We start from the raw sequence: 55,344 nt of genomic DNA, 5'->3' as shown, positions 1-55,344 counted from the left end.
TGACCGACGGAGCCGCCGGTGCGCACGCTCGAAGGCTTCGCTCTTCTGCTGCTGTGCCAGTCGGCCGGTGAACTGCTCTCGCGCGCGCTGCACCTGCCCTTTCCGGGGCCGGTGGTGGGCCTGTTGTTGCTGCTGCTGGCCCTGAACTGGCGCGCGGTGCAACACCGCGTGGGTGCGGTGGCCGAGTTTTTGCTCGCGCATCTCTCGCTGCTGTTCGTGCCCGTGGGCGTGGGCGTGATGACGCATCTGGACCTGCTGCGCCAGTACGGGCCGCGTCTGCTCGTGGTGCTGGTCGTGTCCACCTGGGTGGCGCTGGCGGTCACCGCTGCGTTGCTGCGGGCGCTGTTGCGCGAGCCGCCGGCAGGCGCTGCGGACGGGGAGGCGCGCTGAACCTAAATCCGGCAGTTGACCGCTTTGAGCTGAATGCAAGGTGTTGATGTTTGAACCGTTTTTGGTGCAAGAGCCGATCACCGCTTGGGTGAGCGCTGCGCACCCGTTCGAGCCGCCCTCGGGCCCGGGGGCGGCGTTGCAAATCCTCTTCAATAGCCAGCGCCATGGCTGTGGTTTGCGCCTTGCCCGCGCGCCCGATGACGTCCCGCTCGGGCGCGCCCAACTGCCGGATTTAGGCTGAAATGGCCGACTTCGTTCAGCTTTGGGTGTACCTCTCGTCGACGCCGCTGTTCGGCCTCACGGCCACGCTGGGCGTGTATGTGCTGGCGCATGCGTTCTACACCCGCATGGCGCAGGCGCCGTGGGCCAACCCGGTGCTGTGGTCGGTGGTGCTGCTGGCGCTGGGGCTCGCTGCCACGGGCACCGCCTACCCCACGTATTTTTCGGGTGCGCAGTTCATTCACTTCCTGCTCGGGCCCGCGGTGGTGGCGCTGGCCTGGCCGCTGTGGCAGCGGCGCGCCGTACTGCGCCAGCGCGGCTGGGTGTTCGTGCTGGCCGCCTTGATCGGCGGGGTCGCGGCGGCGGGCAGTGCGGTGGTCTTGGGCTGGGCGCTGGGGCTTCCTTCCGAGGTGCTGCGCTCGCTCGCGCCCAAGTCGATCACCGCCCCCGTGGCCATGGGCGTGGCCGATCAGATCGGCGGCATTGCGGCGCTGGCGGCCGTGTTTGCGGTCGTCACCGGGCTCATCGGCGCACTCAGCGGCAAATACGTGTTCGACGCGCTGGGCATTGGCCGCGACGCCACGGGCTGGATGGCGCGCGGCTTCGCGCTCGGGACCGCCGCGCACGGCATCGGCGCGGCGCGTGCGCTGCAGGTGCATCCCGATGCGGGTGCCTGGGCGGCGCTGGCGCTCGGGCTTCAGGCGGTGGTGGCTTCGCTGGTGATTCCGCTCGTGGCCGCTTGGTTTTGAGCCTCGGTCTTCGTTCCAATGCCCAGCCGGTCCAACGCGGCTTCGAGCTGCGCGACGGTGCGCGGCACATGGTGCCATTTGTCGAGACCGAACAGACCCACGCGGAAGGTCATGAAGTCCGCCGGCTCGTCGCACTGCAGCGGCACGCCCGCCGCGGTCTGCAGGCCCAGGGCCAGGAATTTCTTGCTGTTGTGAATCTCGGGGTCTTCGGTGTAGCTCACCACCACGCCGGGTGCCTGGTAGCCTTCGGCTGCCACGCTCGGGATGCCGCGCGACTCGAACAGCGCCCGCACGGCCGCGCCCAGCGCGATCTGCTCCTGGCGCACCCGCTCGAAGCCATAGGCCTCGGTTTCGAGCATCACGTCGCGCAGCCGCGCGAGCGCGTCGGTGGGCATGGTGGTGTGGTACATGTGGCCACCGCTTTCGTAGGTTTCCATCACCTGCAGCCATTTTTTCAGGTCGCAGGCGAAGCTGGTGCTGGTGGTGGCGTCGATGGCATCGCGCGCGCGCGCGCTGAGCATCACCATCGCGCAGGCGGGCGAACCGCTCCAGCCCTTTTGCGGCGCCGAGATCAGCACGTCCACACCCGTGGCTTCCATGTCCACCCACATGGCGCCGGAGGCGATGCAGTCGAGCACGAACAGCGCGCCCACTTCGTGTGCGGCATCGGCCACGGCGCGCAGGTAGTCGTCGGGCAGGATCATGCCCGCAGCCGTTTCCACATGCGGCGCGAACACCGCGGCGGGGCGCTCGGCGCGGATCGTTGCGACCACCTCGTCGATCGGTGCCGGCACCCAAGGGGCGTGCTTGTCCGTGCCGGTGCGGCGGGCCTTGAGCACGATGTGTTCCGACGGGATGCGGCCCATGTCGAAGATCTGCGTCCAACGGTAGCTGAACCAGCCATTGCGCAGCACCAGCGCCTTGCGGTCGGTGGCGAACTGCCGGGCCACCGCTTCCATGCCGAAGGTGCCGCTGCCGGGTACGAGCACCGCAGAGCGCGCGTGGTAGACCGTCTTGAGGATGCGTGAAATATCCCGCATGACGCCCTGAAAGCGCTGCGACATGTGGTTGAGCGCGCGGTCGGTATAGACGACCGAGAATTCGAGCAGGCCGTCGCGGTCGACGTCGGGCAGCAGTCCGGGCATGGGGTTCTCCTCTCGTGGCCGGCCCCAGCGTGGAGCGGGGCGTAAAACTTCAGCTTAGCACGCGTGGGCGATCGCGGCGCGCTCTTCAAAGCCCGCAAGGCTCTCTTGCCGAGTCGATCAACGTCGCCTCAGAGGCTGAGAGGGAATTGGGCGTGCCCGAAGGGGCGCCCCAAAACGCGCCCGAGTAGGCGCAAAGCACAGCCGTAGCTCGGGCTACGGCGCGCATTTGCAACGCCCTCGGGCGTGTTTTGGGACGTCAAAGCGGGCATGACCGATTCCCTCTCAGCCTCTCAGCCCAGCATCATCAAGCTCGCATTCCCACCTGCCGCTGCGGTGTTGACGCTCAGCGCGCGCTCGAGCAGCAGCCGCTCGAGCGGCAACGCTGCGTCGCCGGGCTCGGCGGTGACCAGCGGCACCAAGGCGCCGGGCCGCTGGGCCAGCGCTTGCGCAACCCCTGCCCAGGCCGCGCGCGGCGCGTGCAGCAGCACCGCGTCGCAGGGCGCTTTGGCGTCAGGGGGCAGCGCCGCGGCGTCATCGCTGAGCCAGTCGCCGGCGAGGTCGATGTGGGCTTGGACCTCGGGCGGCAGTGTGGCGCGCAGTTCCGCCGCATCGCTGGGCCAGAGCGCGCGGCTGCCGACGGCGAGCGTGGTGGCCAACTGCAGCAGTCGGTCAGCTTCGGTGTGAGCGAGGCTTGCGATCCGTTGCCGGCCGAGCGTGCGGTAGGTGTTGCGCTCTCCCGTGGGGCCCACCAGCTCGACGCCAAGGCCGCTTGCGGTCGTTTGCGCATAGCGTTCGCAGGCATCGACCAACAGGGCGGCATCGGAGCGGTCCGAGCCCTGGGCCCAGGCCTGTAGCGCCAGCAGGGGCGCCGGGGGCGTGTGGGTCGATTCCTCCTGCAGCCGCCCTGCAGCACGCACGGCATCGCGCGCGGCGCCATCGGGCCGACGCGCCAGCAAGCGCAGCAGGTACAGCGGCCCACCGGCCTTCGGCCCCGTGCCCGAGAGCCCTTCGCCGCCGAAGGGCTGCACGCCGACCACGGCACCGATCATGTTGCGGTTCACATACAGGTTGCCGACGCGGGCGCGCGCGCTCACCTGCGCGATCGTCTCATCGATGCGCGTGTGCAGGCCCATCGTCAGCCCGTAGCCGCGGCTGTGGATGGCCTCGAGCAGCGCGTCGAGCGCCTCACGCGGGTAGCGCAGGATATGCAGCACGGGGCCGAACACCTCGCGTTCGAGTTCTTCGATACGCTCGATTTCAATCAGCGTCGGCGGCACGTAATGCCCGGGCAGCGCGCGCGCGGCAGCCACCCCCGCCGGGTCTTGCCAAACCGGGTGCCCACGGCGGCGCATCTCGTCGATGTGCCGCTCGATGCCCGAGCGCGCCTCGGCGTCGATGACCGGGCCGACATCGGTCGACAGCGCCTCGGGGGAGCCGAGCCGCAGCGCTGCCATCGCGCCGCGCAGCATGGTGAGCACGGTGTCGGCCACCTCCTCCTGCACGCACAGCACGCGCAGCGCCGAACAGCGCTGGCCCGCGCTGTCGAAGGCCGAAGTCACCGCATCTGTGACCACTTGCTCCGCCAGCGCGGAGCTGTCGACGATCATGGCGTTTTGCCCGCCGGTTTCCGCGATCAGCGGAATCGGCCCGCCGGCCGCGTCCGCCCGTGCCGCCAGCGTTTGGTGGATGCGCCGGGCCACCTCGGTCGAACCCGTGAACACCACGCCGCGCACGCGCGCATCGGCCACCAGGGCCGCGCCCACGCGCCCGTCACCGATCAGCAGTTGCAGCGCCGCGCGCGGTATCCCCGCAGCGTGCAGCAGGCGCCCCGCCTCGGCAGCGACCACCGGGGTCTGCTCGGCGGGCTTGGCCAGAACCGGGTTGCCCGCTGCCAGCGCCGCGGCCACCTGGCCCAGAAAAATCGCCAGTGGGAAGTTCCACGGGCTGATGCACACCACCGGCCCGAGCGGTTCGTGGGTGGCCGCGTCCCATCCGCGCGCCTGGGCGGCGTAATAGCGCAGAAAATCCACCGCCTCGCGCACCTCGGCCACCGCGTTGGGCAGGGTGCGGCCGGCCTCACGCACGATGCGCGCCAGCAGCGCCGGCCGCTGGGCTTCGAGTGCATCGGCCGCAGCCTCCAGCCGCCGCGCGCGTTCGGCCGCAGGAACGGCTGCCCACTCGGGCGCAAAGCGCTCGGCCGCCTGTAGCGCGGCGTCGATGTCGGCGGCGCTGGCCTCGCGCACCTCGCCCACCGTCTCGCCGGACCGCGCCGGGTTGCGCACCGGCGCACCCGCCTCGATCGCATCGGCCACCGGCTGCGCCAGCAGCGGCTCGGCGCGCCAGGGTGCGCCGCACGCGGCCTGCAACGCGGGTAACAGCGCATGCAGCGCCGCCTCACAGGCCAGATCCAAGCCGGCCGAGTTGCGCCGCGCCGCGCCATAGAGCTGCGGCGGCGCGGGAATGCGCGCATGGGGCAGTCCAATCGCGCCTTCGCGCGCGCCGGCCTCACGCACCGCGGCCACCGGGTCGGTCACCAAGTCCTCGAGCGGCACCGCCGGGTCGGCCAGCCGGTGCACGAAGGAGGTGTTGGCCCCGTTTTCCAGCAGTCGCCGCACCAGATAGGCCAGCAAGGTTTCGTGCGTGCCCACCGGCGCGTAGATGCGGCAGGGGCGCCCCAGGCCACCGCGCTCGGGGGGTGCGACCACCTGCGCATACAGCGCCTCGCCCATACCGTGTAGGCATTGAAACTCGTAAGCCTGCGGCGGCGTATCCGGCCCCGCCAGTTCAACGATGGCGGCCACCGTGTGCGCATTGTGGGTGGCGAACTGCGGGTACACCGCATCGGCAGCGGCCAGCAGGCGGCGCGCACAAGCCAGGTAGCACACGTCGGTGTGGGTCTTGCGGGTCCAGACGGGATAGTCGTCCATGCCGTCGAGCTGAGCGCGCTTGATCTCCGCATCCCAGTACGCGCCCTTGACCAGCCGCACCATCAGCCGCTGTCCGCGCTGCCGCGCCAGCGCGATGAGCGCGTCGATCACCGCGGGGCTGCGCTTTTGATAGGCCTGCACGACAAAGCCGATGCCGTCCCAACCCGCCAAATCCGGCTCGGCGCACAGGCGCGCGAGAAGCTCCAGCGAAAGTTCGAGCCGTTCGCTTTCCTCGGCGTCGATGTTGAGGCCGATGTCCTGCGCGCGGGCCAAGCGGGCCAGTGTGCGCAGGCGCGGATAGAGTTCCGCGAGCACGCGCGCGCGCTGCGATCGGCTGTAGCGCGGGTGCAGCGCCGAGAGCTTGATCGAAATGCCGGCGCGCTCGCGCACACCCCGGCCCTGCGCGGCTGCGCCGATGGCGTTGATCGCCTCGGCATATGCCTGGAAATAGCGCTCGGCATCGGCATCGGTCAGCGCCGCTTCGCCCAGCATGTCGTAGGAGTGGCGGAAACCCTGCGCCTCGAGTGTGCGGGCGCGTGCCAGCGCCTCGGCTATGGTCTGGCCCAGCACGAACTGCTCGCCCATCAGCCGCATGGCCATGTCCACGCCTTTACGTACCAGCGGCTCGCCACCCTTGGCCAGGATGCGCGCGAGCGCCGCCTTGAGCCCGCCTTCGCTGTGCGTGGCCACCAGCCGGCCGGTGATCAGCAGCCCCCAGGCCGCAGCGTTGACGAAGGGTGAGGGGCTGCGCCCCAAATGCTGCTGCCATTGCCCGCGGCCGATCTTGTCGCGAATCAGCGCGTCGCGCGTGGCCGCATCGGGAATGCGCAGCAAGGCTTCGGCCAGACACATCAGCGCCACGCCCTCCTGAGACGAGAGTGAAAACTCCTGCAGCAGCCCCTGCACCAGACCCGCGCGGCCGGAGCCCGCCGGCTGCGCGCGCAAAGCCGCGGCCAAGGCTAGGGCGCGCTGGCGTACCGCCGCGGCCGCCTCAGGAGGGAGCGCCGCCTCCTCGAGCAGCGGCGCGAGCATCTCGGCCTCTGGCGCCCGCGCCTGCTCGGCCAGGGCCGCGAGCAAGGGCGTGAGCGGCGCCAGTTCGGCCGCCAGAGCGGCAAAAGCCGGGCCCTGCGCGGCGTTCGGGCTTGGCTGCAGGGCAGGCGTGCTGGGCATCGGTGTTTGCGTCAGGATGGTGTTCATGTGCGCCATCATCCGCATCCAAAACCGAATTTCTTGCCAAAATGAAGCCGCAAAGCAGCGAAAAATTCATCCCTGCCGGAATGGTCCCCTGTCGGGGCTGATCCGGACCCTGACCCCATGACCTCAATCGACCGCATCGACCGCCGCATCCTCCAAGCCCTGCAGGCGGACGGGCGGCTGTCCAACCTCAAACTCGCCGAGCAGGTGGGCCTCTCACCGACGGCCGTGCTCGCGCGGGTGCAGCGCCTGGTGCGCGACGGCGTGATCCTCGGCTACGAGGCGCGGCTCGACCCCGCACGGCTCGGCCGCGGCTTGCTGGTGTTCATCGAGGTGCTGCTCGACCGCACCACGCCCAATGTGTTCGAGCAGTTCAAGGCTGCGGTGCAGGTGCACGACGACATCCTCGAATGCCACATGGTCGCGGGCGGTTTCGACTACCTGCTCAAAACTCGCTTCGCCGACATGGCGGCCTACCGCGCCTTTGCCGGCACCGTGCTCTGGCAACTGCCGGGCGTGCGCGAAACGCGGACCTACGCGGTGATGGAAGAAGTCAAGCACAGCACGCGGCTGCCGGTGGGGTGATCTTGGGCAGGGCTGACCCAGTCCCTCGCGCACCATCGCGGGAACGGGTTTAGGGCAACGCTGAATAAGTTCCTGCGATGGCGCGCGCCCGGCCGCGGGATGGGATGCGAGGCGCAAACCGCAGCCATAGCTGAAGCTATGGCGAGGATTTGCAACGACGCAGACCGCCCGCTGCCGGGATGCGCGGCGCGCGAGGGACTTGTTCAGCGTTGCCTTCGCATGGCCCTTGGCGCACACGGCTGCGGCCCAGCGCGGCACAATGTGGCTCGATTTAGGGTGAACTTCGTGGAGTGGGTATGAAGCGTTCTGTTTTCTTGGCGCTGCTGCTTGGCAGCTTTGCGGTGGCACCCGCGCTGGCCCAGGCGCTCAAGCCCGGCCTGTGGGAAGTGCGCACGAAGATGGGGGGCAACCCCGAGATGGAGCAGGCCCAGGCCGAGATGCAAAAAGCACTCGCTGGCATGCCTGCGGCCGAGCGCAAACAAATGGAAGAGATGATGGCTCGGCAGGGCGTGAGCATCGGCGCCGGAACGGACGGTGGCATGGTCACGCGGGTCTGTATCAGCAAGGACATGGCCGCGCAACGAGTGCCGCCGGTCCAGACCCAGGGGAACTGCACGACGACCATCACCGAACGATCGCCTTCGCGGATGAAAGCGCGCTTCACCTGCACCAACCCGGCTTCGAGCGGCGAGGGTGAGTGGACCTTCCAAGGCGACACGGCCTACTCGATGAAGATGAGCACCACCTCCACCCATAAAGGCCAGCCCCTGCGCTCCACCATGGAAGCTCAGGGTCGCTGGCTGGGTGCCGACTGCGGCACGATCGCGCCCTTGCCCATGCCAAAGATCGAGGGTTCGCGCTGAATCGCCCCGGGGTCTGTCTGGGCCGCCCTCCTTAACCTCCGCTCAATGCCCTCTGCCCCCTCCGCCGGCGGTCGTTCCATGTCCACACCCCTGCGCATCACCTTCGTCTGTCTCGGCAACATCTGCCGCAGTCCCACCGCTCACGGCGTGTTGCGGCGCAAGTTGGCGGAGGCGGGGCTGGCGGACTGGGTGCGGGTGGACTCGGCGGGCACCCATGGGCATTGGCATGCGGGCAAGCCGCCCGATGAACGCGCGCAGGAGCATGCGCGGCAGCGCGGCTATGAACTCTCGGACTTGCGCGCACGGCCATTGACCGAGGCCGACTTCGAGGCCAGCACGCTCGTGCTGGTGATGGACTGGGACAACCTGGCGCTGGCCGAGCAGATGGCGCCGCCCGCGCATCGCCGCAAAATCCGCCGTCTGACCGAGTTCTGCCGCCGCTACGACAGCCCCGTCGTGCCGGACCCCTACTACGGCGGAGAAGAAGGCTTCGAGCAGGTGCTCGACCTCATCGAGGACGCCTGTGAGGGGCTGATTGCGCATTTGCAGCAGCGGCTGGCTGCGCGGCCCGCCGACTCGCTCGGTGGTCTGAATTGAGCGGCGCTCAGGGCCGAGTGCAGGGGCGCAAACGGGTGATGCCCCCGTCGCTGGGCAGCCAGGTGTGCAAAGGCGCGCAGCGGCCAGCGGCGCACCAGTCATAGTCGGCGGCGTAGGGCGAACGCGTGAGCCGAAGTTCTGGCAGCCAGGTCTGCGCGGGCGTGTAGACGTACCAGCCCTCGACGAGCCTGGCGTCGTCTGGCGGCTCCATGCCGGCTGCGGAACCGCGGATGCGGGCCTGCGTCGCTCGCAGCACTGGCGTGGCGCTGCCCGCGGTCAGCTCGACACGGTAGTCCTCCTCCCAGCGCACCCGTTCGATCGAGTGCGTCCACGCGAGCGTGAAGCGCTCGGCCGGCACGAACACCTCGGGGGCGCTCGCCGAGGCGAGCAGGCTCAGACAGATGCCGAGCCACATGGGCTCATGCCGCGGCCGCGCGGCGGGCCTGCCAGGCGTGCCATGCGACGAAGGCCGCGATCAGCGCAAGCCCGATTTCATCGGTGAGCGGATAGGCGACCACGAGCAGACTCGCCGCTGCAACTGCCAAAGCGCGCTCCCAAGCGCGCAGCGGCGCCCAGAGATAACCGATCGCGCCCGCACCCCACATGCCGATGGCCACGAGCGCTTTGAAAACGATCCAGGCGACATCGACCCAGTTGTCGGTTTGCAGCATGAGCGCCGGGCTGTAGACCGCCATGAACGGCACGACGAAGCCCGCGATCGCGACCCGCAGCGCTTGCATGCCGATGGCGAGCCCCGACGCGCCAGCAATCGGTGCGGCCGCAAACGCGGCCAGCGCCACCGGTGGCGTGAGGTCGGCCATGATGCCGAAATAGAACACGAACATGTGCGAGACGATCAGCGGCACGCCGAGCTTGAGCAAGACCGGCGCAGCCAAGGAACTGGTGATGATGTAGTTCGGAATTGTCGGAATGCCCATGCCCAGCACGAGGCAGATCACCATGGTCAAGAACAGCGCGAGGAACAGGTTGTTCTCGCCGACCGCGATGATCTGCCCGCCCAGTTCGGCCGCCACGCCCGTGAGGTTGATGATGCCGATGATCACCCCCACCAGCGCACAGGCAATCGCCACCGGCAGTGCATGGCGCGCACCGTCGGCCAGGGCGAGGAGCGCGAGGCGGCGCGCATTGGCACCGACGCGCCTCGCGTAGGTCAACGCCAGCAGCACGGCAATGACCACGAAGAAGGTACCCACGCCGAAGCGGAAAAAGCCCGCGCAGGCCAGGCCGAGCAGCGTCCAGAACAGAGCCCGCAACCCGCGCGACTGCACGCCGCTGAGCACCGCGGCGCCAAAGATCAACACGACGGTGAGCGCCAGTCCCACCGTGCCCGAGAACAGCGGCGTGTAGCCGGAAAACAGCAGCACCACCAGACCGAGCAGCGGCAACAGCAGATGCCAGCGCTCGCGCACCGCAGCCCAGGGATCGGGGCACTGGTCTTTGGGCAGGCCGTGCAGCCCGCGGCGGCCGGCTTCGAGGTGCACCATCCAGAATGCGGTGACGAAATACAGGATGGCCGGGATCAGCGCCGCCTTGACGATGGCGACATAGGGCACGTTGATCGTCTCGGCCATGATGAAGGCGACCGCACCCATCACGGGAGGCATGATTTGCCCGCCCATGCTGCTGGTCGCCTCGACCCCACCAGCGAACGCGGGGCTATAGCCAAAGCGTTTCATCAGCGGGATGGTGAATTGGCCGGTGGTGACCACGTTGGCTACACCGGAGCCATTGATCGTGCCCATGAGCCCACTGGAGATCACGGCGACTTTCGCGGGCCCGCCGCGCGTGTGGCCGACGGTGCCCATGGCAAAGTCGGTGAAGAGCGCAATCATCCCCGCCTGCTCCAAAAAGGCACCGAACAGGATGAAGAGGAAGATGTAGCTCGACGACACATAGGTCGGCGTGCCGTAAATGCCCTCGGTGCCAAAACCGAGCGTGCTCACGATCTGATCGAGCCCAAAGCCCCGGTGCGCGAGCACGCCGGGCAGATGCTGCCCGAACAGTCCATACGCCAAAAACACCGCGCACACCAGCGGCAGGCCCCAGCCCATCACGCGCCGCGCGGCTTCGAACACCAGCGCCAGCGTGACGACACCCACCACCCAGTCGCTGGCGATCAGTTCGCCGGCGCGCTGTGTCAGGTCGGCCTCATAGCGCCAGTGGTAAAGACCGAAGACGAAGCCCACCAGTCCCAGCGTCCAGCCGAGAATCTGGCCCAGGCTGCGCCAGCGCTCGCGCGTCTCGAACGGCGGGTAGAGCGTGAAGATCAACAGCAGCACGAAGCCCACATGCACCGTGCGCACCACTTGGCTGGAGAGCGGGCTGAACGCCGCCGTGATCAGCTGAAATGCCGAAAACGCGAGTGCAATCCAAAAGGTCAGGCCCGGAAGCTCGGGATGGCGGGGGGAAGACGCGGCTGCCGGGGGGGCGTTTTCAGGAGCGGGGTCGCGCGACATGGCGGGCCTTGGGTGGCGGGTTCGGCGAGCGTTTGGGCGCGCGGTGCCCCCGCGCGCCGGGCTGGGTGGGGCGCAGGTGCGCTTACTTGATCACGCCGACTTCGCGGTAGTACTTCTCCGCACCCGGGTGCAGCGGGATGGGCATGCCTTTGACGGCGTTTTCGCGCTGGATGGCCTTGGCGGCGTTGTGCGCGGCGCGGAGCGTGTCGAGGTTGTCGTACATCGCCTTGACCATCTGATAGACCAACGCGTCGGGCACGCCCGCATGGGTCACGAGGAAGTTCGGGATGGCCGCGGTCGGCACGTCTGCGGTCTGCCCGGTGTAGGTGTTGGCCGGAATCACGGCGGTTTGATAGGCGGGGTCGCCGACTTTGGCCACGACTTCCGGGGGCACGGGCACGACCACGATCTTGACCGCCGTGGCCAGGTCGCGGATCGAGGCCACGCCCAGCCCGGCCGACTGCAGCGTGGCGTCGAGCTGGCGGTTCTTCATGAGTTCGACCGATTCGCCAAAGGGCAGGTACTCGACCTTGCCCAGGTCGGCATAGCTCAGGCCCGCGGCTTTGAGGATGGCGCGCGCATTGAGCTCGGTGCCCGATTTCGCGGCGCCGACGGAGACGCGCTTGCCTTTGAGGTCCGCGAGCGTCTTGATGCCGCTGTCGGCGCTGGCGACGATCTGGATGTAGTTGTTGTAGGTTGCGGAGAAGCCGCGCAGCCGGTCGAGCTTGGTTTTGAAGCCCGCCTCGGCATCGCCCTTCCAGGCGTCGGACACCGCATCACCGAGGGCGAAGGCCAGTTCGCCGCGCCCGGCCTGCAGCAGGTTGAGGTTCTCGGCGCTGGCCTTGGTGACCTGAGCGGTCGATCGCGCGTTGGGGATGGCCTTGCCGAAAATCTGGCTCAGTGCCACGCCCAGCGGATAGTAGACCCCGCTTTGTCCGCCGGTGAGGATGTTGATGAACTGAGCCTGTTGGGCCAGAGCGGCGCCCGTGGCGAGCGCCAGGCCCACGGCGAGCGCAAGGCAGAGTGTTTTCAAAAAGCGCATGGGTGTCTCCGATTTGGGGGGGCGGGTGTCGCTGCGGCTCGCGGCCACCGGATCGGTCCATTCTATTTTTTCGGGGCGATACTTGGGGCCTCAGGCACCTATGGTTTCCCCGCATGTTTCGTTACCACACCGTTCCCGTCACGCCATTTGCCCAAAATGCTTCTTTGGTTTGGGACGACGCCACGATGCAAGCGGCCGTCATCGACCCGGGCGGCGATCTCGACCGGTTGCTGAGCGAAGCGGCGCGGTTGGGGTTGCGGCTCGAGCAGATCTGGCTCACCCACGCGCACATCGACCATGCCGGCGGCGCGGGCGAGCTTGCGCGCACGCTCGGGCTGCCGATCATCGGCCCGCATCCCGGCGACCAGTTCTGGATCGACGCCTTGCCCGAACAAAGCCGCATGTTCGGTTTTCCACCGGCCGAGCCCTTCACGCCCAGCCGTTGGCTGGCCGATGGCGACACGGTGTCGCTCGGGGCGTGCACCTTGCAGGTGCGGCACTGTCCGGGGCATACGCCAGGGCATGTCGTCTTTCACGCCGCCGAGGCCCAGCGCGCCTTTGTGGGCGACGTTTTGTTTGCGGGCTCGATCGGCCGCACGGATTTCCCCGGGGGCAGCTACGAGCAGCTCGTCGAGAGCATCGTGACGCGACTGTGGCCCATGGGTGACGAGACGGTCTTCATCCCCGGCCACGGCCCGGAGAGCACTTTTGGCCGCGAGCGCCGCAGCAACCCGTACGTGGGTGGAACCTGAGCGTAGCGGGCCGTGCCCGCCGTTCAGCCGCGCGCCAGCGCCTGCTCGTACAGCGGGCGCACCTTGGGCACGTTGGCTTCGAGTTGACGGATGCGTTCCGGGCTGTTGGGGTGGGTGGAGAGAAAGCCCGGCGGTTCGGAATCGCCCTTGAGCGCTGCCATTTTTTTCCACAGCTCGACGCTGGCCTCGGGCTTGAACGCGGCGCGCGCGGCGATCTCCAGGCCGACGAGGTCGGCTTCGGTTTCGTCGTCGCGGCTGTATTTGAGGCTGAGCAGCTGGGTGCCGAGGTTGGCCGCGACGTCGCCGATCTGGCCCAGGCCGAGCAGTTGCGCGCCCAGGCGCAGGCCCAGGTTGGTCGCCTCGGTCTTGGCGATGCGTTCGCGCGCATGCTCGCGCAGCGCATGCGCCATTTCGTGGCCCATGACCATCGCCGCTTCGTCCGAGTCGAGCTTGAGTTGTTCGAGGATGCCCGTGTAGAAGGCAATCTTGCCGCCGGGCATGCACCAGGCGTTGATCTGCTTGCTCGCGATCAGGTGGACTTCCCACCGCCAGTGCTGCGCGCGGGGGTTCCAGGGCAGCGCGTGCGGGATCAGGCGGCGCGCGATCGCGCGCAGGCCGCGCAGTGCGGGATGGTCCTCGGGCGCAAGCGCTCCTTTCGCGCGGGCTTCGGCGATGATTTGGGCGTATTGCTGCGCGGCCGAGCGTTCGAGCGTTTCGGCTGGCACCAGGGTGCGCAGCGTCGAAGGTTTGCCGACATCGACTTGGGCCAGCGCGGGCGCGAACATGCCCGCCGCAGCGCTGCCCGCGGCGAGTTGAAGCAAGGCCCGCCGCGGCGCCCAGGGCGCGTTCGCGGCCGGACGTGCGTAGGCACCGACTTCATGGTCGATGGTGGAGTCTTGCGACTTGAGGGAGCAAAGCCAGCACATGGTGCGGGAATAATAAGCCGATGGCCATACCCAACGATCCCGCCGCGAAATCCGCCACCGCGGTCGAGGCGACACCGGCTTCTGTCTCGGCTGCGCCCGGCTGGCTGGCGGCTTGGCGCGTCTACCTCGAGCCCGCGAGCCTGCGCATGCTTGCGCTCGGCTTTGCCGCGGGTCTGCCTTTGTTGCTGGTGCTGGGCACGCTGTCGTTCCGGCTGCGCGAGGCGGGCATCGACCGCGCGACCATCGGGCATTTGAGCTGGGTGGGCCTGGCTTACGGTTTCAAATGGGCCTGGGCCCCGCTGGTGGACCGGCTGCCGCTGCCGGGGCTGGGCCGCCTGGGTCAGCGGCGCAGTTGGCTGCTGTTGGCGCAGGCGCTGGTGGTGGCGGGCTTGGTCGGCATGGCGCTGGTCGATCCGCGCGAGGCGCTCGGGCCGATCGTGGCCTGTGCGCTGCTGGTCGCCTTTGGCTCGGCCACGCAGGACATCGCGCTCGACGCATTTCGCATCGAGTCGGCCGACACCGCGCACCAGGGCGCGCTGGCCGCGAGCTACCAGGCCGGCTATCGGCTGGCGATGATCTGGGCCGGCGCGGGCGTGCTGTGGATTGCCGCGCGCGCGCAGGGCGAGGCCAGCGGCTACGACGCCGCGGCCTGGCGCATCGCCTACCTCGTGATGGCCGCCTCGATGGCCGTGGGCATGGTGACGGTGGGCTTCTCGCGCGAGCCTGCGGCGCGCGATATTCCGCGCGCCCGCAGCCTCGCCGACTGGTTGCGCGGCGCGGTGGTGGAGCCCTTTGCCGATTTCATCGGCCGCTACCGTTGGCAGGCGGTGCTGATCCTGACGCTGATCGCGTGCTACCGCATCAGCGACGTGGTGATGGGCATCATGGCCAACCCGTTTTACGTGGACATGGGCTACACCAAGGACGAGGTCGCAGCCGTGACCAAGATCTATGGCGTCGTGATGACGCTGGTCGGCGCCTTCATCGGCGGCGTGCTGTCGCTGAGGCTGGGGGTGATGCGCGTGTTGATGCTCGGGGCGGCGGCCAGTGCTTTGACGAATCTCCTGTTTGCCTGGCTCGCGGGCCATGGGCATGACGTGCCGGCGCTGATCGGCGTGGTCTCGGCCGACAACCTCGCCAGCGGCATCGCCTCGGCGGCATTCATCGCTTACCTCTCGGGGCTGACGCAGGTGCGCTACTCGGCCACCCAGTACGCTTTGCTCAGTTCGCTGATGCTGCTGCTGCCCAAGTTCGTGGCCGGGTTTTCGGGCGACGTGGTCGACGCCATCGGCTACGCCTCGTTTTTCACCGCAACCGCCTTGTTGGGGCTGCCGGTGCTCGTTCTGGTGTGGGCGGCCTCGAAATGGGCACCTGTGGCAGAAAAATGAAGAAATATCGTGGAATGCCGGCGTGAAATGTCGCTTTCTTGCTCTTATTTTTGAAGTAAATTTCGCACGGAAGGAAGCGGGTTTACGCTTGTTTACCTGGGCTTCATGCGCGCGCAGGCTTGCATCCGCATGATTCCGACCTGTCTCTCGTGCCGTCCAACCCGCCGATGCCACCGATGTCCCAGCGCCTCCTGATGATCGAAGACGACGAGCGCCTCGCGCAGATGGTGGCGCAATACCTGCAGGCTTCGGGTTTCGAGGTGGCGCACGCGGGCAGCGGCCGCGCGGGGCTCGACCGGCTGCAGGATGCGGTGCCGGCGATCGATCTCGTCATCCTGGACCTCATGCTGCCCGATATCGACGGGCTCGAGGTCTGCCGCCGCATCCGCGCGCAGCCCGGGGCGGCCGGCAGCCTGCCGGTGCTGATGCTCACCGCCAAAGGCGACCCGATGGACCGCGTCATCGGCCTCGAAATTGGCGCCGACGATTACCTGCCCAAGCCTTTCGAGCCACGCGAGTTGCTCGCGCGTGTGCGTGCGCTGCTGCGGCGGCGCAGCGCACCGGCCGCCGACGCACCCGCATCGCGCTTACGCTTTGGCTCGCTCGAGATCGACCGCGACGCGCGGCAGGTTCGGCTCGGTGAGCGCGTCTGCACGCTTACCGCCTACCAGTTCGATTTGCTGCTCGCTCTGGCCGAGCGGGCCGGCCGCGTGCTCACGCGCGACCAGATCATGGAAGCGGTGCGCGGGCGCGAACTCGAGGCCTTCGACCGCTCGATCGACGTGCATGTGGGCCGCATCCGGGCCGAGATCGAGGCCGACCCGAAAAACCCCAAGCGCATCCTCACCGTGCGTGGCGTGGGCTACGTTTTTGCGAAGCAGCAGGATTGAGCCTAAATCCGGCAGTTGACCGCTTTGAGCTGAATGCAAGGTGTTGATGTTTGAACCGTTTTTGGTGCAAAAGCCGTTCACCGCTTGGGTTAGGGCAACGCTCAACAAGTCCCTCGCGCGTCGCGCATCCCGGCTGCGGGCGGTCTGCGTCGTTGCAAATCCTCGCCATAGCTGCGGCTATGGCTGCGGTTTGCGCCTCGCATCCCATCCCGCTTCCGGGCGCGCGCCATCACGGGAACTTGCTCAGCGTTGCCTTAGCGCTGCGCACCCGTTCGAGCCGCCCTCGGGTGCGGGGGCGGCGTTGCAAATCCTCGCCATGGCGAGCGCCATGGCTGTGGTTTGCGCCTTGCCCGCGCGCCCGATGACGACCCGCCCGGGCGCGCTCAACTGCCGGATTTAGGCTGAGCCTGCGGCGTCCACGCGTCTCGATCCCTCGCACTCACCCCCATGTTCCAGGCCCTGGCCCGTCGGCTCTATCTGCGCATCTGGCTCGCCGTGGTTGCGGCGATTGCGGTGCTCGCGCTGCTGCTCGGCTGGGCTTGGCGGGTTGCGGCCGATCATCAGGCGCGCTTGTCCGCACCGCCGCGCGAAGTCCTGGTGCGGGATGCCAGCGGCGCGCTCATCGGCACGGCCAAAGCCGAGCGGCGACGCGAGCCGGGACAGCCTTTGCGTTTCGTCGTGACGCTGGCCGACGGGCGCGAACTGCAGCTCGAACTGCCGCGCCGGCCGATGGAGCCGCCGCTGCGGCCAGGTGCAGGCCCGAATGCCGGCCCCCCCGTGGGAGCGGCTGGCCTGCCGGGCCCGGCTGGTGAGCCGGCGCGACGCTGGCGCGCGGACGCAGCACCGTTCTGGGTGGAAGCACCCTTGGGTTTTCTGTGGTTGCTGGCCTTGGTCGGGGTCGCCGTGGCAGTCGCGGTCTATCCCGTGGCGCGCCGCCTCACGATGCGGCTCGAAGCTTTGCAACGCGGCGTGCGCCGCTGGAGTGAGGGCGACTGGTCGGCGCGCGTGCCCGTGCAGGGGCAGGACGAGGTCGCCGAACTCGCCGCGCGGTTCAACGAGGCGGCAGGCCGCATCGAAACCCTGCTGTCGACGCAGCGGCAGCTGCTGGCCTCGCAAAAGCAGCTGCTTGCCAACGCCTCGCACGAACTGCGCTCGCCGCTGGCGCGCATCCGCATGGGTCTGGAGCTGATGACGGCCGACGCGGGCGCACCGCCTGCCGCGTTGCGGGCGGAACTCGAGCGCAGCATCGGCGAACTCGACCAGCTCGTCGATGAAATCCTGCTGGCGAGCCGGCTCGATACCCCTGAGACCGACTTGGGCACCTTCGAGCGGCTCGATCTCGTCGGCCTGGCCGCCGAGGAGGCCGCGCGCGTCGGTGCCACGCTGGAAGTGACCGGGGGCGTTGCCGATCCGGCGCAGCTCGAGGTGCGCGGCGTGGCCAAGCTGCTGCGGCGGCTGCTGCGCAATCTGCTCGAGAACGCGCGGCGCTATGGCGCCGCTGCCGGCAACGCGGAGATCCGCGTGCGGCTGTCACGCGAGGGCGACGCGGTGGTGGTGCAGGTGTGCGACCGCGGCCCCGGTGTGCCGATGGACCAGTGCGAGCGCATCTTCGAGCCGTTTTACCGCCTGCCCGGAGCCAGCGAGCGTGAAGGGGGCGTGGGCCTGGGATTGGCGCTGGTGAAGTCCATCGCCGAGCGCCACGGCGGGCGCGTGCGCTGCGAGCCGCGAGCGGGCGGCGGCGCGTGTTTCACGGTGTGGCTGCCCGCGGCTGGGGCGGCCGCAAGCTGACCGTTGTTAATGCGCCGCATGCACGATCTCGCCGGCCTTGAGCCGGTAGACCGTGCCGCAGTACGGGCATTTGGCCTCGCCGGTGGAGGCCACGTCGAGGTAGACCCTCGGGTGGCCGTTCCACAACGCCATGCCGGCCTTGGGGTTGGGGCAAAAAATCTCGCCTTGGCGGTTGAGATCGCGCGCGAGCACTTCGACGACGGCGGGTGCCTTGCTCATCGGGGACTCCTGTTTCACACCAGGCTCAGCCAGTGCGCGTACTTGGGATTGCGGCCGTTGACGATGTCGAAGAAGGCGTTCTGGATCCGCTCGGTGATCGGGCCGCGCGAGCCGCTGCCGAGCTCGATGCGGTCGAGCTCGCGGATCGGCGTCACTTCGGCCGCGGTGCCGGTGAAGAAGGCTTCATCGGCGATGTAAACCTCGTCGCGGGTGATGCGCTTTTGCACCACCTCGAGCCCCAAGTCCTTGGCGATGTGCAGCACCGTGTTGCGCGTGATGCCATTCAAGGCGCCAGCTGAGAGGTCGGGCGTGTAGATCACGCCGTTCTTGACGATGAAGATGTTCTCGCCCGCGCCCTCGCTCACGAAGCCCGAGGGGTCGAGCAGCAGCGCTTCGTCATAGCCCTCGTCGGTGACTTCCATGTTGGCGAGGATGGAGTTGGTGTAGTTGCTCACCGTCTTGGCCTGCGTCATCGTGATGTTGACGTGGTGGCGGGTGTAGCTGCTGGTCTTGACCCGGATGCCGCGCTTCATGCCCTCTTCGCCGAGGTAGGCGCCCCAGGACCAGGCCGCGACCATCAGGTGAATGGTGTTGCCCTTGGGGCTGACGCCGAGCTTCTTGTCGCCGATCCAGGTCAGCGGGCGGATGTAGCAGCTCTCCAGCCCATTGGCGCGCACCACGGCTTTTTGCGCCTCGTTGACCTGCTCTTTCGTGAACGGCAGTTTCATGCGCAGGATCTTGGCGCTGTTGAACAGCCGCTCGGTGTGCTCCTCGAGGCGGAAGATCGCCGTGCCGCGCTCGGTTTTGTAGGCGCGTACCCCCTCGAACGCGCCGCAGCCATAGTGCAGCGTGTGCGTGAGCACATGAACCTTGGCATCGCGCCATTCGACCAGCTGGCCGTCCATCCAGATTTTGCCGTCGCGGTCGGCCATTGAGGGGGGCATTGCGCTCATCAGGAGTCCTGTCGAGGTTGTAGGGAGATCACTTCATTTTAGGCCAAGGCTCGGGCAATTCCCGTCGCGGCCAGCGCAGCGCCCGCGCCCGGAAGCCGGTGACAATCGCAGGCGATGCTGCAGGTTTTCGCCGTTACCTTTCCGTTCTTTGCGCTCGTGCTGATGGGCTATGCCGCCGCGCGCCGGGGCCTGCTCGCGCTCGAGGCGATCCCCGGCCTCAACGGCTTCGTGCTCTACTTTGCGCTGCCGGCCATGCTCTATCGCTTTGGCGCTCGCACGCCGATTGCGCAGTTGCTCGATGCCCGGGTGTTTCTGGTCTGGCTGCTCGTCGCACTCGTGGTCGTGGGCTTTTCCGTCGCGATCAGCCTCAACGAACGCATCCGCTGGAAAGATGCGGCCTTCGGTGCGCTCGTCGCGGCGTTTCCGAACACGGGCTTCATGGGGGTGCCGCTGCTGGTGGCGCTGCTCGGTCCCGAAGCGGCGGGGCCGATCATCGTCACCATCCTGGTCGACATGGTCGTGACCTCGTCGCTGTGCATCGGGCTTTCGCAGCTCGACAGTGTCGACGAGCACGGCTTTGCGCACGCGGCGCAAAAAGCACTCAAGGGCATCCTCGTCAATCCCATGCCCTGGGCCATCGGGCTCGGGGCGCTGGCTTCGGCATTCGCGTTCGACTTGCCCGGACCGATCGAGCGCACCGTGGGCCTGCTGGCCGATGCCGCGTCGCCGGTCGCGCTGTTCACCATCGGCGCCGTGCTGGCCCGCTCCGACCTGCGGGCGGCCGCATCCGCGCAGCCTGCGGCAGGGCTCGGCGATGTGCTGCCCATCGTGCTGGTCAAGCTGCTGCTCCACCCGCTGCTGGTGCTGCTCATGGGCATCAGCGCGCGGCATCTGGGCGTGAGCATCGACCGCTTTGCCTTGACCGTGCTCGTGCTGATCGCCGCCTTGCCAAGCGCGAGCAACGTCTCGCTGCTGGCCGAGCGCTTTGGTGCCAACAACGGCCGCATCGCGCGCATCATCCTCATTTCCACCGCGGCGGCCTTTTTCACCTTTTCGGGGGCCGTGGCGTTGCTGCATTGAGGGAATGACTATCCCATTGATGAAAAAAATCAAATAGACCGCGCCGATTGCATCTGGCTCAATCAAGCTCCCAAACCACTTTGGAGTCTTGTCATGAGCCATCCCGTTTCCACCCCGAGTCCTTCCGCGCCTGAGGGCGCATCCCGCTGTCCGTTCCACGAAGCCGGAGGCGCGCGGGCCACCTTGGGCGCGCCGTCGGTCGCGCAATGGTGGCCGAAACAACTCAATCTGGCCATCCTGCACCAGCACCAGCCGGTGTCCAACCCCATGGACCCGGATTTCGACTACGCCGAAGCCTTCAAGAAGCTCGACTTCGCCGCGCTCAAGAAAGACTTGGCCGACCTCATGACCCAGTCGCAGGACTGGTGGCCGGCCGACTGGGGCCACTATGGCGGCCTGTTCATCCGCATGGCCTGGCACAGCGCCGGCACCTACCGCACGGCCGATGGGCGCGGCGGTGCGGGCACCGGCAATCAGCGCTTTGCTCCTCTCAACAGCTGGCCCGACAACACGAATCTCGACAAGGCGCGGCGCTTGCTGTGGCCGATCAAGCGCAAGTACGGCAACGCGATCTCCTGGGCCGACCTGTTCATCCTCGCCGGTAACGTGGCCATGGAAACCATGGGCTTCAAGACCTTCGGTTTCGGCGGCGGCCGGGTCGACATTTGGGCGCCTGAGGAAGACATCTACTGGGGCCCGGAGTCCGAGTGGATGGCCACCAGCGACAAACCCGGCGGTCGCTACAGCGGCGAGCGCGAACTCGAAAACCCGCTGGCCGCCGTGCAGATGGGTCTGATCTATGTGAACCCCGAAGGCCCCGATGGCCGGCCCGACCCGGTCGCCAGCGGGCACGACGTGCGCGTGACCTTTGCCCGTATGGCCATGAACGACGAGGAGACCGTGGCCCTGATCGCGGGTGGCCACACCTTCGGCAAGGCCCACGGCGCGGGCGACCCCAAGCTCCTCGGTCCGGAGCCAGAAGCTGCGCCGCTCGAAGAGATGGGCCTGGGCTGGAAGAACGCCCACGGAAAGGGACACAGCGAGCACACGACCACCAGCGGCATCGAAGGCGCCTGGAAGCCCAACCCGACGCGCTGGGACATGGGTTATCTGAAGGTCTTGTTCAAATACGACTGGGAGCTCGTCAAGAGCCCGGCCGGCGCCTGGCAGTGGCTGGCCAAGGATGTGGACGAAGAGGACATGATCCCCGACGCCCATGTGCCCGGTGTTCGGCATCGGCCGATGATGACCACCGCCGACCTGTCGCTCAAGTTCGACCCGGCCTACGAAAAAATCGCCCGCCATTTCCTGAACCACCCGGACGCCTTCGCCGACGCCTACGCCCGTGCCTGGTTCAAGCTCACGCACCGCGACATGGGCCCCAAGGCGCGCTACCTCGGCCCCGAAGTGCCGGCCGAAGACCTGATTTGGCAAGACCCGCTGCCGCCGGTGGATCATCCGCTGATCGATGCCGCCGACGTCCAGGAGCTCAAGGCCCGCATCCGGGCGAGCGGCCTGGCGGTGCGCGAGCTGGTCGCGACCGCCTGGGCTGCCGCCAGTACCTACCGCGACAGCGACAAGCGCGGCGGGGCGAACGGCGCCCGCATCCGCCTCGCGCCACAGAAAGATTGGGAAGTCAACGAGCCCGCCCAGCTCGCGCGCGTCCTCGCCGTGCTCGAAGGCATACAGCGTGGCTTCAATGCCGAGGCCCGCGGCGGCAAACGGGTGTCGCTGGCTGACCTGATCGTGCTGGCCGGCAACGCCGGGGTCGAAGCGGCGGCGCAGGCGGCGGGCGATGTGGTGGAGTTGCCCTTCACGCCCGGTCGCACCGACGCCACGCAGGCGCAGACCGATGTGGCGTCCTTCGCGGTGCTCGAGCCCGTGGCCGATGGTTTTCGCAACTACCGTCAACGCGCCTACCGCGTCTCACCAGAGGAGATGCTGCTCGACCGGGCGCAGCTGCTGCGCTTGTCAGCACCGGAGATGACGGTGCTGGTCGGCGGCCTGCGCGTGCTCGGCGCCAACCACGCGAATGCGCCCGCAGGGGTGTTCACCGAGCGGCCCGGGCAGCTTACGCCGGACTTCTTCACGAACCTGCTCGACATGGGCACGGCGTGGCGGCCGAGCGGCGACAACGCCTATGAGGGGCGCGACCGCCGCAGCGGCGCCCTGAAATGGACCGCCACGCGGGTCGATCTGGTGTTTGGATCGAATTCGCAACTGCGGGCGATTGCCGAGGTCTATGCGCAGGACGACAACCGCGGCAAGTTCGTGCGAGACTTCGCCGCCGCCTGGACCAAGGTCATGGAACTCGACCGCTTCGACCTGCACCGCTGAAGCCGCCGATCGCACGCAACGAAAAGGGCGCCAGCGGGCGCCCTTGTTCCTGCCGGGGTGTGGCCTTTACTGCAGCGGCACCGCGCCGACGAGCGGGCGCTTGGCCAGCGTCCACTCATGCAGCGAGCCGTCGTAGAGGCGGGTGTTCTTGTTTCCCAGGACCTCGGACAACACGAACCACGGGCCCGAGGAGAGGTGACCCGAGTTGCAGTACGTGATGGCCGGAGCTGCCGGATCGATGCCCTGGGCCGCGAACAGCGCGCGGTAGGTGTTCGGGCTCATGAACTTCACCGCGCCGCCGGCGGACTTCAGCATCAGCTCGGGCGGGTAGAGCTTGGCGCCTTCGAGGTGGCCATACGCAAAGACATAGTCACGCTTCACGAGGCCGTGGTAGCTCTTGAGGTCGCGCGAGTCGACCAGGGTGGCATTTTTGGCTTCGATGGACTTGGCCACATCCTCGGTGCTGGCGAAATACTGGGCGGTGCGGTCCGCCTTGGCCACCCAGTTGCCGGTCTTGGCGGGTGCGGGGTCGGTGCTCACGGCGCGGCCTTCGAGCAGCCAGTTGGCGACACCTCCATCGAGCACGGCGATGTCGTCCTCGCCGTAGACCTTCATTTGCCAGTAGACGCGCAGCGCGTCGTCCACATCGGCCGGCTCGGTGCCCACGGGCACGAGCACGATGGGCTTGCCCGCATCGACGCCTGCGGCTTGCACGGCTTTCTCGAAGGTGGCCTTCTCGGGGATCATGTATTTGACCTTCATGCCGCCGATTTCACGCTCGACCCGCATGGTTTTCATGTCGATCAGCCGGGCGCCCGGAATGTGGCCGCCGACCTCTTCCAGTGTCTTCTTGCCGGTCTTCGGGTCGGTTGAGACTTCAGGCTTGGCGGTGAAGGTCTTGGGGTTGCTGCGCACGTCGACGACCTGCACCTGGTCGAGGTTCGCGGCCAGCCAGGCCGAATCGACGATCGGACCGGGCAAGCCTGCGGCAAAGGCCGTGACGGCGCCCCAGCTCAAAACGGCTGTGGCCGCGCATTTGGCGAATAGTTGTCTCATCATGAATCTCCTATTGACTTGGGTTGAATGAAAACCAGCGGCGTTGTCAGCCGGCGATCTGCGCCAGCGTTTGCGGCAGCGACACGCGGCACTCAGACACCACATCGAGGCGCCGATCCTCGAACAGCGCTTCGCCCGGGGTTTGGGACAGCTTGCGCGCGATGCGCGCGTCGCGCCGAAGGATGAGCGCGCGGATTTGCGGTGCGTACAGCTGCACCATCGCCGTCAACCAACGCGCCAGCGGCGCGAGGCGCCCCCGCGTCTCGATGGCAAAACGGGGCAGAGCATCCAGCAGGGCGTCCGCGCTGTGCCACCGTTCGCCCGTAACCCAGCGGTTGGTGGTGAACCAGCGCAAAGGCATGCCCCGGGCGTCGAGCGACAGGCCGGCAAGGTGGAAAAAATCCGGCCCTGAGGGCTGCCCGGATGGATAAACGAAGAGATGAAAGTGCCCATGCTCTTCGGCCGGATAGCGGCGCGAGGTGTGCGCGTGATAGTAGAAACGCGTGCCCCGGGCCGGATCCACGACGTCGCGTGCCGGGTAATGGCGCAGAGGTTCGAGCGTCCGAGCCCCAGCCAAGGCGACCTCGGCGAGGCCGCGGCCCGCGCGTGCGTAGTGCAACTGCAGCGCAGCCACGGTCTCGGCCGCGGCAAGGCGACGCTCGCGGAGATTGTTTATTTCTTCGGTGCGCACGGGTTGGCCGGAGCGCAGGGGTTGCCCGACTCGGCTTTCTTCTTTTTCTTCTTGGCGGGGCCGCAGGGGTTGGCGGGTCCGCAGGGGTTGGCGGCAGCCTTGCTGGCGCTCGCGCCTTGGGCCGGGGCGTCGGCAGCGAGGGCCGCCGGCGCGGGCGCGATCAGCGCGCTGGCGACCAGCAGGGCCGAGACGGTTTCACCGAGTTTCTTGGGTTGGCGTTTCATGGGTGCGTCCTTTCGTGACACGTTGACGGAAAAAAGAAGTGTGCCTTGGTGGCGTCGATCGCGCGGGGGATCAAGCCTCGGCGCCGGCACCGGCCACGGCTTGCTCGGCCGTGACGGGGCCGCGGCTGCGGCGCTCGAACCAGGAGCCAGCGTAAAACACCCCGACGAGTGCGGCCGCCATCAAACCGATGACGACCAGATCGGGGATGCCAAAGGCGTCGGCGAAGGTGTCGCCGCTTTCGAGCTCCCACGCGTTCATCAGCGCTTCGATGGTGGGCCCATAGAGCCCAGCGAAGACGAAGGTGCCGAGGATCAGCCCGACGAGAAATACCAGCGCGTCGAGCCGCCCCGAGGCCAGGCCCACCATGGACGTGCCAGGGCAATAGCCGCCGATGGCAAAGCCCGAGCCCACCAGCACGCCGCCGGCTGCGGCCGCAGCCAGCATGGCGGGCGGGACGAAGACCGAGTCGGCTGCGAGCAAGCCCATGACGCGCAGCAGGTAGAGGCCGGTGGCCGCGACGACGATGGCCGTGAACATCACTTTCAGCACGGACCAGTCGCGCAGACTGAACTGGCCGGTGAGTTTGCACGGACTGCCAAAGCCCGAGCGCTCGAGCGCGACGCCAAACAGCAGGCCGCAGACGAGGCCCGAAATCATGCCGTTGTCATTCAAAGGAAACATCTCAAACCCCCCGCACCAGGCGATGCACGATCAAGCCGGACACGAAGAACGTGCCGAGGAATACGAAGGCTGCGACCCCAAGCGTCGCGGCGCCCGAGAGACCAAGGCCGCTCGTGCAGCCGGCAGAGACGCGGGCACCAAAGCCCGCGAGCATGCCACCGAGCAAGGCGGTGAGGATGCGCGGCCCGGTGCCGATGCTGCGGGCACCGTCGAGCTGCACCCGGAAGCGACCGGCCATGAAAGCCGACGCGAGCGCGCCGATGAACACGCCGATCACCTGCCAGGTGATCCAGTTGTTGAGCGGCTGCCCGCTTTCGGCGATGGGGCCGAGGTAGGCGTTGGCCTGCGTCGCTGCCGGCGCGACCTGCAGGCCGAGCCAGGCGGCCAGGCGCGTGGTGAAGCCCGTGGCGCCCAAGCCGTGTCCCGTCCAAAGAAAGGTCACGAGCAGCACCAGGCCGAGGAAAACGCCGGCCAGCAGCGGTGGCCAGAAGGGCCGCACCGCGCGGGTGCTCGGCGCATGGGAAGTCATCGTCGCTGTCGTCATGGTGTACCGTTTCGATCAAAGGTTGAAAGACCCAATCCGCCGCAAACCCAGGGGGAAGGCTGGGTTTGTCGCTGCGATGGTCCGCAGTCGGGCCGCGGGCCATCGCAGCGACCCATTCGGCGTTGCCACAAATACCAGCCGGAGTATATGGGCCAAGCGAAGAGCGTGCGATATCGGGGTTTGCCCTAGTGGCCTGTTAGGCTCAGATGCTGGGCGGGTCGACGTCGATGGCCCAGCGGATGACGGCGCGGTGTTCGGGTTGCGCGCGCAATTCGAGCAACCAAGGCCGCCAGGCGGCGAGGAAGGCTTGCAGCGCCCGGCGCGAGGCGCTCTCCACGAGCAACTGGGCGCGTTCGACGCGGGCGACGCGGGCGATCGTCTGGGGCACGGCGCCGTAGAGCGTCACGCCTGCGGCGTATTCGGGGATTTCGGCCTGCGCGCGTGCGGCCGCGGCGGTGAGGAAGGCTTGGGCGGCCTCTTGGCTTCGCGCCTCGGCGCGCAGCAGGGCCTGGTGGCCGAACGGCGGGAGCTGGGCGGCCTGCCGCTCGGCGAGTTCGCTCTCGGCGAAAGCGGGGTAGTCGTAGCGGCGCAGTGCCTCGAACAAGGGGTGCGCCGGGTGGAAGGTTTGCACCCACATCTCGCTCGGGGCGGGCTGGCCGAGTGGGCCGCTTTCCCCGGCACGCCCGGCGCGGCCTGCAGCCTGTACCAGTAGGGCAAACAGGCGCTCGGCGGCGCGAAAGTCGCTGGAGAACAGCGCCCCATCGGGGTTGACCGCGGCGACGAGTGTGATGCGGCGAAAGTCGTGCCCTTTGGCGACCATTTGCGTGCCAACGAGCACGTCGATTTGACCGGCATGGACCTGATCGAGTGCGGCTTCGAGCGCACCCTGGGCGCGGGTGCTGTCGGCGTCGATGCGCAGGATGCGCGGTGGCTGACCGTCGGGTCGGCGGACGTCGGCGAGCCGTTCGGCGAGATGCTCTTCCAGCCGTTCGGTGCCGCGACCCAAGGCCGCGATGTCGAGGTTGCCGCAGCTCGGGCACGCGCGAGGGACCCGCTGCGTGAAACCGCAATGGTGGCAGCGCAGCGTGCGGTCGATCTTGTGGAACACCTGGTGCGCGCTGCAGTGCGGGCAGTCGCTCTTCCAGCCGCAATCGGGGCAATGCAGCACGGGCGCGTAGCCGCGACGGTTGAGGAGCAGCAGCGACTGCTCGCCGCGACGCACCCGCTCGGCGATCGCTTCGACCAGCGGCGGCGAGAGCACGGCACCGCGCGGCTGGTGGCTCATGTCGATGCGGCGCACCTGCGCCTGCGGTGCGGCACCGATGCGCTCGGGCATGTCGATGCGGCGGTAGCGCCCGCCGGGCCGGCTGTGGTACCAGCTCTCGATCGAGGGCGTGGCCGAGCCCAAGATGACTTTGGCCTGCTCCAGTCGTCCGCGGTAGAGCGCGAGGTCGCGCGCCGAGTAGCGCGCACCTTCCTGTTGGCGGTAGCTCGGGTCGTGCTCTTCGTCGACCACGATCAGCCCCAGCCGCGGCAGCGACGCAAACACCGCAAGCCGGGTGCCCAGCACGATGCGCGCACGACCTTCGTGCGCGAGCAGCCAGGCGCGCAGCCGCTGTGCGGGCGTCATGGCGCTGTGCAGCGAAACGACCGCATCGTCTCCCCAGCGCGGGGCAAAGCGCGCGGAAAAGCGCGCTTCGAGCTGTGGCGTCAGGTTGATCTCCGGCACCAGGACCAGCGCTTGGGCCGAGGCATCGCGCTCGAGCAAGGCTTGCGCGGACCGAAGATAGACCTCGGTTTTGCCGCTGCCGGTGGCGCCAAACAGCAGAAACGGCCCCGGCTCGGCGTCAATTTGTGCCAGCGCCGCCTGCTGCTGTGCGCTCAACGGCGGCGGTTCCGAGTCGGCCGTCCCGCGGCGGGGGCTGGCTGCGGTCGTGTCGTGTGCGGCGGCGGCCCGGCGCCGCAGGCGCCGCTGAAGCTGTTCGGCATCGAGGCTGCGCAGCGCCGGCGGCAAGGCGGCCACGGCAACCTCGCCGAGCCCGCGCTGGTAATAACGCGCGGTGAATTCCACCAACTGCCGCCAAGCGGCGCTCAGCGGGGCGAGTCCTGAAAGATCGGCTGTGATCGAGCGTAAGGAGGCCGCGGGCACGTTGGCCGGCGGCTGGGCCGCGCAAGACCAGACCACCCCCAAAACCTCGGAGCGCCCCAGCGGCACGCGCACCAGCGTCCCGGGCGCGAGCGGGCGCTCGCAGGCGTAGCTCAACGGCCCGCTGATCGCGGTGTGCGCGGGGGAAGGCACCGCGACTTCGCACCAGCAACGGGCGGTCGGGTCGGGTTGGTTTGGCGCTGGCACTTCGTCAAAACTTTTCCAAACGATCGCTAAGTCCTTGAAGATGGGGGCGCGGGCGGGATGTCCACCGCTTCTGTGGATAACTTTGTTGAGAACATGTCCAAACCGCCGGCGAGGGCTTGAAAATCAAGGCTCTGATTGGCTTGCCCAGAAATTCGGCACGGCCATCGGCTATCGAAAAATCAAACACTTAGCGAATTTCATGGCCTATTGAGCCGCTTATTCGGCTCAGCCCCAAGAAGCGGCCTGGCCCACGTTTTTTTGTGCATAAGACGCGCCTGTCAAGCCCCTGAGACACGAAAAAGGGCGCGGAATGGGCTTGACAAGCGGGCTCACGCGCGCATGGCGCGGGAATGCGCATGCACGGTCTCGACGAGCGCGGTGACATGTTCCGGCGGCGTGTATTGGCTGATGCCGTGGCCGAGGTTGAAGATGTGCGTGGGGCCGCTGAGCTTGCGGTCCGTGTGCGGCGTGCCGAAACTTTCGAGCACGGCGCGGGCCTCCGCGGCGATGGCTTCGGGCGGGGCAAAGAGCACGTTGGGGTCGAGGTTGCCCTGCAGCGCCTTGCCGGGGCCGCCCACGCTGCCGCCGACGAGCGCGCGCGCGCGGCCGAGGTTGACCGTCCAGTCGAGGCCCAGCACGTCGCAGTCGAGCGTGTTCATGTCCTCCAGCCACAGCCCGCCGCCTTTGGTGAAGACGATGCGCGGCACCACCGCGCCGTCGGCGCCCACGCGCTTGAGCTGGCGCAGCACGCGCGCGGTGTAGGCCAGGCTGAAATCCTGGAACTTGCCGTCGGCCAGCACGCCGCCCCAGCTGTCGAACACCATCACCGCTTGCGCGCCCGCGTCGATCTGCGCGTTCAGATAGGCGGCCACGGCGTCGGCGTTGACCGCGAGCACGCGGTGCATGAGGTCCGGGCGCGCGTACATCAGCGTTTTGACCTGGCGGTAGTCGTCGCTGCCGCCGCCTTCGACCATGTAGCAGGCCAGCGTCCAGGGGCTGCCCGAAAAGCCGATCAGCGGAACCCGGCCGTTGAGCGCCCGGCGGATGCTGGTCACCGCATCGAACACATAGTGCAGCTTGTTCATATCCGGCACGGCTAGGCGGGCCACGTCGGCTTCGGTGCGCACGGTGTGGGCGAACTTTGGCCCTTCGCCCTGCTGGAACGACAACCCCAGGCCCATGGCGTCGGGCACGGTGAGGATGTCGGAAAACAAAATCGCCGCATCGAGCGCATACCGGTCCAGCGGCTGCAGCGTGACTTCGGTGGCGAAGTCCACATTCGTCGCCAGCCCCATGAACGAACCCGCCTTGGCCCGCGTGGCGCAGTATTCGGGCAGGTAGCGCCCGGCTTGGCGCATCAGCCACACCGGGGTGTAGTCGGTGGCCTGGCGCAGACAGGCGCGCAGGAAGGTGTCGTTCTGCAGGGGGGCAAAGCTCATGGGGGTGTCCGGTGCGGGGGCTTCAGAAAGAAGCGGCGATTATCCCGCGCGGACCTTGCGGGCCGGTTCGCGCTGGCTCAGGGATCAGGCGGGCAGGGTGAGCGTCGAAGCCAGCGCGTCCAGCGGGCTGGCCGTGCCGCCAGCCGCCACCTTCAGCACATGCGTGTAGATCATGGTGGTCGATACATCCGAATGCCCCAGCAGCTCCTGCACGGTGCGGATGTCGGTGCCTGCCTGCAGCAAGTGGGTGGCGAAAGAGTGGCGAAGGGTATGAACCGACACCGGCTTGTGAATGTGGGCTGCGGCGGCGGCGAGCTTGATGGCCCGCTGCAACCGCTCCTCATATAAGTGGTGTCGGCGCTGAGCCCCCGAGCGTGGATCAACCGACGGCTTGGCCGACGGAAAAACCCAGAACCAGCCCCAGCGCCGGCCCAGATCAGGGTACTTCACGGCCAGAGCGTCTGGAACCTCAACCCCCTCAGCTTGCGCCTTGCGATCGCTGGCCCACACCTCCCTGGCGGTTGCAACCTGCGCCATTAAGGCTTTCTCCAGGCTGCGCGGCAGCATCACCACCCGGTCCTTCCCTCCCTTGGCCTCGCGCACCACCAGCACATGGCGATCAAAGTCAAGGTCCTTCACCCGCAATCGCAAACCCTCCATCAGCCGCATGCCCGTTCCGTACAGCAACCGGGCCAGCAAACCCAGCTCGCCCTCCATGGCGCTCAACAGGGCCGACACTTCCGCCCGGGTCAGTACCGAAGGAATCCGCCGCGGCTGGGTGGGGCGCTGCAAATCGTTCATCCAGGGCAAGCTTTGCCCCAACACATCGCGGTACAGAAACAACAACGCGCTCAGGGCCTGGTTGTGGGTTGACACCGAGGCGCGCCGCTCGGTGGCCAGCATTTGCAGGAACGCCTGAACCTCGGCGCCGCCCATGTCGCGGGGATGTCGCATCGCCCCAGCGCGACCGTGCCAGCGAACAAAAAAGCGAATCCAGTACAGGTATGCCTCTTCGGTTTTGAGGCTATAGTGTTTGTACCGAATCACCTCGCGTACCCGATCCAGCAAGCGCGGTGACTGGGGAAGATAGGCGTCCGACGTCATGCAGCACCTCGGCTATGTATGTAAACACAGTACCACCGCCCGCACACTGGCGTCAAGCGCCGAACAAGGCAGTCCGTGTTGGGGTCGCTTACCTTGCGAGCCAGCTTATGCCGCAGTCTATTCTGGCTTTTCCAGATTAGGCGACGGCCTACATTACGTTAGGCCCTGTTTAAACCAGCACCTGGGTAACGCGACGCAAGGGTTTGCCAAATTTATAGAGCAGCGCAGGAGAGAGTAAATGTCTGATCAATTAGTTTGCACAAAATGTGGTCATGTTGGCCATTCAACGAGCGTTACGAAGGGAAGTTTTGCGATCGAGGTCCTGCTTTGGCTTTGCTTCCTATTTCCAGGACTTATTTACTCTCTTTGGCGCTTGACCACTCGGCACCAAGCATGTCCAGTTTGCGGCAACGCTGAACTTTTGCCCTCGTCCTCACCAATGGCTCAGAAGTTTCTTCGCGATAATCTACCCGAAAAACTCCATGTCACCAAGGCTGCGGAATTTCGGCCGCCGTCAAAGTCAGCCCACTCTTTCGGCCGGACCGTTGGGCGATTCGTTGGGAAGCTCTTTAATTAAAAATCCAGCTTAACCGTAAATTGGTTTAGGCTATGTCACCTGTCGCCAGCCTAACTGTAAGTTCAACGTGGACGCCAACAGCGGCCATGCCTTCGGCATTTTATTGGCCGCTGTTGGTACCCTGCGCCCCTGCGGGGCTCCGGCGCCAGTTAACTAATTCGTTAGGCGTCATTGAGATACGCGATGCGCAAGGGCTTGCCGACTTTTGCTCGAACTGTCGCTATCCAGCGGGTAAGAGAGCGGCTCATGCGCGACTCTTTCCCCCGAACTCAGATGGCGTTCATCGTCGCGCTGACGGGAGGCTTCGGCCTGCTTTCGTCCTTCGCCATGTTACAACTTGGCGTGGACTCAATGGCCATAAGGTATCCACTGGCGTTGACGCTGGCATACCTGTTCTTCCTGGTCCTCATTTGGCTCTGGCTCAGAACGAAGGCCGAGGACTATCTCGACACAGCTGAAGCCGTTGACCTGATACCGCGCCCCCGGATACCGTCCGGCGGCCACGAGTTCAAGAGTGGCGGGGGCGGGGACTTTGCAGGCGCGGGGGGCGGTGGCTCCTTCGAAGCTCCAATTGCGACACTACAGGAAGCCACGGAATCGCCGTTGAGTACGGTTGGTGAGTCAGTTAGTTCTGCGGCAGATGCCGACGAACTGGCCATCCCTCTCATCGCCGTTGCGCTGGCAGTCGGCATCGCGCTAGCGTCGCTCTACGTCATTTATGTTGCGCCTGTTCTCCTCGCAGAAGTCTTGGTGGACGGCGCGCTTTCATACGGCTTGTTTCGCCACCTCCGCGGCCAAGATACTCAGCACTGGCTCACAAGCACTATCCGGCGTACGGCGCTGCCCTTTTTAGTAACAGCGGTCTTCTTGTTAGTTGTTGGGGCGGCAATGGCTGCCTATGCCCCAGGGGCAAAGTCCGTTGGTCAATTCATCAAACATGCCAACGAAAAGAGCAATCCAAGATGACGCCTAACTTGGCGTTGCAGCCGACAGCCAACGGCTTGCCGCGTTTGGGCCTCCATTTCATTCTGGCCCAAACACGCCAAACCGTTGTCTGCGGCTGAACTTTACGTTATGCGGCAGAGGACAGTTCACCATGTACATGAAAGTGTTGGTCAGCCTTGCGCTTTGTGTGACGTTTACACCTTGGGCACAGGCGCAGGTTTATAAGTGCACATCTCCAGACGGAAAAGTTGCGTACCAGCAAACGCCGTGCCCATCGGAATCGATCCAGACAAGGCCACAAATTCAGAAAGCGCCGACCCTTACCGAACAAGAGCAGTTCAATGCCGCCGCTTATTCGGCTGGTATGACCCCTGAACAGGCGAGACAACTGCTCTCAGGCCAAACACAGCCAGTCACGCAGCATGTCCAACCACCCTCCAATATTAGCCAATCAAACCCGCAAGAGGAGCGGAGAAGGGCGCGTGATTGCAATCAGAGATACGATGAGCTGGCGAGGCAAGCTAGAGACACTTTCCGTAGTGCAAAAGCACAAGGGAATCTACGTCGCCACCTAGAACAAATCGAGAATGGTAGAACAAGCTGCTTATACGGATCGGCGGCTTCCGGTCAGATCCAGAACCAACAACCGCCGTCACGCAACGTAGGGCAGTGCCAAGGACAGTGCGCATCTGAACAGGGTATGTGCATTGCACAATGTAGTGGCAATGGACAGTGTATTGGTAGGTGCGCAGCGTCACATGGCCGTTGCGTCGCAGCCTGCTCTTATTAGGCAAGGCGCAGTCGCTAAGCCGCATAACAATTCATTCAAGCCGACGTCGCTTCGCGGCGCGGCTTAATTCAGGCGTTAGGCATATCATGTCGCGTGCTCGTCTTGTTCCCATTGGCCTGCTGGTTCTTACGGTCCTCCCTGTATCCGTTCTGTTGGTACCGTTAGTTCTGTTTGGGCTACCTTTCTGGATAGCAGGGATAGCGGATGTCATTGCGGGAAATTACGGCTTCAGTGAATTAACTGACTCGGCTCGCCCAGACGTAGCTCTAATGTTTATTTCTGCGCCATTAGGCCTAGTATCATTGATCTACCTTTGGATATTCTTGGTATTGGATATCAAGGGTAAGTCCCCACGAAATCGACGCAACTACACAATCGCACTCTCCCTAGGAATTCTCGCTGGAGTTCAGTTGCTTTTCGTGCAGTTTGGGATCTTATTCTTCCTAGCTCCCGCCACACTTTATGCGCTTTATAAGCTTCAGAAATCAAATCAGCATGATCCAGCTGCCTAACACTGCGCTCCAGCCGACCGGCTACAGCGGGCTTTGCCCGCTTCCACCGCCGGCTGAGCTTCGACGTTAGGGGGATCAATGGAGCAGGCTCTGACTACTTTGGGAACAGTCCTATTGATCTGCTCCTTCCTTTGGGCTTATTCATGGCTGGAGGTCTGGAGAGATCCAAGGAATGAACTGCAAGAGTTTTATATTCGCCACCCAAAATTTAGAAAGTTCGTATCCATCATGAATAGGTCATGGCTGCCAATCACATTCATTGGCTTGTCTCTAATTGCTAGTCCGCTTTTTGTTAGTTGAAATGCACGAATATAGTCATGGCCGAAAAACATAAGGATCACGCCCTAACCTTCCGCTCCAGCGGGACGCTCCGCCGGCAAGCCGGCTTCGCGCCCCTGAGCTTTGACGTTAGGCGCCTCATGCCCATCATCAGCAGATTGAAACGCCTCCTTCTCGTTCTGCTGCTCCTCGGCGGAGCGGCCATCGTGTTCGCGTTTGCGTTCTTCGTAGCCGTTGTAGGCTCGGCCATTGCCTTCAGCGGTTCAACCGGCACCGCCCATCAATCATTCTTGAATAGCCTGGCTCCTTTTGTCGGCTTTGCGGCGGGAGCTATAGCCTTTGGTGGGCTAGTCGCGATCCTGAACGCCGTCCTAGTTCCAAAAGGGGTTTGGGCAAAATCAATCGCGGCTTCCTCCGTCTTCGGCGGGCTTGCTGCTGCACTCAATCCAGCTATAGCCAAGGCGTTGCTTTCTCTCTTTCTTCCGGTACTTGGCTTCGTTGGAAAGGCCGTCCTTAGTAAGTGAAACAGGCGCCTAACCCTTCCATCGAGAGGGACGCCCAAAGGCTAGCGCCTTTGGTCGCCCCTCATGTCAAACGTTAGGCTTCATGTTGCCTGAGATGCCATTGGCGTGCTCCATGCGGCGTTAGGGAGGCGCTGATGGCGCACAGCGTGCGCATGGTGCGGGTGGTGGCCCGCGAGCAAGATCTGGTGGGCCGTTTGCGCGGCCAGCAGCTCGCGCTGTTTCTGATCGACGCCGCGCCCGGCCCGGTGCTGCAGCAGCGGCTTTCGCGGCTGATTGCGCTGGGGCTGATGCGCGACGCGCACAACCCGGCCGCGCAGCCGATCCGCTTTCGGCTCGCGGTGGGCCTGCGCAGCACCTACCCCGGCGCTTACGATGCGCTCGAGCGCGAGCTGCAGGCCCTGCTCGCGCCGCCACTGACACCGGGCCGCGCCGGCGCGGACAGCCAGCGCGCGCTGCGCTTCCTCAACCCCGAGGTGGTGGTGCGCCGGGTGGCGGCTTGAGACGTTGCAAGCGAATCCTTCACGCCCGGTTCATTCACCGCTTCTGAGCCGTCAGGGCGTGTCGCCTGGACGCACGGACCGGCGCGCCCACTCCACCTTCAGGCACTTGTCCTGCACCACGGCAAGCCCGGCGGCGCGGGCGCGCGCGGCGGCCTCGTCGTGCCGGATGCCCAGTTGCAGCCAGATTGCCGGGGCGCCGATGGCGATGGCTTCATCCACCACCGGGGGGACATCCTCCGACTGGCGAAAGACGTTGACCAGGTCGATGCGCGCATGCTCGGCCGCCTCGCGCAGTGAGGCATAGACCGGCTCGCCGAGGATGGTCTGGCCTGCGGCGACGGGGTTGACCGGCACGATGCGCCAACCCGAGGCTTGCATGACGCGCGCCACGTCATGGCTCTCGCGCGTGGGTTTGGGTGAGAGCCCGACCACCGCCACCGTGCGGCAGGTGTCGAGCAGCCGCGCGATCGTCTGCGCTTCGCGATCAAAGGGGGCATCGGTCGTCATGGGCGCTCCTTTTTTTGAAGATGAGAGGACCATTTTGTGCTGGCAATCGGCGCAAAACAGCACTGAAAATCGGGCTCGGCGGCCGCTGGGGATGCGGGGGCAGGGGGCGGGCCCGCTCACAACCGTCCCAAGGCCCCGCGCAGTTCATCGACCGAGATCAGTTCCGACAGCACCACGGGCGCCTGGCCCGGGGCGTGCAGGACGTAGACCGGCACGCCGTTGCGGCCCAGGCGGGCGAGTTCGGCGGTGATGGCGGGGTCGCGCCGGGTCCAGTCGGCGCGCAGCAGACGCACGTTCTTGGTCCGCAGGTCGGCGAGCACCGCAGGGTTCGCGAGCGTGGTTTTCTTGTTGTATTGGCAGGTCACGCACCAAGCGGCGGTGAAGTCCACGAACACGGCTTGGCCGCTGGCCACGATCGACTCGACCTTGCCCGGTGCCCAGGGCTCCCAGACCAGCGCGCCGTCGGCGGCCGCCGCGCTCGGCGTCGCCCCGGTGTCGCTGAGGCTGGTGGCCTCCATTTGCCCCACGCGCGGGCCGAAGGCGCTCGCCGTCCAGGCGAACAGCGCGAGCGCCACGGCGACGAGCGTCCAGCGCGCGCGGCCCTGCAGCGTGAACGCCCAAATGACGAAGGCGAGCGCCACCAGCAACGCCAGCAGCGCGCCGGCGCCGTCGATGCCGCTTTGCTGTCCCAAAACCCAGACCAGCCAGACGACGGTGGCAAACATCGGGAAGGCCATGAGGTGGCGGAAGGTGTCCATCCAGGCGCCAGGACGGGGCAGCGCGCGCGCGACCGCCGGCGAGAATGCGGCCACCAAATAGGGCAGCGCGAGGCCCAGCCCGATGGCTGCGAACACGGCCAGCGCCTGCACCCCGGGCAGTGCCACCGCAAAGCCGAGCGACGCGCCCATGAACGGCGCCGTGCATGGCGAGGCGACGGCCACTGCCAGCACGCCGGTGAGAAAGGCATCGGCGACCGGGTGGCGCGCATGCAGACTCGCGAGCGACGAGGGCAGCACGCTGCCGAACTCGAACAGCCCGGCGAGGTTGAGGCCGATCACGGTGAAGAGCGTTGCCAGAGCGGCGACCACCCAGGGGTTTTGCAACTGGAAGCCCCAACCCAGGCTCTCGCCCGCCGCACGCAGCGCCAGCAGCAGCGCGCCCAGCGCAACGAAGGACACGACCACGCCCACGGTGTAGGCCAGGCCGCTGATGCGGTGCGCGCGGCGGTCCTCGGCATGCTGCGCAAAGGCCAGCACCTTGATCGCGAGCACCGGAAACACGCAGGGCATGAGGTTGAGAATCAGCCCACCGAGGAACGCACCGAGCAGCGCGGCGACAAGCCCGATGTCCGCGCCGCCGCCGGGCGCTGCCGGGGCCGCGCCCGAAGCCGCATTCGCCGCGTTCGCTTGCAACGCCGCTTCGAGCGCCGGGGAGACGGTCGCCGCCGCGCGTGCGGCGGGCCAGCCGCCTTCGACGGTCGCGAGCACGCGCACGGCTTTGGGCGGCGCGCTGCGGCCTTCGCGCACACTCAGCACCAGCGGGAGCTGCTCGGGGCTGCTGCTGCGGTCTTTGGAGAGGGGCACCGCGGCTTCCCAGACCTCGCCGGCCCAGCGCTGGGTGGCTCGGGGGTGCTCGGTGCTCGCCGATTCGAGCACTTCCGGCGTTTCGGGAAACACATCGAGCGCTAGGCCGCGCCAAGCCTCGGGCAAACCGGCGATGCGCAGCTGCAGGCGCTCACCCTCGACCCGGGCTCGGGTGAGGGCGCGGCTGGACAGGTCGGTGGGCGCGGCGTCGAACGCGGCTTCGAACTCGGCGCCATGCAGCGCGACCGAGCCCTCAAGCGGCAGCGACAGCGCGAACTCGCCCTCTTGCGGAATGCACTCTTGTCGACAGACCAGCCAGCTCGCCTTCACCCGCACATCGAGCTTGCCGTTGGCCGGTGCTCGATAGTCGGCCGTGAAGCGCAGCGGTACGGGCAGCAGCACGGTGCCGTCGTAGCCGTAATTCACCAGCGGCGGCACGGGTAGCTTTTTGGGCGCGGGCCAGACGATCTCACCGGCTTGCACGCCCGGGGGCAGCGTCCATTCCAGCGTGGTCGGCAGGCCCGAGTCGCCGGGGTTTTTCCAGTAGGTGTGCCAATGCGGCTGGTGCACCAGTTTGAGGCCCAGCCACACCGGGTGGGCGGCGGCCTGGCCCGGATCGCGCGGCAGGCCTTGCGGCGCATGCGCGAGCAGTTCGGCGCGAACTTCGGGCGTGGTGACCACGCTTTTGGCAAGAATTTGCGCGAAGCCCGGCGTGAAATGGCACAACAGTGCTATTAAAAAAAGACCTACTCGTAGGGGGTGTGGCAACATGGTCAGGCTCTTGGGTGCTCGGGTTCAAGGGCGCGGGTCTTTGTTTTGTCCCGCGCGATGCCCTTCGGAGTGCGGGCGCGGGCGCAAGGTTCCCGTGCCGCTGTGGGCGGTCGATCACTATAGGGCAACGCTGAACCAGTCCCTTGCGCGCCATCGTGGAAACCGATTCAACGTCGCCATAGCGGCGATTGCACCCATCGGCTGCTGCGCGAATAATCCCCCAGGAACGGTTTTCTGTGCAGGAGAACCTCATGCCTAGCCTGGATGTTGCTTTGGTTCGCGCGCTCGAACCCTGGGCCGAACGGGTGCGCTCGCGCGCGCCGCTGCCCCTGTGCATTTGCTGGGGTGACGAGCCCTCGGCTGCGGTGTATTTGTGCGCGCCGCCGCACGAGCCCACGGTGCGGCTGACGCTGCGCAGCCCCAAGGCGCTGCCCGCGCTGCTTTCGCCCAGCCTTGAATCGCTGGGCGAGGCGTATGTCGAAGGCCACATCGACTTCGAGGGCTCGGTGTCCGAGATCATCGACACAGCCTGGCGGCTCGCCGAACTGGCCGCCGAAGAGGGTGCGGACTCAGCTGCTGCCGAAGCAGCCGTGCCCGCGCCCAGCGTGCTCGATCGGCTGATGCAGCGTATGGCGACCGCGTGGCAAGACCGGCAGCGCGCCCGCCACACGCCCGGGGCCGACCGGGCGGCCATCGAGTACCACTACGACGTCTCCAACGCGTTCTACGCGCGGTGGCTGGACCCGGCGATGGTTTATTCCTGTGCGTACTTCGAGACAGGCGAGGAAACCCTGGCCGAGGCGCAGCAGAAAAAGATCGACCACATCCTCACCAAGCTGCGGCTGGCGCCGGGGCACACGCTGCTCGACATCGGCTGCGGCTGGGGTGCCTTGGTGCTGCGCGCGGCCGAGCGCTTTGGCGCGCGTTGCGTGGGCATCACCCTGTCGCAAAACCAGTACGAGCTCGCGCGCGAGCGGGTGCGCGCGGCCGGGCTGGAAGACCGCGTGGAGATCCGGCTGCAGGACTACCGCGAGGTCGAGGGCCGCTTCGACCGCATCAGCAGCGTGGGCATGTTCGAGCATGTGGGCCTGGCCAACCTGCCGCAGTACTTCCGCCGCATCCACGACCTGCTGGCCGATGACGGCTGGGCGATGAACCACGGCATCACCAGCACCGACCCCGACGACGGCGAGACGCCCTACGGCGGCGGGCGCTTCATCGACCGCTACGTCTTTCCGCAGGGCGAGTTGCCGCACATCGGCACCGTGCTCACGACGATGCAGCGCGGCGGCCTCGAAGCCTTCGATGTCGAAAACCTGCGTCGGCACTATGCCCGCACGCTCGCGTGTTGGAGCGAGGCCTTCGAGGCCCGCGCCGAGGAGCTGCGCCGCATGGTGGACGAAAAGCGTTTTCGCATCTGGCGGGTCTACCTCGCGGGCTGTCGCTGGGCCTTCGAGCACGACCGCATCGCGCTCTATCAGGTGCTGTGCCGCCGCGCGGGCCGTCCCGCGCGCGAGCTGCCGTGGTCGCGGCGCTGGATGTACGCGCCGGCTTCGGGCTGACCCGCAAGAGAACTCAGCGCGAGCCACCCGGCGGGAAGCGCTCGAACACCTCGGGCAGCGTTTTCGGCGCGTGGATGCGCAGTTGCTTGTTGACGTTCTCGCGGCCGTAAACGACCTCGATGTCCGATTCGCGCACGCCGAACTGCGGCGCGAGAAAGCGCACCATGTAGTCGGTGGCGCGGCCGTTGACGGGCGGTGCCTTGACGCTCACGCGCAACTGGTTGGCCAGCGGCTCGCCGATCGCGTCTTTCTTGGCGCTCGGTTTGCCGAGGATGTTGACGACGAGCACGTCGCCATCCCAGCAGTAGAACGAATCTCCGGTGGCGTTGCGGGCTTGCATGGGGTGTGGCTGGCGGGGGCCTTGTTCAGCGTTGCCTCAATCATCCTAAATCCGGCAGTTGGGCGCGCCTGGGCGGGTCGTCATCGGGCGCGCGGGCAAGGCGCAAACCACAGCCATGGCGCTTGCCATGGCGAGGATTTGCAACGCCGCCCCCGCGCCCGAGGGCGACTCGAACGGGTGCGCAGCGCTCACCCAAACGGTGAAGGGCCTGCGCACCGAAAATGGTTGAAACATCAACACCTTGCTTTTCGCGAGTAGCGGTCAACTGCCGGATTTAGGATCATAGGTCGCGCCGCGCCCCATCTTCGCTACCATGCGCGCATGAACCCACCTGCGCGCTATTGGGCCCAACTCTGCACCACCGATTTTGCGGCGCTCGACCGGGCGCGGGCGATCGCCGTGCTGCCGGTCGCCGCGACCGAGCAGCACGGGCCGCATCTACCGCTGTCGGTGGACGCAACGCTGGTCGACGGCATCGTGACGGCGGCCTTGCCGCATCTGGCGCCGGACCTGCCGGCGCTGTTTTTGCCCACGCAGGCTGTGGGCTTCAGCCCCGAACATGCCGCCTTTCCCGGCACGCTCACGCTCCAGGCCGAGACGGTGATACGGCTGTGGACCGAAGTGGCCGAGTGCGTGGCCGCAGCGGGTGTGCGCAAGCTCGTCCTCTTCAACAGCCACGGCGGGCAGGTCGGTCTGCTCGACCCGGTGGCGCGGGATTTGCGCGCGCGGCTCGGAATGCTGGTCTACACGACGAGCTGGTTCCAGCTGCCGCTGCGCGACGAAACCGGCGCCGATCCACAGGCCGCCTTTGGCGCCGAGGAGCAGCGTTTTGGCATCCACGCCGGGGCGATCGAGACTTCGATGATGCTCGCGCTCGCGCCCGAGCGCGTGCGCATGGCGGCGGCGCAATCCTTCGAGTCCGCGGCGCGCGCGCGCGCCGAGCGGTTTGCGCTGCTTGGTGACGGCCGCAGCGCCAAGTTGGCTTGGCAGATGCAGGACTACAACCCCGAGGGTGCCGTGGGCAATGCCGCGGCCGCCGATGCGGCGCGTGGCCGCGCCCTCGTCGAAGCCGCTGGCCGCGCCCTCGCCCAACTGCTCGCGGAAATCGACCAGCTGCCGCCCGACACGCTGCGCAGCCGCTGACGCCGCTTTCAGTGAATCCGCACGAGGGCTGGTTGTGCGTGGCCATAATTTCGCATCATCCCGACCCCAGGAGCCCACCATGACCCCACCCCGCCGCCTCTGGCTCAGCCGCGCCCTGTGCGCCCTCGCCGCCTGCACCGCCTTCGCCGCTTCGGCCCAGACGGGATCGGCTGTCAAGCTGCTCGTGGGTTTTCCGCCCGGCGGCGGCACCGATGCGGTGGCGCGCGTGCTCGCCGAGCCGCTGCGTGAGGCCCTGGGCGTGCCCGTGGTGGTGGAGAACAAGCCCGGCGCGGGCGGCCAGATCGCTGCGCAGACGCTCAAGGCCGCGCCGGCGGACGGGCACACCTTCTTCGTCTCGCACGACCACACCATCACCATCCTGCCGATGGTGGTGAAGCACCCCGGCTATGACAGTGCGCGCGACTTCGTGCCGGTGGCGGGCTTTGCGAGCTTCGTCAACGCGTTTGCGGTTTCCGGCGGCACCCCGGCCAAGAGCTTCGACGAGTACCTGGCCTGGGTGAAGTCCCAAGGCGGCAAGAGCAACGTGGGCATTCCCGCACCGGCGTCCACGCCGGAATTCCTGGTGCAGCTCATCGCCAAGCGCTACGGTCTGGATCTGGTCGCCGTGCCCTACCGCGGCAGTGCGCCGATGATGGCCGACATGCTGGGCAACCAGATCGCCGCGGGCGTGGGCTCGGTGCCCGACTTCATCGAAAACCACAAGGCTGGCAAGCTGCGCGTGGTGGCCGTGCTCGGGGGCAAGCGTCAAGCCACGCTGCCCGATGTGCCGACCTTTGCCGAGCTGGGCTTGAAGGGGCTCGAAGACGAGCCGTTCTACGGCGTCTTCGCGCCCGCCGGCACGCCCAAGGAGGCGCTGGAGCGGTTTTCCGCGGCGCTCGCCAAGGTGCTGGCGCAGCCCGCGGTGCGGGATCGGCTCACCGCGATGGGCCTGACGGTGGAATTCATGACCGGCGCGCAGCTCGCCGCGCGCGAGGCCGCCTACCGCAAGACCTGGGCCGGCATCATCGAAAAGAGCGGGTTCAAGCCGCAGTGAACACCGCCCCCGCGTTCGCCGTCACCCGCGACGTCGCATCCGCCTTCGAGCCGGTGCCGTTGCGCCGTTTCGATCGTCCTGACGCTGCGGCGCTGGCGCTGGCCGACCTCGGCGCGCTGCGCGAGCGTCTGCGCGCGCTGGGCGCGAACGACGCGCATCAGCACCGGGTGCTGCGGCTGTGGTCGCAGGCCCGGCCGCAGACCAGCGGGCGGCGCCGTGTCGAAGACTTTTTGCCCAAGCCGCTGCGCGAGGCGCTGCCCGCGCTCAGCGAGGCGCTGGCGGGCCTGGCGCGGCTGCACAGCCTGCACCCGGCCGAGGACGGCTCGGCGCGCCTGCTCGTCGCGCTGGCCGACGGGCAGACGGTCGAGAGCGTGCTGCTCGCGCCGGGGCGCACGCCGGGCTTGTGCGTCTCCACCCAGGTGGGCTGCGCGGTCGGCTGCGTGTTCTGCATGACCGGCCAGGGCGGGCTGCTGCGCCAGCTCGGCAGCGCCGAAATCGTCGCGCAGGTTGCATTGGCGCGCACGCTGCGGCCGGTGAAAAAGGTGGTGTTCATGGGCATGGGTGAGCCCGCGCACAACCTCGACGCGGTGCTCGATGCGATCGAGCTGCTCGGCACCGCGGGCGACATCGGGCACAAGAACCTGGTGCTCTCGACCGTGGGCGACGCCCGCGTGTTCGAGCGGCTGCCGCGCTGCCGGGTCAAGCCGGCGCTGGCGCTCTCGCTGCACAGCACCGACGCCGCGCGCCGCGCTGAACTGCTGCCGCGCGCGCCGCGCCTGTCGCCGCAGGAGCTGGTCGAGGCCGCCGATGCCTGGGCGCGCGAGAGCGGCTACCCGGTGCAGGTGCAGTGGACCCTGATCGAAGGCGTCAACGACGGCGACGACGAACTCCAGGGGCTCGAACGCCTGCTGCACGGTCGCTACGCCGTGCTCAACCTCATCCCCTACAACGCCGTGCCCGGCCTGCCCTGGCGCCGGCCCGACTGGACGCGCGCCGCCGAAATGGCGCGACACCTGCACCGCCGCGGCATCCTCACCAAGCTGCGCCACTCGGCTGCGCAGGATGTCGAAGGCGGCTGCGGCCAACTGCGCGCCCGCGCGGTCGCGGCGGGTGCGGGCATCGGCTGATTGGGACCGTGCGATTGCTCCTATAAAAAGAGCAGACAGTGACCCTAAATCCGGCAGTTGACCGCTTTGATCTGAATGTAAGGTGTTGATGTTTGAACCGTTTTCGGGTGCAAAAGCCGTTCACCGCTTGGGTGAGCGCTGCGCACCCGTTCGAGCCGCCCTCGGGTGCGGGGGCGGCGTTGCAAATCCTCGCCATGGCGCCCGCCATGGCTGCGGTTTGCGCCTTGCCCGCGCGCCCGATGACGGCCCGCCCGGGCGCGCCCAACTGCCGGATTTAGGGTGACCGTTTGAAGCTGGTGGGTCGCCGTTTTTCTTCAATGTCGGGGCGCGGCGTTCAGGGCGACGCTGGATGAGTTCCCGCGATGGCGCGAGTGATGATGGCCTTGGCGTCCTCGATCGTCCAGCCAGGGCCGCCGCCGGACGAGGGGAAGCCGATTAAGGCCAGGGTGCTGCCGTCGGCGCGCGTGTGCGCATAGCGTCCGTCGACGAGGATCACCAGCGGGGTGTGGCTCGTTATGCCCAGGGCGCGCAGGCGCTGGGCCCCGGCGGGCGACTCCATGTCGGTTTCGATCCACCGGACGCGCTTGCCTTGCTGGCCCAGCCAATCGCGCAAGGGCTGGAGCGCGTTGAGCACCGGCGGGTGCGCAAACGCGATGATCTCCACCGTGGGGTTGGCGGCATGGGCGCTGGCAGCGGCGGCAAGCAGCAGGCTGAGGAAGCCGCGGCGGGGCAGGGGAAGACGGGGCATGGGGATGGGCCTGAGGGTTGAGCGTTGAGCGTTGGATCGAACGCCGAATCCGGTCGTCGCGCGCGGGCACGGGGTCGGATTCAGCAGTGGTTGTGGCGCTTCCACATTTCTTCATGGCCGATGGCTTTGGCGAAGTCGGGCACTTTGCATCGCTCGGCCTCGGCTGCAGCCGCGGCAGTGGCTGCGGACGCGGCTGAACCTGGGGCGTTGGCGGGTGCGCTGGCTTGCGGCGCAACCGCCGCGGTTGTCTCGGTCGCAGGGGCTTTCATCGCCGCCGCCGTCGGCGTGGGCGCCGGAGCCAGCAGCGACGCGGCCACGCCCAGCACCACGGCATAGGCCGCAGCAGCGGCAGCTTGTCGGCGATCCACCTGCACGGCGGGGTCGGGCGGCAGAGCGCAGCTGCCGCCGGGACAGTGCTGCGCGGCCTCGGGCCGGATGAGGTTGTAGAGCTTGCAGCCGATGCAAATCCCCAACGCCGATTCGAAGAACATCAGCGTCAGACACGTCGCGCAGACCAAAATGTTGAGCGGTCCGATGACCTGCTGGACCACGACCAGCACGAACATCGTCAGCGCCAGCACGAAGCCGATGGCCCAGGCGAAGCGCTTTTGCGGCGCGCCCACCCATTCGGGCTGCTGCCGGCGCACCAGCCATTGCCCCAGAACCAGGCTCGGCGCCCAGCGTGGGCTCACGAACAGCCGCAGCGCGAAGTCGATCAGAAAGGCCACGACGAACAGCCGCGTGGGCTGGAAATTGCCGAGCAGCCAGGCATTCATGAAGGAGATCAGCGCCGGCACGAACAGCAAACCCGCAGCCGCGCGCACCGCGCGTTCATTGAGCACCGGCACCTCGTAGCCGGGCACAGACTCGCCAAAACGCCGCCAGTTCGGCGTGGGGGGTGTTGGTTTGAGGGCAGCATCCTTGGTCATGCACCGCAGTATGCGTTCGCAGCGCCGACGCGGCATATGATGTCTGTCATGTGACCCGGCGCAACGCTGGACCCGCCCCCGCGCACCATCCCGGCCCATCATCCTAAATCCGGCAGTTGGGCGCACCCGGGCGGCTCGAACGGGTGCGCAGCGCTCACCCAAGCGGTGAACGGCCTCCGCACCGAAAATTGTTGAAGCGTCAACACCTTGCGTTTCACGAAAAGCGGTCAACTGCCGGATTTAGGATTATTCAGCGTCACCCGAAGCGCCGCCCGCTATGGACACCGCCGTACCCGACACGCTACCCGACACCCTGGCCGAGCTTTTGCCCACGCCTTTGCATGCCCAGTGCCGCACCATGTCGGTGGCGCGGGGCGAGCGGCTGTTTCACACCGGGGCCGTGCCGGAGTGGATGTTTTTCGTCGCCGCTGGCGAGGTGGTGCTCGAGCGCCCCGGTGTCGGGGGCGCGCTGCTCGTGCTGCAGCGCCAGCGTCAGGGTTTCGTGGCCGAGGCCAGCCTGCAATCGGCGCGCTACCACTGCGACGCCCGCGTCACGCTGTCCGCGCGCATCACCCGCATCCCGGCGGCGGCGCTGCGCTGGATCGCCATGCTCAACGGCGAACTGCGCCGGCTGCGCCAGCAGTGCGAGCGGCTGTCCCTCCAGCGTGTGCAGGACCGCTTGCTGCATTGGCTCGCCACCGCGCCTGGCGGGCGTTTCGAGACCACCGCAGGCGGGCTCAAGTCCCTCGCGGCCGAACTCGGCGTCTCGCACGAGGCGCTCTACCGCTGCGTCGCGCGGCTCGAGGCGAGCGGCCAGATCCGACGCGAGCCCGCGGCCGTCGTGTGGGTGCGCGACGCGCATCCCAAACCACCGACGGGCGTGCGCCGTCGCACAGAGTGCAAAAAACAGGAGTCATCGCCATGAAACCCGTCGCCCCCACCACGGCCGCCTTTCCCGCCGCGCCGAGCCTGCGCCCCTTGCGCGGCGTGCGCATCACGAGCCTGGCGCTCAATCTGCCGGGGCCGGCGGCTTTGATGCGGCTCTCGAGCATGGGCGCGCGCTGCCTGAAAATCGAGCCGCCTGCGCCCCCGGGTGCGCCGGCCGACACCCCAGGCGACCCGATGGGGCAGTACAACGCCGGCGCCTATGCGCAACTGCATGCAGGCATTCGCCGCCGCACGCTCGACCTCAAGACCGAGGCCGGGCAGGCGGCGCTGGCGCGGGAACTGGCGCGCAGCGATGTGCTGCTGACCTCGTTTCGGCCCTCGGCGTTGCGCAAGCTCGGGCTCAGTGCCGGGCAGCTGCGGCGCACACATCCGCACTTGTCCCTGGTGGCCATCGTCGGCGCGCCGGGCGCGCGGGCCGAAGCGCCGGGGCATGATCTGACCTATCTGGCCGAAGCCGGCTTGGTCCCCGGCCTCGAGCTGCCGCCCACCTTGTTCGCCGACATGGCTGGCGCCTTGCTCGCGAGCGAGGCGGTGCTGCAAGTCGTGTTGGCCCAGCGCGCGCCGGGCGGCATGGCCCGGCGGGGTCGATCGGTCGAGGTGGCGCTGTCGGAAGCCGCCGCCTGGCTCGCGCTGCCCTTGCGCTGGGGCCTCACTCAGCGCCAAGGCGCCGTGGGCGGCGCGCATGCGGGCTACCGGGTCTATGCCTGCGCCGACGGCCGCGTGGCCGTCGCCGCCCTCGAGCCCCACTTCGCGCAGGCGCTTTGCCGTGCTGCCCAGATCGAATACCGCAGCCTCTCCACCCTATTCGCCCCCGAGACCCATGAGCGCCTCACGCGCTTCTTCGCCGGGCAGACCCGCGCCGCGCTCGACGCCCTCGCCGAGCGTGCGGATATTCCGTTGCAGACCTTGGGCGAAGCCGAATGAAAGGCCCTGCCGGGTATCGACGCAGGTAGCAGCCTCATGACGGCCGCACCGCCTTGACGCCGTTGAACGCCATGCGAAACGTCAGGGATATTCAACGGGCGTCACGGTTATGTCACAAAAGTTTCCCAAGATGAGGCTGCGCATTTCAGGCAACGCTGAATAGGTCCCCGCGATGGCGATGCGCGGCGCGCGAGGGGCTTGTTCAGCGTTGCCCTAACCTCACGCGATGTGATGGCCTGCGTGGAACCTTGTTATGGCATCAAACAGCGAGCCTTCTTTCACGGCCGCAGACCCGGACAATGAAATGCTCGACCGGCTTTTGGCGGTCATCCAGCAGCGGACGCTGACGGCGGTCTTCCAGCCCATCATTTCCATGGGTAGCGGCGAGATTTTTGGTTATGAGGGCTTGATCCGCGGACCCTCCGACAGTCCCTTGCACGCGCCCGCGAGCCTGTTCGGAGTCGCGGCGAAGAATGGGCTGAACGTCGAGGTGGAACTCTTGTGCCGCGAGGTGGTGCTGGAGAGATTCATGTCACTCCAGTTGCCGGGCAAGCTGTTCCTGAACGTGAGCCCGGACGCCCTCGTGCAGCCCAACAGCAAGTATGGCGAGACCATACGCTACATCCAACGCCTGGGCATCAACCCCGATCGGGTCGTGATCGAACTGACGGAAAACCAGGCGACCCAGGACTACAAGCTGCTGCGCGAGGCGGTGATGCACTACCGCGCCATGGGCTTTCGCATTGCCATCGACGACCTGGGCGAGGGTTTTTCCAGCCTGCGTCTCTGGTCGGAGCTCCGCCCGGAGTACATCAAGATCGACATGCACTTCGTCCAGGGCATCAACCAGGATCCGGTCAAGTTGCAATTCGTGCGGTCGATCCAACGGATCGCGGAGGAATCGGGCTCGCGAGTCATCGCCGAGGGCATCGAGACCCAGGCCGAACTGCTTCTGATCAAGGACCTGGGCATCGCTTACGGGCAGGGCTATCACATCGCCCGTCCCAACGCGAACCCGGCCCTCGCCCTACCGGCGCAGGTCGCCGATGCCCTCGGCCGCGGCAGTGTCTCGGTCTATCCCCACGGCGGGTTGATGGGCCAAAAGACCGTCTCCGCGATGAAGTTGCTGCGGGCAGTTCCGGCGGTGACACCCGAAACCCACAACGAGACCGTCTTTGACATGTTCGTGGCGGACCCCGACTTGCTGAGCATTCCCGTGGTGAAGAACGCCATTCCTGTGGGTCTGATCAACCGCTACACCCTGATCGACCGCTTTGCCCGCGTGTACTTCCGTGAACTGCATGGCAAGCGGCCCTGCTCGAAGTTCATGGACGCCTCGCCCCTGGTGGTGGACAAGAACATCAGCATTCAGGAACTCTCCAACATGGTCGTGCAGGCCGACCGCCACCATCTGCTCAACGGCTTCATCATTACGGACGGCGGGGCGTACCTGGGGATGGGCACGGGCCACGACCTGATGCGGGAGATCACGCAGATGCAGATCGACGCCGCTCGCTATGCGAATCCCCTGACCCTGCTGCCGGGCAACGTGCCGATCAACGAGCACATCGACCGACTGATTGATCGTGGCGTGCCATTCTGTGCCTGCTACTGCGACCTGGACCATTTCAAGCCGTTCAACGACGTTTATGGCTACCGTAAAGGTGACGACATGATCCAGCTGACGGGTAGGGTCCTCGCGCAGGCCTGCGATCCGAGCCGGGATTTCATCGGCCACATCGGCGGCGACGATTTCGTCATTCTGTTCCAAAGCCAGGACTGGGAAGCACGTTGCCGCGCTGCCCTGGACGCCTTCGGCGCGGGGGTCGAAGCTTTCTTCACGGCCGAGGATCGGGAACGCGGTGGCTACGTGACCGAAGACCGCCTGGGCCGGGTCGTGTTCCATCCGCTGACCTGCTTGTCCATCGGCGCGGTGAAGGTCGAGCCGGGGCAGTACAAATCCCACCACGAGATCGCGGCCGCGGCGGCCGACGCGAAGAAGCAGGCCAAGCGCATGGCGGGAAACAGCCTGTTCGTGGAACGCCGCTCCCCGGGCGGGAAGGACCAGGCGCTGGCCTTGATCGACAAACCCGGCGCCGCCAGTTTGTCGGAAGGCGAGCCCGACCCGCCTCTCAGCGAAGCTCATGCATAACTCACCCACTCCGCGTCCGCACCGTCGAGATGCGGCAAGGTGTTCCAGGTCAATAGGCGGTGGTGGCGGGCGTTGAAGGTGAACTCGCTCACGGCGGTGTTGCGCAGGCGCATGTTGAGTTCGATCATGGTCTCGGCCGGGGCAGAGAGCACCAGTGTGGCCGCGGTGGCAATGGGGCCGCCGCTCGACACGATGAGCACGTTGCCGCTGTGCGTCGTGCGCACGTCCTCGAGCACCGCACGCACGCGCGCCGCGAACGCGTTCCAGCTCGGCATGCCTTCGGGGTCGATGACGCCGGCCATCCACTGCGCGAGCGCGTCGCGCAGCAGCCGGAAGTGCTGTCGGTAGCCTTCGGGCGTGCCGGGTGGCGGCAGGTCTTGCGGCGGCAGCGCGCGAATGAGCGCGTGGCTGTCGTATTCGTCGAGGCCCGGGTGTGGCTGCGCAATGGGCGCGGCCTCCCCCCAGAGCGCTCCGTTGGCCATGCCTTCCCAGGTTTGTGCGTGCCGTCGCAGGGTGCCGGTGAGCACGGCATCGAAGCGCAGCCCGCGGCTCGCGAAATAGGCCCCAAGGCGTTGGCTTTGCCGCTGCCCGAGCGGGCTCAGCCGGTCGTAATCATCGGCACCGAAAGACGCCTGGCCGTGGCGCACGAGGTAGAGCGTTCCCATGGCGGCGATGGTGGCGCAGCGCGGCGGGGGCGCTTGTCTCGCCGGTGACGGGCTGCGGCGGGGCGGCCCGCGGCCTGCTCAACCCCACTGCTCGCCCACGATGCAGCTGACGCTGTGGCCGCCCACCCAGACCTGACCGCTGGCGTCGCGCTCGAGGTGCACGCGGCCGGCCCGGCCCAAGGCGGCGCCCTGCTCGGCCACGTAGGCCGCCCGCATGCGTCCGGTGTCGATCAGCCACTGCGCGAGGCTGGCGTTGAGGCTGCCGGTCACGGGGTCCTCGGGCACGCCGATGGGCGCGGCGAACGCGCGCACGACGAGCTCAGGCTCGGGCTCGGTGCGATGGATGGCAGGGTGCTGGCCGGCGCTGGCGGGCGCGGCAAAGGCGCGCGCCTCGCGGCTCGAGCGTGCTATCAAGGTAATAGCATCATCAGGCCGATTCACACCGGCGACCCCAACGTTGAACCCAATTTTGGCCAGCGCCGTGTGGTCGGGCTGCAGCGCATGGACCGTCTCGGGCCCGTCCAGCAGCAGGGCCAGCCAGACCGGGCCGTTGTCAAGTATTTGGCTCGCCAGGATCTGCTCGGGGGCCAGCCCCAGCGCGGCCCGCACGGGCTCGATTTCGTCGGCCGTCGCGTCACGGCGTTGCAGCGGGGGTGCCGCAAACGCCAGCAAACGGCCTTGGCGGCGGATGCGCACCAGGCCCACGCCGCATTCCTGCACGACAGCCGCTGCGCTCTGCGGCTGGCCGCCGGCCTCCAGCCAGGCATGACAGGTGCCCAGCGTCGGGTGGCCCGCAAACGGCAACTCGCCGCTCGGCGTGTAGATGCGCACACGGTAATCGGCGCCCGCGGCGCGCGCGGCGGCGCTGGGCGGCAGAACGAAGGTGGTTTCGGACAGATTCGTCCAGCGCGCAAAGCGCTGCATCGCCTGCGCGTCGAGCCCTTCCCCGTCGAGCACGACGGCGACCGGGTTGCCGAAGTAAGGCGTCTTGGTGAAGACGTCGACTTGACGGAAGGGGCGGCCGCGGGGTGTGGGGCTGGGCGGGTTCATGGGCAACGGGGGTGATTTTGGGGTCAGGAGCTGTGCGCGGCCGTCAACCGCCGGTGTCGAGTGCGGCGGCAGCCGGCGCGTCCGGGCTTTGTGCCCGGGCGCAGCGGACCACGTTGGCCAGCGCGGCAATGCCGCGGTCGATCTGCTCGACGCTGGCGGTGACGAAGGACAAGCGCAGCGTGCGCGCATCGGGCGCTTCGGCGAAGAAGGCGGCGCCGGGCACATAGGCCACACCGGCGCGCACCGCCTCGGGCAGCAGTGCGGTGGCGTCGAGCCCGGCGCTCAGGCGCAGCCAGAGGAACATGCCCCCCTCGGGCGCGCTCCAGCGCACGTCCAGACCCGCCATTTCGCGCTCCAGCGCTGCGAGCATGGCCGCGCACTGCGCGCGGTAGCGCGCGCGGATGTTGGGCACGTGCCGCTCCAGGAATCCATCGTCGAGCAGCCGCGCCACGATGCGCTGGTTAAAACCCGGCGTGTGCAGATCGGCCGCCTGCTTGGCCTGAAGCAGTTTCGGGAACACCGCGCGCGGCGCCACCACATAGCCCAGCCGCAGCCCCGGCGCGAGCACCTTGGAGAACGAACCGAGATAGAGGCAGCCCTCGGGCCAGCGCGCGGCCAGCGGCGGCGGAGGCGGTGCGTCGAACCACAGGTCGCCGTAGGGGTTGTCCTCCACCAGCGGCAGGCCCGCGCGCTGCGCCACGGCGACCAGCTCGTCGCGGCGCGTGGCGCTCAAGGTGCGGCCGCTGGGGTTCTGGAAGTTGGGTAGCAGATAGGCCAAGCGTGCGGGCACCGTGCCCGCCGTGGCCAGCCGGTGCAGGGCCTCGGGGTCGGGACCCTCGGCGTCGCTGGGCACGGCGGCGAAGCTGGGCTCCATCGGCGCGAAGGCCTGCAAGGCGCCCAGATAGGTGGGCGACTCGACCAGCACGCGGCTGCCCGCGTCGATCAGGACCTTGCCCACCAGATCCAGCGCCTGCTGACTGCCGCTGGTGATGAGCACCTGATCGGCATCGACCCCCATGCCCTGCGCGCGCAGTTGCGCCGCCACCGCCTCGCGCAAGGGGCCGAAGCCCTCGCTGGCGGCGTACTGCAGCGCGGCACGCCCGTCGCGGCTGAGCACTTGGTCGGTGGCTTCACGCAGCGCCTCGACGGGAAACGTGTCCGGCGCGGGCAGGCCGCCTGCAAAACTGATGATCCCGGGCTTTTCGGTGACCTTGAGGATCTCGCGGATCACCGAGGGGTTCATCGCCTGGGTGCGGCGGGCAAGCGTCCAATTCATGGGGCGGTCCTTCCGGGGTGAGGGGATACAGCTGCTTCAGCGGTTTCGAGTGAGGTTTCGAGTGAAACTAGCGGGCTTGTTCGGCGCGTCGTGGCGATCGCTCGGCGGTCGGGCCGCACCATGGCCAGCACCGCACAGTCGAAGCCCAGCATGAGCGCGTCGACCGCCTCACCACGCACCCCGCAGCATCCATGCCGTCGTGGCCAGCAGCGCCGCGGCCATGCAGCGGTTGAACACCAGCAGGCGCTGCCCCTGCGTGAGCCAGTGACGCAGCAGCGAGCCAACCGCCGCGTAGGTGAGGTTGCTCGCCAGCCCGAAGACGAGCATCAGCGGCAGCACCTGCGCGGTGCGCGCGGCGGCATCGGGGCGGCCGGCGATCCAGCCCGCGACGATGGCCAGCGCCAGCATCCAGGCCTTGATGTTGACGAACTGCAGCGCCACGCCTTGCACGAAGCCGACCTGGAGCTGTTCCGACCGGGCCTGGCCGAGCTGCGCGCTGCGCGCGAGCCGCGCCGCCAGCCACAGCAGATAGGCCGCACCGCCGATCACGATGGCGCCGCGCAGCAAGGGAAACGCCAGCAGCAGCGCGCCCACGCCCCAAGCGCAGGCCAGCAGCAACATGCCCCAGCCCACCGGCACCGCAAAGACGAAGCGCAGCGCGCGCCGCAGGCCGAAATTGGCCGCCAGCGCCGTCGACAAAGTGGTGTTGGGACCCGGCGTGAAGCTCGTGGCCGTGACCAGGATCAGCAGTGCGACGAGTTCATCTGGATTCATGGACGATGGTCGAACGATGGAAGGACAGTGCCTCATCGTAGAGCGCATGGCAGTACGAGAGCAGTACAGTTCAGTGATTCAGAAATGAATCTGTATTGGCCTCTGAGCTCGTACAGCCCGATTCGGAACCTTCGATGCAACCGACCCACCCGCTCACCCGCGGAGCCGGCGAACCCCTGAGTGCACAGCTCGCGCAGCGCCTGGCCGCGCGCATCCTCGATCGCTTGCTGCCCGCGGGCGCGCGCTTGCCCAGCGTGCGCCAATGTGCCGCCCTGCACGGCGTGAGCCCAGCGACCGTGGTGGCCGCCTACGACCAGTTGCTGGCGCAAGGGCTGGTCGAGGCGCGGCCGCAGCGCGGCTTCTTTGTGCGGGATTTGGCACAAAACGCGCCGAATCCCAGCGTGAAACGGTCGTCTCATGCTCCTGAAAAAGAAGCAACTTCGTCGCGCCTGCAGCAGCCCATCAACGCCACGGCGCTCATCCGTGGCATGTTTGCACCGGCGGGCGCGCAGCCGCAACCGGGCATGGGCATTTTCCCGCCCGACTGGCTGGCCGCGCCCTTCGTTGCTGCCGCGGTTCGCAAGGTGGCGGCCTCGCGCCAATGGCCGGCCACGGCGCTGCAGTACGGCGATCCGCGAGGCGATGCGGGCTTGCGCGCGGTGCTGGCCCAGCGTCTGGTCGCGCTCGGGCTGCCCGCGACGCCGGATCGGATCCTCACCACCGTGGGCGCGACGCATGCGCTCGACATCGTGAGCCGCACCCTGCTCAAGCCCGGGGACGCGGTGATGGTCGAAGAGCCCGGCTGGGCGGTGGAGTTCGCCCGTCTCGACGCGCTGGGCATGCGCATCCTGCCCGTGCCACGCGGGCCGCAGGGGCCGAACCTCGACGTCATGGCGCGCTACTGCGCCGAACATGCGCCGCGGCTTTATGTCAGCGTGAGCGTGTTGCACAACCCCACCGGCGGCAGCCTCACGCCTGCCGCGGCCCATCGCGTGCTGCAGCTGGCACAGCAGCACGACTTTCATGTGCTCGAAGACGACACCTACAGCCACCTCGCGCCGGAGCACGCCACCCGCATGAGCGTGCTCGACGGCCTCCAGCGCACGGTCTACGTGAGTGGTTTCGCCAAGATCCTCGCGCCGAGTTGGCGCGTGGGCTACCTCGCGGCGCCCGCGGCGCTGGTCGAGCGGCTGCTCGACACCAAGCTACTGGCCACGCTGACCACGCCCAGCCTGCTCGAGCAGGCGCTGGCGCTGTGCATCGAACAAGGCCAGTTGCGCCGCCACACCGAGCGGCTGCGCCAGCGCCTCGACGCCGCGCGCGCACGCAGCGTGCAACTCGCGCAGCAAGCCGGTTGCCGGTTTGCCGCTGAGCCCGCGGGGCTGTTCGGTTGGATCGATACCGGTGTGGACACCGACGCGCTCGCCTTGCGGCTGTTGGATGAGGGCTATTTGCTGGCACCCGGTTCGCTCTTTCACGCGCGTGGTGGGGCTAGCCCCCTGATGCGCATCAACTTCGCGACCACGCAAGAGGCCGAGTTCTGGCGCAGGCTGCATGTGCACCTCGCGGCGATGCGGGGTTGAGGGTCGGGCGGGGCCGCGCCCCGCGCGGCCCCACACGCCATTCCGAGTCGTTGACGAGATCAGCGTGCCGAGAGCGCTTCCCAGCGCTCCAGCGCCGCCATCAACTCGTCCTCGATTGCTGCATCGCGGGCATGCAGCGCGGCGGCACGCTGCGGGTCTCGGGAGTAGAGGCTGCCGTCGGCCAGCTCGGCACGCAGGGCGGCTTGCTCGGCTTCGAGGGCTTCGATGCGCGCGGGCAGCCCGTCGAGCTCGCGCTGCTCCTTGTAGCTGAGCTTTGCGGGTCGCGCGGCGGGTGCCGGTCGAGGTTTGTGGTCTTTTTGAGCGCTCGCCAGCGTATTTCGGTCTTGGGATGCTCCTGTTTTGGAAGCTTCCTGAATCGCGCGGCTGCGCGCGGACTGGGTCAGCCAGTCTTCCACGCTGCCTTCGTATTCGCGCCACAGGCCATCGCCCTCGGCCACCAAGGTGCTGGTCACGACGTGGTCAAGGAAGCGTCGATCGTGGCTCACCAGAAACACCGTGCCCTCGTAGCTCTGCAACAAGTCCTCGAGCAATTCCAGCGTGTCGATGTCGAGGTCATTCGTCGGCTCATCGAGCACCAGCACATTCGCGGGCCGTGCGAACAGCCGCGCCAGCAGCAGCCGATTGCGCTCACCCCCCGACAGCGAACGCACCGGCGAGGCGGCGCGCGCTGGCGAAAACAGAAAGTCGCCCAGGTAGCTCTTCACATGCTGGCGTTTGCCGCCGATTTCGATCCACTCGCTGCCCGGGCTGATGAAGTCCTCCAGCGTTGCGTCCAGATCCAGCGCGTTGCGCAACTGGTCGAAGTAAGCCACCTGCAGATTCGCGCCCTGGCGCACCTGCCCGCTGTCGGGGCTCAGCTCGCCCAGGATCAGCTTGAGCAAGGTCGTCTTGCCCGCCCCGTTGGGTCCAATCAGCCCGACCTTGTCCCCGCGCAGGATCGTCGTGCTGAGCTTGCGCACCACCGTGCGCGCACCAAACGCCTTGCTCACATCGGTCAGCTCCGCGACGATCTTGCCGCTCGGCTGCCCCGATGCCACCTCCATGCGCACGCGGCCCAGCACCTCGCGCCGAGCCGCCCGTGCAGCGCGCAGCCGCTCCAGGCGCACGATCCGCCCCTGCGCGCGCGTGCGCCGTGCCTCCACACCTTTGCGGATCCACACCTCCTCCTGCGCCAGCAGCTTGTCGGCCTTGGCCTGAACCACCGCCTCTTGTGCGAGCTGCTCGTCCTTGAGCGCCTGGTACTGTGTGTAGTTGCCGGGGTAGGAGCGCAACTGCCCACGGTCGAGCTCGACGATGCGCGTCGAAACCGCATCGAGAAACGCGCGATCATGCGTAATCACCACGGCGCTGCCCTTGAAGTCGAGCAGCAAGCCCTCGAGCCACTCGATGGCCTCCAGATCCAGATGGTTCGTCGGCTCGTCGAGCAGCAACACATCCGGCCGCGTC

The 55,344-nt window shown here is 67.3% G+C and carries 54 protein-coding genes (2 of these 54 cut by a window edge); 27 read left to right on the top strand and 27 right to left on the bottom strand.

Going from position 1 to position 55,344, the window contains the following annotated elements; genetic code table 11:
- The 4 genes in view from EDC62_RS08890 to EDC62_RS08875 are tightly spaced (at most 46 nt apart) and all read left to right on the top strand, a layout consistent with a single transcriptional unit that may run on beyond the window.
- Positions 1-3: the final stretch of an FAD-linked oxidase C-terminal domain-containing protein gene (locus EDC62_RS08890; RefSeq protein ID WP_211330969.1), read on the top strand. The gene continues 1,503 nt to the left of window position 1, outside the view; the window shows 3 of its 1,506 coding nt (coding positions 1,504-1,506); the start codon falls outside the window, past its left edge; the stop codon is at positions 1-3.
- A gap of 15 nt (positions 4-18) precedes the next feature.
- On the top strand, positions 19-390 hold the full coding sequence (locus EDC62_RS08885; RefSeq protein WP_124222806.1) for a CidA/LrgA family protein: 372 nt from the start codon (positions 19-21) through the stop codon (positions 388-390).
- Positions 391-436: 46 nt separating this feature from the next.
- Positions 437-631: a hypothetical protein gene (locus tag EDC62_RS08880; RefSeq protein WP_124222805.1), complete on the top strand. Its 195-nt coding sequence runs from the start codon at positions 437-439 to the stop codon at positions 629-631.
- Between the two features lies 1 nt (position 632).
- A complete protein-coding gene (locus EDC62_RS08875) occupies positions 633-1,358 on the top strand; it encodes an LrgB family protein (RefSeq protein ID WP_124222803.1) in 726 nt (241 codons plus the stop codon).
- Here the strand turns inward: EDC62_RS08875 and EDC62_RS08870 are convergent.
- On the bottom strand, positions 1,307-2,503 hold the full coding sequence (locus tag EDC62_RS08870) for an aminotransferase class V-fold PLP-dependent enzyme (protein ID WP_124222801.1): 1,197 nt from the start codon (positions 2,501-2,503) through the stop codon (positions 1,307-1,309). The genes EDC62_RS08875 and EDC62_RS08870 overlap by 52 nt on opposite strands.
- Positions 2,504-2,793: 290 nt before the next feature.
- The gene (gene putA, locus EDC62_RS08865; protein ID WP_245968819.1) at positions 2,794-6,627 is read right to left on the bottom strand and encodes a trifunctional transcriptional regulator/proline dehydrogenase/L-glutamate gamma-semialdehyde dehydrogenase; all 3,834 of its coding nucleotides are present in this window, start codon (positions 6,625-6,627) and stop codon (positions 2,794-2,796) included.
- Positions 6,628-6,744: 117 nt separating this feature from the next.
- On the opposite strand from putA, the gene EDC62_RS08860 reads away from it, so the two are divergent.
- The 3 genes from EDC62_RS08860 to EDC62_RS08850 all read left to right on the top strand — a co-directional run bounded on the left by EDC62_RS08860 (position 6,745) and on the right by EDC62_RS08850 (position 8,669).
- The gene (locus tag EDC62_RS08860; protein ID WP_124222797.1) at positions 6,745-7,209 is read left to right on the top strand and encodes an Lrp/AsnC ligand binding domain-containing protein; all 465 of its coding nucleotides are present in this window, start codon (positions 6,745-6,747) and stop codon (positions 7,207-7,209) included.
- Between the two features lie 296 nt (positions 7,210-7,505).
- A complete protein-coding gene (locus EDC62_RS08855; protein WP_124222795.1) occupies positions 7,506-8,072 on the top strand; it encodes a DUF3617 domain-containing protein in 567 nt (188 codons plus the stop codon).
- Positions 8,073-8,150: 78 nt separating this feature from the next.
- On the top strand, positions 8,151-8,669 hold the full coding sequence (locus EDC62_RS08850) for a low molecular weight protein-tyrosine-phosphatase (protein ID WP_245968818.1): 519 nt from the start codon (positions 8,151-8,153) through the stop codon (positions 8,667-8,669).
- A 7-nt stretch (positions 8,670-8,676) separates the two neighbouring features.
- Here EDC62_RS08850 and EDC62_RS08845 read toward each other — a convergent pair whose 3' ends face one another.
- The 3 genes from EDC62_RS08845 to EDC62_RS08835 all read right to left on the bottom strand — a co-directional run bounded on the left by EDC62_RS08845 (position 8,677) and on the right by EDC62_RS08835 (position 12,188).
- Entirely contained in the window at positions 8,677-9,084 is a 408-nt protein-coding gene (locus EDC62_RS08845; protein ID WP_124222791.1) for a DUF1850 domain-containing protein, read from the bottom strand.
- Between the two features lie 4 nt (positions 9,085-9,088).
- A complete protein-coding gene (locus EDC62_RS08840; RefSeq protein ID WP_124222789.1) occupies positions 9,089-11,146 on the bottom strand; it encodes a TRAP transporter permease in 2,058 nt (685 codons plus the stop codon).
- Between the two features lie 82 nt (positions 11,147-11,228).
- Positions 11,229-12,188: a TAXI family TRAP transporter solute-binding subunit gene (locus EDC62_RS08835; protein ID WP_124222787.1), complete on the bottom strand. Its 960-nt coding sequence runs from the start codon at positions 12,186-12,188 to the stop codon at positions 11,229-11,231.
- 113 nt (positions 12,189-12,301) lie between these two features.
- On the opposite strand from EDC62_RS08835, the gene EDC62_RS08830 reads away from it, so the two are divergent.
- On the top strand, positions 12,302-12,940 hold the full coding sequence (locus EDC62_RS08830) for an MBL fold metallo-hydrolase (protein WP_124222785.1): 639 nt from the start codon (positions 12,302-12,304) through the stop codon (positions 12,938-12,940).
- Between the two features lie 23 nt (positions 12,941-12,963).
- Here EDC62_RS08830 and EDC62_RS08825 read toward each other — a convergent pair whose 3' ends face one another.
- Positions 12,964-13,866 carry a M48 family metallopeptidase gene (locus tag EDC62_RS08825; protein WP_124222782.1) on the bottom strand — a complete coding sequence of 301 codons (903 nt, stop codon included), beginning with the start codon at positions 13,864-13,866 and terminating at the stop codon, positions 12,964-12,966.
- A gap of 20 nt (positions 13,867-13,886) precedes the next feature.
- Between EDC62_RS08825 and EDC62_RS08820 the strand changes: the two genes are divergently transcribed.
- The 4 genes from EDC62_RS08820 to EDC62_RS08805 all read left to right on the top strand — a co-directional run bounded on the left by EDC62_RS08820 (position 13,887) and on the right by EDC62_RS08805 (position 17,932).
- Complete coding sequence (locus EDC62_RS08820) at positions 13,887-15,254, top strand: AmpG family muropeptide MFS transporter (protein ID WP_124222780.1); 1,368 nt, start codon at positions 13,887-13,889, stop codon at positions 15,252-15,254.
- 176 nt (positions 15,255-15,430) lie between these two features.
- Positions 15,431-16,144, top strand: coding sequence for a response regulator transcription factor (locus EDC62_RS08815; protein WP_124222778.1), 714 nt, complete (start codon positions 15,431-15,433; stop codon positions 16,142-16,144).
- A gap of 46 nt (positions 16,145-16,190) precedes the next feature.
- Complete coding sequence (locus tag EDC62_RS08810; protein ID WP_124222776.1) at positions 16,191-16,544, top strand: hypothetical protein; 354 nt, start codon at positions 16,191-16,193, stop codon at positions 16,542-16,544.
- A 47-nt stretch (positions 16,545-16,591) separates the two neighbouring features.
- Positions 16,592-17,932, top strand: a complete 1,341-nt coding sequence (locus EDC62_RS08805) for a sensor histidine kinase (protein WP_124222774.1) — start codon at positions 16,592-16,594, stop codon at positions 17,930-17,932.
- A 6-nt stretch (positions 17,933-17,938) separates the two neighbouring features.
- On the opposite strand, the gene EDC62_RS08800 is transcribed toward EDC62_RS08805, so the two are convergent.
- Complete coding sequence (locus EDC62_RS08800) at positions 17,939-18,151, bottom strand: zinc-finger domain-containing protein (RefSeq protein ID WP_124222772.1); 213 nt, start codon at positions 18,149-18,151, stop codon at positions 17,939-17,941.
- 14 nt (positions 18,152-18,165) lie between these two features.
- A complete protein-coding gene (locus tag EDC62_RS08795; protein WP_124222770.1) occupies positions 18,166-19,104 on the bottom strand; it encodes a branched-chain amino acid transaminase in 939 nt (312 codons plus the stop codon).
- Positions 19,105-19,218: 114 nt separating this feature from the next.
- Here EDC62_RS08795 and EDC62_RS08790 point away from each other — a divergent pair, with 114 nt between their 5' ends.
- Positions 19,219-20,184 carry an AEC family transporter gene (locus EDC62_RS08790; protein ID WP_124222768.1) on the top strand — a complete coding sequence of 322 codons (966 nt, stop codon included), beginning with the start codon at positions 19,219-19,221 and terminating at the stop codon, positions 20,182-20,184.
- Between the two features lie 93 nt (positions 20,185-20,277).
- Positions 20,278-22,521, top strand: a complete 2,244-nt coding sequence (gene katG, locus EDC62_RS08785; RefSeq protein WP_124222766.1) for a catalase/peroxidase HPI — start codon at positions 20,278-20,280, stop codon at positions 22,519-22,521.
- Positions 22,522-22,587: 66 nt separating this feature from the next.
- On the opposite strand, the gene EDC62_RS08780 is transcribed toward katG, so the two are convergent.
- The 8 genes from EDC62_RS08780 to EDC62_RS08745 form a co-directional block, all read right to left on the bottom strand.
- Entirely contained in the window at positions 22,588-23,577 is a 990-nt protein-coding gene (locus tag EDC62_RS08780) for a sulfurtransferase (RefSeq protein WP_170159043.1), read from the bottom strand.
- 46 nt (positions 23,578-23,623) lie between these two features.
- Complete coding sequence (locus tag EDC62_RS08775) at positions 23,624-24,268, bottom strand: DUF6969 family protein (RefSeq protein WP_124222762.1); 645 nt, start codon at positions 24,266-24,268, stop codon at positions 23,624-23,626.
- Positions 24,250-24,492, bottom strand: coding sequence for a hypothetical protein (locus EDC62_RS08770; RefSeq protein WP_124222760.1), 243 nt, complete (start codon positions 24,490-24,492; stop codon positions 24,250-24,252). The genes EDC62_RS08775 and EDC62_RS08770 overlap by 19 nt, the downstream gene beginning before the upstream one ends.
- A gap of 70 nt (positions 24,493-24,562) precedes the next feature.
- Complete coding sequence (locus EDC62_RS08765; RefSeq protein ID WP_124222758.1) at positions 24,563-25,174, bottom strand: DUF6691 family protein; 612 nt, start codon at positions 25,172-25,174, stop codon at positions 24,563-24,565.
- A gap of 1 nt (position 25,175) precedes the next feature.
- Positions 25,176-25,718, bottom strand: coding sequence for a YeeE/YedE thiosulfate transporter family protein (locus EDC62_RS08760; RefSeq protein ID WP_245968817.1), 543 nt, complete (start codon positions 25,716-25,718; stop codon positions 25,176-25,178).
- Positions 25,719-25,920: 202 nt separating this feature from the next.
- Positions 25,921-28,017 (bottom strand): replication restart helicase PriA, encoded by a 2,097-nt coding sequence (priA, locus tag EDC62_RS08755; RefSeq protein WP_245968816.1) that lies wholly within the window; start codon positions 28,015-28,017, stop codon positions 25,921-25,923.
- Positions 28,018-28,400: 383 nt separating this feature from the next.
- Positions 28,401-29,510 carry a uroporphyrinogen decarboxylase gene (hemE, locus tag EDC62_RS08750; RefSeq protein ID WP_124222754.1) on the bottom strand — a complete coding sequence of 370 codons (1,110 nt, stop codon included), beginning with the start codon at positions 29,508-29,510 and terminating at the stop codon, positions 28,401-28,403.
- Positions 29,511-29,594: 84 nt separating this feature from the next.
- Positions 29,595-30,614 carry an integron integrase gene (locus tag EDC62_RS08745; protein ID WP_124222752.1) on the bottom strand — a complete coding sequence of 340 codons (1,020 nt, stop codon included), beginning with the start codon at positions 30,612-30,614 and terminating at the stop codon, positions 29,595-29,597.
- An 823-nt stretch (positions 30,615-31,437) separates the two neighbouring features.
- Here EDC62_RS08745 and EDC62_RS08740 point away from each other — a divergent pair.
- From EDC62_RS08740 to EDC62_RS08725, 4 genes are all read left to right on the top strand, one after another.
- Complete coding sequence (locus tag EDC62_RS08740; RefSeq protein ID WP_245968815.1) at positions 31,438-32,157, top strand: hypothetical protein; 720 nt, start codon at positions 31,438-31,440, stop codon at positions 32,155-32,157.
- Positions 32,158-32,287: 130 nt separating this feature from the next.
- The gene (locus EDC62_RS13310; RefSeq protein WP_124222747.1) at positions 32,288-32,926 is read left to right on the top strand and encodes a DUF4124 domain-containing protein; all 639 of its coding nucleotides are present in this window, start codon (positions 32,288-32,290) and stop codon (positions 32,924-32,926) included.
- 931 nt (positions 32,927-33,857) lie between these two features.
- Entirely contained in the window at positions 33,858-34,241 is a 384-nt protein-coding gene (locus tag EDC62_RS08730) for a hypothetical protein (RefSeq protein ID WP_124222745.1), read from the top strand.
- Between the two features lie 134 nt (positions 34,242-34,375).
- A complete protein-coding gene (locus EDC62_RS08725; RefSeq protein ID WP_124222744.1) occupies positions 34,376-34,741 on the top strand; it encodes a hypothetical protein in 366 nt (121 codons plus the stop codon).
- A 51-nt stretch (positions 34,742-34,792) separates the two neighbouring features.
- On the opposite strand, the gene EDC62_RS08720 is transcribed toward EDC62_RS08725, so the two are convergent.
- Positions 34,793-35,248 (bottom strand): CoA-binding protein, encoded by a 456-nt coding sequence (locus tag EDC62_RS08720; protein WP_124222741.1) that lies wholly within the window; start codon positions 35,246-35,248, stop codon positions 34,793-34,795.
- A 116-nt stretch (positions 35,249-35,364) separates the two neighbouring features.
- Positions 35,365-37,602: a protein-disulfide reductase DsbD family protein gene (locus tag EDC62_RS08715; RefSeq protein WP_124222739.1), complete on the bottom strand. Its 2,238-nt coding sequence runs from the start codon at positions 37,600-37,602 to the stop codon at positions 35,365-35,367.
- A 251-nt stretch (positions 37,603-37,853) separates the two neighbouring features.
- On the opposite strand from EDC62_RS08715, the gene EDC62_RS08710 reads away from it, so the two are divergent.
- Entirely contained in the window at positions 37,854-39,164 is a 1,311-nt protein-coding gene (locus EDC62_RS08710) for an SAM-dependent methyltransferase (RefSeq protein ID WP_124222737.1), read from the top strand.
- A 13-nt stretch (positions 39,165-39,177) separates the two neighbouring features.
- Here EDC62_RS08710 and EDC62_RS08705 read toward each other — a convergent pair whose 3' ends face one another.
- Both EDC62_RS08705 and EDC62_RS08700 read right to left on the bottom strand, forming a co-directional pair.
- Positions 39,178-39,504, bottom strand: coding sequence for a DUF167 domain-containing protein (locus EDC62_RS08705; RefSeq protein ID WP_124222735.1), 327 nt, complete (start codon positions 39,502-39,504; stop codon positions 39,178-39,180).
- A gap of 45 nt (positions 39,505-39,549) precedes the next feature.
- Entirely contained in the window at positions 39,550-39,738 is a 189-nt protein-coding gene (locus tag EDC62_RS08700) for a hypothetical protein (protein ID WP_124222733.1), read from the bottom strand.
- An 87-nt stretch (positions 39,739-39,825) separates the two neighbouring features.
- Here EDC62_RS08700 and EDC62_RS08695 point away from each other — a divergent pair, with 87 nt between their 5' ends.
- The 4 genes from EDC62_RS08695 to EDC62_RS08680 all read left to right on the top strand — a co-directional run bounded on the left by EDC62_RS08695 (position 39,826) and on the right by EDC62_RS08680 (position 43,106).
- The gene (locus tag EDC62_RS08695; RefSeq protein WP_124222730.1) at positions 39,826-40,647 is read left to right on the top strand and encodes a creatininase family protein; all 822 of its coding nucleotides are present in this window, start codon (positions 39,826-39,828) and stop codon (positions 40,645-40,647) included.
- A 79-nt stretch (positions 40,648-40,726) separates the two neighbouring features.
- Positions 40,727-41,701, top strand: a complete 975-nt coding sequence (locus EDC62_RS08690) for a Bug family tripartite tricarboxylate transporter substrate binding protein (protein ID WP_124222729.1) — start codon at positions 40,727-40,729, stop codon at positions 41,699-41,701.
- Between the two features lie 98 nt (positions 41,702-41,799).
- Positions 41,800-42,828, top strand: coding sequence for an RNA methyltransferase (locus EDC62_RS08685; RefSeq protein WP_124223239.1), 1,029 nt, complete (start codon positions 41,800-41,802; stop codon positions 42,826-42,828).
- Positions 42,829-42,920: 92 nt separating this feature from the next.
- Entirely contained in the window at positions 42,921-43,106 is a 186-nt protein-coding gene (locus EDC62_RS08680) for a hypothetical protein (protein WP_124222726.1), read from the top strand.
- 56 nt (positions 43,107-43,162) lie between these two features.
- Here the strand turns inward: EDC62_RS08680 and EDC62_RS08675 are convergent, their stop codons facing one another.
- Together EDC62_RS08675 and EDC62_RS08670 are read right to left on the bottom strand one after the other, a co-directional pair.
- Positions 43,163-43,576 carry a hypothetical protein gene (locus EDC62_RS08675; RefSeq protein WP_124222724.1) on the bottom strand — a complete coding sequence of 138 codons (414 nt, stop codon included), beginning with the start codon at positions 43,574-43,576 and terminating at the stop codon, positions 43,163-43,165.
- A gap of 80 nt (positions 43,577-43,656) precedes the next feature.
- Entirely contained in the window at positions 43,657-44,505 is an 849-nt protein-coding gene (locus EDC62_RS08670) for a DUF4395 domain-containing protein (RefSeq protein WP_170159042.1), read from the bottom strand.
- 277 nt (positions 44,506-44,782) lie between these two features.
- Between EDC62_RS08670 and EDC62_RS08665 the strand changes: the two genes are divergently transcribed.
- The 3 genes from EDC62_RS08665 (at position 44,783) to EDC62_RS08655 (ending at position 48,529) form a co-directional block, all read left to right on the top strand.
- On the top strand, positions 44,783-45,430 hold the full coding sequence (locus EDC62_RS08665; RefSeq protein ID WP_124222720.1) for a Crp/Fnr family transcriptional regulator: 648 nt from the start codon (positions 44,783-44,785) through the stop codon (positions 45,428-45,430).
- Positions 45,427-46,377 carry a CoA transferase gene (locus EDC62_RS08660; RefSeq protein ID WP_124222718.1) on the top strand — a complete coding sequence of 317 codons (951 nt, stop codon included), beginning with the start codon at positions 45,427-45,429 and terminating at the stop codon, positions 46,375-46,377. The genes EDC62_RS08665 and EDC62_RS08660 overlap by 4 nt, the downstream gene beginning before the upstream one ends.
- Positions 46,378-46,630: 253 nt before the next feature.
- Entirely contained in the window at positions 46,631-48,529 is a 1,899-nt protein-coding gene (locus tag EDC62_RS08655; protein ID WP_124222716.1) for a GGDEF domain-containing protein, read from the top strand.
- On the opposite strand, the gene EDC62_RS08650 is transcribed toward EDC62_RS08655, so the two are convergent.
- The 4 genes from EDC62_RS08650 to EDC62_RS08635 form a co-directional block, all read right to left on the bottom strand.
- Positions 48,520-49,194 (bottom strand): histidine phosphatase family protein, encoded by a 675-nt coding sequence (locus tag EDC62_RS08650; RefSeq protein ID WP_124222714.1) that lies wholly within the window; start codon positions 49,192-49,194, stop codon positions 48,520-48,522. The two genes, EDC62_RS08655 and EDC62_RS08650, sit on opposite strands and share 10 nt — an antisense overlap.
- A 78-nt stretch (positions 49,195-49,272) precedes the next feature.
- The gene (locus EDC62_RS08645; RefSeq protein ID WP_124222712.1) at positions 49,273-50,244 is read right to left on the bottom strand and encodes a PhzF family phenazine biosynthesis protein; all 972 of its coding nucleotides are present in this window, start codon (positions 50,242-50,244) and stop codon (positions 49,273-49,275) included.
- 43 nt (positions 50,245-50,287) lie between these two features.
- Entirely contained in the window at positions 50,288-51,520 is a 1,233-nt protein-coding gene (locus EDC62_RS08640) for an aminotransferase-like domain-containing protein (protein ID WP_124222710.1), read from the bottom strand.
- 168 nt (positions 51,521-51,688) lie between these two features.
- Positions 51,689-52,294, bottom strand: a complete 606-nt coding sequence (locus EDC62_RS08635; protein ID WP_124222708.1) for a LysE family translocator — start codon at positions 52,292-52,294, stop codon at positions 51,689-51,691.
- A 134-nt stretch (positions 52,295-52,428) separates the two neighbouring features.
- Between EDC62_RS08635 and EDC62_RS08630 the strand changes: the two genes are divergently transcribed.
- Positions 52,429-53,877 carry an aminotransferase-like domain-containing protein gene (locus EDC62_RS08630; protein ID WP_124222706.1) on the top strand — a complete coding sequence of 483 codons (1,449 nt, stop codon included), beginning with the start codon at positions 52,429-52,431 and terminating at the stop codon, positions 53,875-53,877.
- Positions 53,878-53,936: 59 nt separating this feature from the next.
- Here EDC62_RS08630 and EDC62_RS08625 read toward each other — a convergent pair whose 3' ends face one another.
- A protein-coding gene (locus tag EDC62_RS08625; RefSeq protein ID WP_124222704.1) for an ATP-binding cassette domain-containing protein crosses the window boundary here: on the bottom strand, positions 53,937-55,344 show its 3' portion. The gene runs 479 nt beyond the window's last position; the window shows 1,408 of its 1,887 coding nt (coding positions 480-1,887); its start codon lies off the right edge, out of view — the gene reads right to left on this strand; the stop codon is at positions 53,937-53,939.

Source organism: Tibeticola sediminis (genome assembly GCF_003843835.1).
GTDB classification, from domain to species: domain Bacteria; phylum Pseudomonadota; class Gammaproteobacteria; order Burkholderiales; family Burkholderiaceae_C; genus Tibeticola; species Tibeticola sediminis.
Note: the sequence above shows the minus strand (reverse complement) of the source record. Positions and strands in the feature narration are given on the sequence as shown.

Bases quoted from the DNA above. Each gene is read 5' to 3' on its own strand.
- EDC62_RS08795 (WP_124222770.1), bottom strand. From the start codon at position 19,104: ATGAGCGCAATGCCCCCCTCAATGGCCGACCGCGACGGCAAAATCTGG.
- EDC62_RS08760 (WP_245968817.1), bottom strand. From the start codon at position 25,718: ATGACGACAGCGACGATGACTTCCCATGCGCCGAGCACCCGCGCGGTG.
- EDC62_RS08770 (WP_124222760.1), bottom strand. From the start codon at position 24,492: ATGAAACGCCAACCCAAGAAACTCGGTGAAACCGTCTCGGCCCTGCTG.
- hemE (WP_124222754.1), bottom strand. From the start codon at position 29,510: ATGAGCTTTGCCCCCCTGCAGAACGACACCTTCCTGCGCGCCTGTCTG.
- EDC62_RS08855 (WP_124222795.1), top strand. From the start codon at position 7,506: ATGAAGCGTTCTGTTTTCTTGGCGCTGCTGCTTGGCAGCTTTGCGGTG.
- EDC62_RS08675 (WP_124222724.1), bottom strand. From the start codon at position 43,576: ATGCCCCGTCTTCCCCTGCCCCGCCGCGGCTTCCTCAGCCTGCTGCTT.
- EDC62_RS08645 (WP_124222712.1), bottom strand. From the start codon at position 50,244: ATGAACCCGCCCAGCCCCACACCCCGCGGCCGCCCCTTCCGTCAAGTC.
- EDC62_RS13310 (WP_124222747.1), top strand. From the start codon at position 32,288: ATGTACATGAAAGTGTTGGTCAGCCTTGCGCTTTGTGTGACGTTTACA.
- EDC62_RS08690 (WP_124222729.1), top strand. From the start codon at position 40,727: ATGACCCCACCCCGCCGCCTCTGGCTCAGCCGCGCCCTGTGCGCCCTC.
- EDC62_RS08840 (WP_124222789.1), bottom strand. From the start codon at position 11,146: ATGTCGCGCGACCCCGCTCCTGAAAACGCCCCCCCGGCAGCCGCGTCT.
- EDC62_RS08820 (WP_124222780.1), top strand. From the start codon at position 13,887: ATGGCCATACCCAACGATCCCGCCGCGAAATCCGCCACCGCGGTCGAG.
- EDC62_RS08845 (WP_124222791.1), bottom strand. From the start codon at position 9,084: ATGTGGCTCGGCATCTGTCTGAGCCTGCTCGCCTCGGCGAGCGCCCCC.
- EDC62_RS08850 (WP_245968818.1), top strand. From the start codon at position 8,151: ATGTCCACACCCCTGCGCATCACCTTCGTCTGTCTCGGCAACATCTGC.
- EDC62_RS08780 (WP_170159043.1), bottom strand. From the start codon at position 23,577: ATGAGACAACTATTCGCCAAATGCGCGGCCACAGCCGTTTTGAGCTGG.
- EDC62_RS08835 (WP_124222787.1), bottom strand. From the start codon at position 12,188: ATGCGCTTTTTGAAAACACTCTGCCTTGCGCTCGCCGTGGGCCTGGCG.
- katG (WP_124222766.1), top strand. From the start codon at position 20,278: ATGAGCCATCCCGTTTCCACCCCGAGTCCTTCCGCGCCTGAGGGCGCA.
- EDC62_RS08640 (WP_124222710.1), bottom strand. From the start codon at position 51,520: ATGAATTGGACGCTTGCCCGCCGCACCCAGGCGATGAACCCCTCGGTG.
- EDC62_RS08870 (WP_124222801.1), bottom strand. From the start codon at position 2,503: ATGCCCGGACTGCTGCCCGACGTCGACCGCGACGGCCTGCTCGAATTC.
- EDC62_RS08730 (WP_124222745.1), top strand. From the start codon at position 33,858: ATGCCCATCATCAGCAGATTGAAACGCCTCCTTCTCGTTCTGCTGCTC.
- EDC62_RS08825 (WP_124222782.1), bottom strand. From the start codon at position 13,866: ATGTGCTGGCTTTGCTCCCTCAAGTCGCAAGACTCCACCATCGACCAT.
- EDC62_RS08805 (WP_124222774.1), top strand. From the start codon at position 16,592: ATGTTCCAGGCCCTGGCCCGTCGGCTCTATCTGCGCATCTGGCTCGCC.
- EDC62_RS08630 (WP_124222706.1), top strand. From the start codon at position 52,429: ATGCAACCGACCCACCCGCTCACCCGCGGAGCCGGCGAACCCCTGAGT.
- EDC62_RS08880 (WP_124222805.1), top strand. From the start codon at position 437: ATGTTTGAACCGTTTTTGGTGCAAGAGCCGATCACCGCTTGGGTGAGC.
- EDC62_RS08875 (WP_124222803.1), top strand. From the start codon at position 633: ATGGCCGACTTCGTTCAGCTTTGGGTGTACCTCTCGTCGACGCCGCTG.
- EDC62_RS08655 (WP_124222716.1), top strand. From the start codon at position 46,631: ATGGCATCAAACAGCGAGCCTTCTTTCACGGCCGCAGACCCGGACAAT.
- EDC62_RS08670 (WP_170159042.1), bottom strand. From the start codon at position 44,505: ATGACCAAGGATGCTGCCCTCAAACCAACACCCCCCACGCCGAACTGG.
- EDC62_RS08765 (WP_124222758.1), bottom strand. From the start codon at position 25,174: ATGTTTCCTTTGAATGACAACGGCATGATTTCGGGCCTCGTCTGCGGC.
- EDC62_RS08740 (WP_245968815.1), top strand. From the start codon at position 31,438: ATGCGCGACTCTTTCCCCCGAACTCAGATGGCGTTCATCGTCGCGCTG.
- EDC62_RS08720 (WP_124222741.1), bottom strand. From the start codon at position 35,248: ATGACGACCGATGCCCCCTTTGATCGCGAAGCGCAGACGATCGCGCGG.
- EDC62_RS08705 (WP_124222735.1), bottom strand. From the start codon at position 39,504: ATGCAAGCCCGCAACGCCACCGGAGATTCGTTCTACTGCTGGGATGGC.
- EDC62_RS08695 (WP_124222730.1), top strand. From the start codon at position 39,826: ATGAACCCACCTGCGCGCTATTGGGCCCAACTCTGCACCACCGATTTT.
- EDC62_RS08830 (WP_124222785.1), top strand. From the start codon at position 12,302: ATGTTTCGTTACCACACCGTTCCCGTCACGCCATTTGCCCAAAATGCT.
- EDC62_RS08710 (WP_124222737.1), top strand. From the start codon at position 37,854: ATGCCTAGCCTGGATGTTGCTTTGGTTCGCGCGCTCGAACCCTGGGCC.
- putA (WP_245968819.1), bottom strand. From the start codon at position 6,627: ATGAACACCATCCTGACGCAAACACCGATGCCCAGCACGCCTGCCCTG.
- EDC62_RS08790 (WP_124222768.1), top strand. From the start codon at position 19,219: ATGCTGCAGGTTTTCGCCGTTACCTTTCCGTTCTTTGCGCTCGTGCTG.
- EDC62_RS08665 (WP_124222720.1), top strand. From the start codon at position 44,783: ATGGACACCGCCGTACCCGACACGCTACCCGACACCCTGGCCGAGCTT.
- EDC62_RS08650 (WP_124222714.1), bottom strand. From the start codon at position 49,194: ATGGGAACGCTCTACCTCGTGCGCCACGGCCAGGCGTCTTTCGGTGCC.
- EDC62_RS08860 (WP_124222797.1), top strand. From the start codon at position 6,745: ATGACCTCAATCGACCGCATCGACCGCCGCATCCTCCAAGCCCTGCAG.
- EDC62_RS08800 (WP_124222772.1), bottom strand. From the start codon at position 18,151: ATGAGCAAGGCACCCGCCGTCGTCGAAGTGCTCGCGCGCGATCTCAAC.
- EDC62_RS08810 (WP_124222776.1), top strand. From the start codon at position 16,191: ATGTTTGAACCGTTTTTGGTGCAAAAGCCGTTCACCGCTTGGGTTAGG.
- EDC62_RS08745 (WP_124222752.1), bottom strand. From the start codon at position 30,614: ATGACGTCGGACGCCTATCTTCCCCAGTCACCGCGCTTGCTGGATCGG.
- EDC62_RS08660 (WP_124222718.1), top strand. From the start codon at position 45,427: ATGAAACCCGTCGCCCCCACCACGGCCGCCTTTCCCGCCGCGCCGAGC.
- EDC62_RS08715 (WP_124222739.1), bottom strand. From the start codon at position 37,602: ATGTTGCCACACCCCCTACGAGTAGGTCTTTTTTTAATAGCACTGTTG.
- EDC62_RS08635 (WP_124222708.1), bottom strand. From the start codon at position 52,294: ATGAATCCAGATGAACTCGTCGCACTGCTGATCCTGGTCACGGCCACG.
- EDC62_RS08725 (WP_124222744.1), top strand. From the start codon at position 34,376: ATGGCGCACAGCGTGCGCATGGTGCGGGTGGTGGCCCGCGAGCAAGAT.
- EDC62_RS08815 (WP_124222778.1), top strand. From the start codon at position 15,431: ATGTCCCAGCGCCTCCTGATGATCGAAGACGACGAGCGCCTCGCGCAG.
- EDC62_RS08700 (WP_124222733.1), bottom strand. From the start codon at position 39,738: ATGTTTCAACCATTTTCGGTGCGCAGGCCCTTCACCGTTTGGGTGAGC.